This window comes from Janthinobacterium sp. BJB446 (assembly GCF_002735655.1).
In the GTDB taxonomy this organism is placed as follows: Bacteria; Pseudomonadota; Gammaproteobacteria; order Burkholderiales; family Burkholderiaceae_D; genus Janthinobacterium; species Janthinobacterium lividum.
In genome coordinates this window covers 1-57,671 of sequence record NZ_PDZK01000002.1, presented here as the reverse complement: position 1 = coordinate 57,671, position 57,671 = coordinate 1, and the positions used below count along the sequence as shown (strand labels likewise).

Sequence of the window (57,671 nt, the reverse complement as noted above, 5' to 3'; positions counted from 1 at the left end):
ACGAAGCGAATCCGATGGCCTTCATCGTCGAGCAAGCCGGCGGCGCAGCCACCGACGGCCAGCAGCGCATCATGGACATCGCCCCGCACAAGCTGCACCAGCGCGTGCCCGTCTTCCTCGGCTCGAAAGACGAAGTGGCCCGCGTGACCGCCTACCACGCGGAGTAAAAAGCCGCACTTTTCCACGATTTTCAGCGGCCCGTAGCCGGGCCGCTAAAAAAATGCAAAAAAGTTCGCGTTGACACTAGCAAATTTTGTGCATTGTTTGTAGAATGTGGGTCTTCGCCGTTGTAGCTCAGTTGGTAGAGCAGCACATTCGTAATGTGAAGGTCGCCAGTTCGATTCCGGCCAACGGCACCAAGTTTCATCAGAAAACCCGCTTGCTTGCAAAAGTCAGCGGGTTTTTTGTCGTCCTCGATTTCAGCGCCATGGCTGACGGGACCAAGCTGTATTGGAAGCAGGCCGCGAGCTCGAACCCAGGCGCGGTGCTCCGCCGGCATATACGTCTGCAGGCTACAATATTGCATTGGCTTTTACATCAGCGGAACTTTACCCATGCCCGAAAAACTGTCCCAGTACCTGGCCTCGCTCGACGCCTACGATGGCGATGCGCCACCCGTGATTGATCTCGATCTCTACTTTGCAGGCAATACCGACGAAGAGTCGATCGCGCCGAACCAGTGGGGCTATGGCCGCCCGCCGATTGCGCAGCTGTATGAAAGGTTCCGCGAGATCGCCGCCAGGCCGGACGTGGAAAAGGTGCTGGTCGGCTTGCACCAGGATTGGTGCGACTATGGAGAGGCGGACGTGGACGCGAAACGTTTTCCGCCTGCGGAAAACGTGCATATCTTCACGTCCGCACGCCAGGACGAGGTGGCGCGCTGGATCGCCGGCATGGAAGCCGACGGCGTCATCCCCGGCTGGCCTTACGGCAAGCCCGACAACGCTCCTGACCCGTCACAGGGCTATACCGTACTGTCGGTCTGCTGGGACTGAGCGCCGCTCAGAAGTTGTGCCTGATCCCCAGCGCCACACCCGACATGGTGGCGCCCGCCCTGCCTGTTTCGTGTCCCAGGCTGTTGATGGCAAAGTCGGCGATGCCGTGGCGGCCGTTGGCCAGGCGCGTGTAGTAGGCATACAGGCTGCTGCGTTTCGACAGCTGGTAGTCGTAGCCGGCGGTGGCGTGGGTGGCGCCCGTACCGGCTCCCGCGCGCACCGTGCCGATGGTTTCCAGCGCGCCGCCGCTGGCGCTTTGGGCATGCGCCAGGCCGAAACGCAAGCCATGGCGGCCGAACTGGCGCGTGGCGGAGACATACACCGTACGCCGGCGCAGCTGGCCCGTGGGCGTCGCATAGCGCAGGCTTTCCAGCGCCACAGCCAGCTGCGTGGCGCTGTCGACGCGCCAGGCCAGGGCCAGCTTGCTGCCACGGTCGGAGAGTCCGCGTCCCTGATAGTCGTGGTGTGCCTCATGCGCCAGGGTGGCGTACAGGGCGCCACCGTCGTAGATCAATGCGGCCGAGGTCAGTGCCGGATGCGCGCCGCTGGCGGGCCGTTCTTCCGCCATGCCGCGCGCCACGCGCAGCGACCAGCCTTGCCACTGCGGCGTCCAGTAATGCACGCTGTTTTGCTGGCGCCGGTCGAAGGAATACGTGTTGCTGGTATTGCTTTCGGTGGCGCCCGCGCCGTTGCCCATCAGGCTCATGTAGCCGGCCGTGGTGGGGTAGAACGGGTCGAGCGCGGACGTGGCGCTGTTGTAGGGCAGGGTCCAGTTGCCGGCAAAGAGCGTACCCCACGGTCCGGCTATACCGACGCGCGTGTCGCGCGCGGCGATTGACCCTGCGCCCGTATCGGGCGACAAGGTGCCCTCGACCTGGAACAGCGCCTGCCAGCCGCCGCCCAGGTCTTCGCTGCCGCGAAAACCGAGTACCGAGCGGTTGTTGGATACACGGTGCACGCTGTCGCCGCTGGCGGACGAGTGCAGCGCTTCGAGCGCCACGTTCAGGCGGCCGTACAGCTGCACATTGTCCTGTGCCGCGGCGGGCAGGGCAGCCGCCAGCGCGAGCGCGCCGGCCGCCAGCAGGGGCAATCGCGTCAGCATGGCCTCAGAACGCAAAGCAGCTGCACCCCAGCGCGCCCCAGAAGCCGGAGTGGCTGGAGACGGGCACGGAACTCTTGCGCGCCACGTCATGGGCGTGGGCGTGCACGCCGCAGGCGCCCTGGCACTGGTGCTGTTGCATCACGCTGGCCGTTTGCGGCGGCGCGGCGCGGTAATGGCCGGCCACGTTTTTCACGGGCGACCAGTCGGGCAATACGGGGATAGGAGGCGGCGCCAGATTGGCAAATTCCGCCTGGCCGTAGACGATCTTGCCGCCGACGATGGTGAGCACCGATTCGATGGACTTGATCGCCTCTTCAGCTATGCTGAAAAAATCCGCGCTCAGCACGGCCAGGTCGGCCAGCATGCCTTCCTGGATGCGGCCCTTCTTGCCTTGCTCGCTGGAGAACCAGGCGCTGCCCGCCGTCCACAGTTCCAGTGCCGTGTCGCGCGACAAACGGCTGCCCGCGTCGTACAGGCGCAAGCCGCCCACGGTGCGGCCCGACACCAGCCAGTACAGCGCCGTCCACGGGTTGTAGCTGGCGACCCTGGTGGCGTCGGTGCCGCCGCCCACCGGCACGCCCGAGGCCAGCATGCGCGCGATCGGCGGCGTGGCCTTGGCTGCTTCGGCACCGTAGCGGTCGACAAAGTACTCGCCCTGGAAAGCCATGCGGTGCTGGATGGCGATGCCGCCGCCCAGCGCCTTGACCCGGTCGATGTTTTTCGGCGTGATGGTTTCGCAGTGGTCGAACATCCAGTGCAGGCCGTCGAACGGAATGTCGCGGTTGACCTTTTCAAATACCGTCAGCATGCGCTCGATCGATTCGTCATAGGTGGCGTGCAGGCGGAAGGGCCAGCGTTTGGACACCAGGTGGCGCACCACCTTTTCCAGTTCGTCGTCCATGCCGGGCGCCAGATCCGGGCGCGGTTCGAGGAAATCCTCGAAGTCGGCGGCGGAAAATACCAGCATTTCGCCGGCGCCGTTATGGCGGTAGTAGTCGTCGCCCTGGCCCGGCGTGACCATCTCCGTCCATTTTTCAAAATCCTCCAGTTCGCGGCCCTTGTTTTGCGTGAACAGGTTGTAGGCGATGCGTATCGTCAGCTGCTCTTTTTGCGCCAGTTCCTCGACCACCGCGTAGTCTTCCGGATAATTCTGGAAGCCGCCGCCCGCGTCGATGGCGCTGGTCAGGCCGAGGCGATTGAGTTCGCGCATGAACTGGCGCGTGGAATTGACTTGCAAGTCTCGCGGCAGGGTCGGACCCTTGGCCAGGGTCGCATATAAGATCATGGCGTTTGGACGGGCGATCAGCATGCCCGTGGGGTTGCCGGCGGCGTCGCGCACGATTTCGCCGCCAGGCGGGTTCGGCGTGTTCTTGTCGTAGCCGACCACGCGCAGGGCGGCGCGGTTCAGCAGGGCGCGGTCGTACAGGTGCAGGATGAAGACAGGGGTGTCGGGCGCGGCCGCGTTGATTTCATCGAGGTTCGGCATGCGCTTTTCCGCGAACTGGAATTCGTTCCAGCCGCCCACCACGCGCACCCATTGCGGGTTCGGCGTGCGCAAGGCTTGCTCCTTGAGCATGCGCAGGGCGTCGGCCAGCGAAGGCACGCCTTCCCAGCGCAATTCCAGGTTGTAGTTCAAGCCGCCGCGGATCAGGTGCAGGTGCGAGTCGTTCAGACCGGGAATCACCGTGCGGCCACCCAGGTCGATCACGCGGCTGTCGGGCGCGCGGTGGCGCATGACGTCTTCAAGATCGCCCACGGCGAGGAATTTGCCGTCGGCGATGGCCACGGCGCTCGCCTGCGGGCACGACTTGTCGACGGTGTGGAAGCAGCCGTTGATCAGTATCAGCGGCGCGGCGGAGGAAGGGGATGGTTCGGTCATGATGCAGCTCCATGGTGGCAATGCGGGGGAGGCCGGGGCGCGGCCAGGATCTGCGGTCAGTGTAGCCCAGGGGCCGGGAGCGGACACGGGCCAAAAGATCAGGTATGGCAGGTATGGCAGCGCGCCGACTGGTCTAAGGGCGGGTGCGGCGGCGCGCGACATGGATTACCATGCCGGCAGTAGCGGCTGGGCATTCGTCCGGATGCATTTTTTATCGCGGTTTACCGTATCGCAGGGAGTCCTCATGGATCAAGCACCACATAGCCGTTTATACGGCACCAGCCTGGGCTTTTTGGCCGGGTATGTCGATACGCTGGGCTTTATCGCCCTCTTCGGCCTGTTTACGGCCCATGTCACGGGCAACTTCGTGCTGATCGGCGCGGCCCTGGCCGAACCGACGCGCATCCCCATCCTGCTGAAAATCCTCGCTTTTCCCGCCTTTATCGCGGGCATCGTCGTCACGCGCCTGATGGTGCTGGCCATCGAGCGCCGCGGCGGTCCGGCGCTGACGCTGGCCTTCCTGCTGCAATGGATATTGTTGGCCGGTTTCATGGTGTTTGGCGTGCTGGCCGAGCCGGTCGGCAAGGAAGTGGGCACGCTGGCGATGCTCGCCGGCTTGCTGGGCACGGCCGCCATGGGCGTGCACAGCGCCACCAGCCGGCTGCTGCTGGCGCATCTGGCGCCGACCTCCATGATGACGGGGAACGTGACGCAGATCGTGCTCGACACCGTCGACGTGCTGCGCGGCGTGGCCGACGAGGGCACGCGCGCGCGCTGCGGCAAGTTCTTTTGGCCGCTGCTGGCCTTTGCGCTGGGCGCCATCGCTGCCGGCTTTGGCTACTTGGTCTTCGGTTTCACGGCGCTGGCCGTGCCGCTGGTGCTGCTGGGCGGCCTGATCGTCGTGGCGCAGCGTAGCGGTCGGACCGCCGTGCCCGTGCCCTGACAGCCGCCATGCGCGCCTTCCTGCTGTGGCTGATGTTCATGCTGGCCAGTCCTTGCGGGCTGGCCATCGATGCCGCACGCGGCATCCATCAGCTGCAGCACACGCGCTGGACGGCCAGTGACGGCGCGCCCGACGATATCATCGTCATGGCACAGGGCAATGACGGTTTCCTGTGGCTGGGCACGCATGCGGGCGTGCGCCGTTTCGACGGCCTGCGTTTCGAGCCCGTGCGCGCGCGCCAGGGCAGCTTTCCCGACACGGTGGCGCTGGCGCTCAAGCGCGCCGCCGACGGCGGCATGTGGATAGGCTGGCAAGTGGGCGGCATCAGCCACGTCAAGGATGGCGTGGTGCGCAATTACGCCGAAGCGCAGGGCGTGCCGGCGGGCGCCATCTGGGGCTTTGCCATCGGCGGTGACGGCGCCGTGTGGGCCGCCGGCGTGTCCGGCATCTCGCGCTTCGATGGCCGGCGCTGGCAGGCGATGGGACCGGCGCAGGGCTACACGGCGCAAAAGGCGTCCGCCGTGTTTGCCGACCGCGATGGCCGCATCGCCGTGTTCAGCGAAAACGGCCTGTTCATGTGGCAGGCGACGCAGTCGCGCTTCGCGCCGCCCATCGGCCGGCTTGACCTGCGCGCGCCGCCGCAGCAGGGACCCGACGGCCGCATTTATTTGCTGGAGATGCGCGGCATCCGCATCATCGAGTCGCTGGAACGCTATGAGCAGCTCGATCATCGGTGGATTTACCGCGATACGAGCGGCACCAGCGGCAGCATGCTGGTCGATCGCGCGGGCACCTTGTGGTTCGACAGCCAGTACGGCTTGCACCGCACGCGCAGCAGCGGCACGCTGGCGCCGGGACAGCTGGGCATCAGCGGCGACACGGAATCGTTCCTGCCGCGCGATGGCTTGAGCAATGTCCTCGTCGGCTCCATGTGCGACGACAATGAAGGCAATGTCTGGGTTGCCACGTACGGAGGCCTGGACCGTTTCCGCCAGGCCGCGCCAGTGGTCCTGCGCACGCGTGCCGCGCCCGGCGTGGCCGAAGTGTTCCGTACCCAGGAAATGCTGGCCGGAGCGGCAGGCGCGATGTGGCTGTCGCGCGATGACGTCCTGGGGCCGCTGCTGCTGGCGCGGGCCGACGGCACGGTGCTGCGCGCGCCGCGCCTGGGGCCCATCAGCGCCATCCTGGAATCGCCGGGCGGCCTGTGGGTGGCGGCCCGCGCCGGCCTGCAGCAGCTGGCCGGCGAGGATGGGCGCGTACTGCGCACGATCGCCTATCCATCTGGCGCTGCCGCGGTCAAGCGCATGCGCGCCGGCGTGCTCGCGCCCGATGGCAGCATCTGGGGCGTGTTCAGCGGCGCCGGCGTTTTCCAGTATCGCGACGGGGCATGGCGGCGCGAACCGCTGCTGCCCGATGGCGGCGCGAAAGTGCCGCTGGCGCTGCTGGCCGACGCGGCCGGGCGCCTGTGGCTATCGTATGCCGATGGCAGCGTCGCCATGCTGGAACGGGGGCGGCTGCACGCCTTCGGTCCCGCGCAGGGCCTGGACCTGGGCAAGATTCCCATGCTGATCGAATACCACGGGCAGGTGTGGGCGGGCGGGCAGCGTGGCGTGGCGCTGTGGCGCGGTGGCCGCTTCGTCACCCTGCGCAGCGAGCCGGCCAGCGCCACCGAGGGCGTGGTGGGCCTGCTGCGCGCGCGCGACGGCAGCCTGTGGCTCAATCACGGCAGCGGCGCCGCGCACATTCCCGCCGCGGAAGTGGACCTGGCGCTGCGCGACGCCGCCCATGCCATGCGCGCCACCTCGTACGACGCCGTCGATGGCTTGAACGGCAGCATCAGCATGCTGCACAACCGCTCGGTTGCCGAAGCGGACGATGGCAAGATCTGGTTTTCGCGCCAGAGCGCGACGTTCTGGATCGATCCGCGCCAGACGCTTGCTCCCTTGCCGGCGCCACGCGTGGAAATCGGCGCGCTGCTGGCCGACGGCCGACGCATCGATCCGCCCGCAAGCGCCGGCCTGCAGCTGGCGGCAGGCACGCGCGACGTGCAATTCCATTACAACGCCGCCAGTCTGGGCACGCCGGAGCGTTTGCAGTTCCGCTACCGGCTCGACGGCTACGATACACAGTGGCAGCAGGCGGGCGGCCGGCGGCTGGCGCAGTACACGGGCCTGGGGCCGGGCGCCTACCGCTTCGAAGTAATCGCGGCGAATGGCGACGGCGTGGCCAGCACGGTGGCGCAACTGCCGTTCCGCGTGCTGCCCGCCTTCTACCAGACCTGGTGGTTCCGCAGCCTGTGCGTGGCGGCGCTACTGGCGGCCGCATACGGCGTTTGCCGCTGGCGGCTGCGCCAGCACGCCGCGCGCCTGCAGGCGCGGATGGAGGCGCAGCAGGCCGAGCGCGAACGCATCGCGCGCGAGCTGCACGATACCTTGCTGCAGGGCACGCAGGCGATGATCCTGCACTTTCACAATGCCAGCATGGCCATCGCCGAGGATGATCCCGCGCGCGCCGCCATGCTGCGCGCGCTTGACGATGCCGACCGCATGCTGGGCGAGGGACGCGACCATGTGCACGACCTGCGCGCGGGCGACGATGCGGGCGCGCGCTGGAGCGCCATCCTGCGGCGCGAAGGCGAGCGTCTGGCGGCGCAGCACGGCATCGTGTTCCGCTATGCGGAGGAAGGCGAGGCGCGCATGCTGCATGCGCGTGCCGCGCATGAAATCTACCGCATCGCCAGCGAAGCGCTGCGCAATGCCTTCCAGCATGCGCGCGCGCAGGTGGTCGAGGTGGCGGTGCGCTATGCGTGCGGAGGCATCGAACTGCTCGTGCGCGATGATGGCCAGGGCTTGCCGCCGGTGGTCGCGGCGAACGGGCAGATTCCCGGCCACTGGGGCATGCCCGGCATGCGCGAGCGCGCGGTGAAACTTGGCGCGCGCCTGACTGTGGGCGGGCGCGATGGGGGCGGCACGCAGTGGCGCCTGCGGGTGCCGGCGCACCGCGCCTGGCCGCTGGCGCACGGCCCGCTGCGCCGCTGGTGGCAGCGCTGGCGCCGTTCAGGCGTCGAGGATGCCGCGCCGTAGCGCGATGGTGACGGCGTGCGTGCGGTCCCGGGCGCCCAGCTTGGCCAGGATGGTGCTCATGTGCGCCTTGACGGTTTCTTCCTTGATTTGCAGCAGGGCGCCCGTCTCGCGGTTGGAATTGCCTTGCGCAACCTGCTTGAGCACATCCAGTTCGCGGTTCGACAGCACGTCGCTGCAGGCATACAGCGCCAGTTCCGCCTCGATCTCGGGCGTGATGTGGCGCCGCCCCGCGTGCACGTTCTGTATCGCCGCCAGCAATTCGTGGCGCAGCGCGCTTTTCAGCACATAGCCGCATGCGCCCGCGCGGATGGCGCGCAGCACCTGCGTGTCGCCCTTGTAGGTGGTCAGCACGATGATGCGCGCCTGCGGATGGCGTGCGCGGATGGCGCCGATGGCGTCAAGGCCGTTCATGCGCGGCATCTGCAAATCCATCAGCGTGACATCGGGCTGCAGCGCGTCAAACTGCTGCACCGCCTGCTGGCCATCGGTGGCCTGGCCCACCAGCGCCACGCCGGGGAAGGCGCGCAGCAGGGCCGCGATGCCGTCGAGCAGTAACTGGTGGTCGTCGGCAATGAGGACGCGTATCGGCGCCGTATCGCTGCGCATGATGTTGCCTGGCAAAGAGGAGTTATCGATCAAGAGTCGTCGGAGCATGGTGAGCAAAAGGTATTTTACCGCAGCGCCTGCCCTCCTGCAGGGGGCATTTCCCGGAGGCAGCCTGCATGCCAGCCTATATTTAGATAGTGGTGCGGGCACGCCGCCAGGCATACGATGCACGGCAGTACCCACTCAACCCTTTCTTCATGGATGACATCATGACCAATCCGAAACTGGAAGTCCTCACCCCCGATAATTGCCAGATCATCTTCATCGACCAGCAGCCGCAGATGGCGTTCGGCGTGCAGTCGATGGACCGGCAAGCGCTGAAAAACAATACCGTGGGCCTGGCCAAGGCCGCCAAGGTATTCAACATCCCCACCATCATCACCACCGTCGAAACGGAAAGCTTCTCCGGCCATACCTATCCGGAACTGCTGGACGTCTTCCCCGGCAAGGATATCCTCGAGCGCAGCTCGATGAACTCGTGGGATGACCAGAAGGTGCGCGATGCGCTGGCCGCCAACGGCAAGAAGAAAGTCGTCGTTTCAGGCCTGTGGACGGAAGTGTGCAACAACAGCTTCGCCCTGTGCGCGATGCTCGAAGGCGACTACGAAATCTACATGGTGGCCGACGCTTCCGGCGGCACTTCGAAGGAAGCGCACGATTACGCCATGCAGCGCATGATCCAGGCTGGCGTGGTGCCCGTGACGTGGCAGCAGGTGCTGCTGGAATGGCAGCGCGACTGGGCGCACAAGGAAACCTATGACGCCGTCATGGCCATCGTGCGCGAACATTCGGGCGCCTACGGCATGGGCGTCGACTACGCCTACACGATGGTGCACAAGGCGCCGCAGCGCATCCATGGCGAACACGCCACCCTGGCGCCGGTGCCGGCCAAGTAAACGCCACGCGGCTATGCCATGCGCCGCGCGCCTGACCGCGCGCGGCGTTTTTTTTCATCGAAAGGAATGCGCCATGAAGTTATATGTGATTTCGCTGGCGGTGGGTTTGCTGGTTGGCATTATCTACGCCGTCTTGCAGGTGCGCTCGCCGGCGCCGCCCGCCATTGCCCTGATCGGCCTGCTGGGCATGCTGATCGGCGAACAGATCGTCCCCGGCGTCAAGCGCCTGATGGCGGGAGAAGCCATCACCGTGTCGTGGCTGCGCAGCGAATGCGTGCCGAAGATCAGCGGCGTGGAAGCGAAGCCGACATTGGCCAAGGCCGAGCCGCAGCAGAAGGACGACAGCGCCGCCTGATATTCCCTGCAGCTAGAACGCGCCCAGCAAGCCGCGCCGGGCGGCCACCGTGGCCGCCTCGGTGCGGCTTGATACGTTGAGCTTGGTCAAAATATTATTCACATGAAATTTGACGGTGCCCACCTCGATGCCGGCGCTGCGCGCGATCATCTTGTTGCTCTTGCCCGCTGACAGGTGCAGCAGGATGTCGTGCTCGCGTTTCGACAGGCGGTTCGCCTCGATGCGGCCGGCCTGCTGCGCCGCCAGTTCCGGCGGCAGGTAGTGCCTGCCGGCGGCCACCTGGCGGATGCACTGCGTCAGTTGCAGGAAGCCGGAATCCTTCAGCAGGTAGCCGCGCGCGCCGGCGCGCAATGCCCGGTGCACGCTGTCCTCGCCCTGGTAGGTGGTGAGGATGACGATCTTCGCTTGCGCGTCGTCGGCGCAGATGCGCTCGATCGCCTCGACGCCATGCATTTCCGGCATGTTCAAATCCATCAGCACCACGTCGGGCCGCAGTTGCCGGTACAGTTCCACGGCGGCGCTGCCCGTGCCGGCCTGGCCCAGCAGGAGTAAGCCAGGCAGTGACGCGATCAGCGAGGCCAGGCCGGCCAGGATCAGCGGGTGGTCGTCGGCGATCAGCAGGGTAATCGGCGGATCGGCCGGGGGCATGGTCGTGTGCATGGCTGTGCTCATGGCATTGGCAGGGTGAAGTGGAAAACGCTGCCGTGGGGCGCGCCGGGCGCATGCCACAGGCGGCCGCCATGCGCGTCGAGGATGCGGCGGCAGATGGCCAGGCCCATGCCCATGCCGTCCGGTTTGCTGGAATACAGGGCGTGGTACAGGCGGCCGGCCGCCTGCGGCGCGATGCCGGCGCCATTGTCGGCAATGCTGAAGTGCTGCACGCTGCCATCCAGGCGCGAAGACAGCAGCACCGTGCGCGGCCGGCCGCCGGTGTCGCGCAGAGCCTCGATGGCGTTCATCAGCAGGTTCAGGATGACTTGCCGGAATTGCACCGGGTCGGCATGCAGCAGCGGGCGGCCCGGCGCCAGCTGCGTTTCCAGATGGATGGCGTGGCGTTGCAGTGGCGCGCGCAACAGCGGCAGCAGGTCTTGCACGGCGTCGTCGGCCACAAAATGACCGTGGCTGTCCGGCGAATTGCAGGCCAGGCCATGCACGCTGCGCAGCACGGCGCTGGCATGGCTGCCGGCACTGGCGACCAGGGCCAGAGCCGCGCGCGCCTCGTCGAGGCGGGGCGGATCGTGATCGAGCCAGCGCAAGGCGGCATCGGCATTGAGCGCGATGGCCGCCAGCGGCTGGCGCACCTCGTGCGCGACCGATGCGGCAAATTCGCCCATACCGTCCATGCTGCCCATGCGCTGCGCCTGCGCCGGGCCGAGGTCTTGCTTCTGAGGGAAATAATGCATGCTGGCCATCGCGGAACTCCTGTCGTTCGCTGCGGCGTATGCCGCGCTGCAACAAGTATGCACGGCGCATCAGGCAAGGCAGTTATACGAATGGGGGAGGCGGGCGGTTTTTTTTGCGCGGCGGGGAAGAGTAGCACCGCCGGGCGGGCCGGCGGTGCGGGAAGCGCAGAACGGTCAGGACTTGATAAAGGCCAGCAAGTCTTCGTTCAGGCGGTCCTTGTGGGTGGCCGGCAAGCCGTGCGGCGCGCCTTCATAGATGACCAGCCTGGCGTTCTTGATGAGCTTGGCCGCAGCCTTGCCGGAAGCGTCGATCGGCACGATCTGGTCGTCGCCGCCGTGCACCACCAGGGTGGGCACGGAGATTTTCTTCAGGTCGGCCGTGAAGTCCGTCTCGGAAAACTGCTTGATGCAATCGTAGGCGTTCTTGATGCCGCATTGCATGCCCTGCAGCCAGAACGTGTCACGCATGCCTTGCGACACCTTGTTGCCGGGACGGTTGGCGCCGAAGAACGGCACCGTCAGGTCCTTGAAGAATTGCGAACGGTCGGCCAGCACGCCGGCGCGGATGCCGTCGAAGACGGACATCGGCAAGCCGCCGGGATTCGTCTCCGACTTGACCATCTGCGGCGGCACGGCGCCCACCAGCACGGCCTTGGCCACGCGCTTTTCGCCATGGCGGCCGATATAGCGCGCCACTTCGCCGCCGCCCGTCGAATGGCCGACCAGGGTCGCGCCCTTGATGTCGAGCGCGTCGAGCAGGGTGGCCAGGTCGTCGGCGTAGGTATCCATGTCATTGCCCTGCCATGGCTGGCTGGACAGGCCGTGGCCGCGGCGGTCGTGCGCGATCACGCGGTAGCCGTGGCTGGCCAGGAACATCATCTGGTCTTCCCAGGCGTCGCCCTGCAATGGCCAGCCGTGGCTGAAGACGACGGGCGTGCCGCTGCCCCAGTCCTTGAAGTGGATGACGGTGCCGTCCTTGACGGTGACGCTGTTGACGGTGAGCTTGCCCGGTGCCACTGCAGTGCTGGCGGCTGGCTTGGCGGCGGCGCTGGCGCCACCGGCGGCCAGCAGGCCCGCGCCGGCGGCGACACCGGCGACGCTGACGAGCAGCTTGCGGCGGGATGTGACTTCTTCGGCTTCGATTTTCTTCGACATGATGCATTTCCTTCGGGGATGGGGGAGGGACCAGTTACGGCCTGAGCCAGCAATGGCATCGGCCAGTCTAGGCCTTCGCGCGCGCCGGCGCCTCTGCCAAAAGACCAGTCGCGCCCAGGTGCCCGCCTGCCTATGATGGCTGGCAGCGGCGCGCCGCGTCGCCTGGCTTTCCCACTGGAGTAATCATGAAGAAACACTGGATGGCGGCACTGGCCGGCCCCTTCTTGCCCGATGCGGGCTTGCTGTTTGCGCGCGTGACGGCCGCGCTGCTGGTGCTGCACGTGCACGGTTTGCCCAAACTGCTGCACTTCTCCGATGAACTGGCGCATATCGACGACCCGCTGCACCTGGGGCGCGCCGTCACCCTGTACTGCGCCCTGTTCGCGGAAATCCTCTGCCCGCTGCTGGTCGCCGCCGGCTTGCTGACGCGCCTGGCCTGCCTGCCATTGCTGTTCCTGCTGGGCGTGTCGATGCTGCTTGTGCACCCGGACTGGAGCATCGCCGATGGCCAGTTCGGCTGGCTGCTGATCATCGTCTTTGGCACGATTGCCATCAGTGGCGCGGGACGTTATTCGCTCGATGCGCGGCTGCGCCGTTAGATGACGAACTCCCGGGGCAGCGCCGGCTTGTGCGCCAGCAGCAGTGATAATTTCTTTAATGCGTTGGCCAGCCGCGCGCGGTCGCGGATGCTGCCCAGCGAAATGCGGATGGCGTTCGGCGGGCGGTTGTCGTAGAAGGCGTCCGAGGCCGTGACGGCCACGCCCTGGGCGCGGGCCGTGGCGGCCAGTTCGCGCGAGGTCCAGTAGCTGGGCAGTGAATACCATACGTGGATGCCGTTGCTGTGCGGCTGGCTGGTGCCCGTCAAAATCGTGCGGATGACGTCCTGGCGCGCGTCCGCTTCGCTGCGTATGCCGGCCAGCAGCGCGTGCGCGGAGCCGTCGTGTATCCATTGCGTCGTCAGCGCCGTCGTCAGGGGCGTGGCCATCAGGGAAAACGAGCGCATGGCCTGCAGGAAGCGTTCGCGTAGCTGCACCTCGGCGATCAAGGTGTAGGCCATGCGCAGGCCCGGCGCCAGGCATTTCGACAGGGTGGCGATATACGACACGTGGGCGGGCGCGTAATGGGCCAGCGGGGGCGGTGCGTCGGACGCCAGCAGCCAGTACGGGTCATCTTCGATGATGTGCATGCCGCAGCGCTGCACCACCTCCGTGATGGCCAGGCGGCGCGCGGCCGGCATGGTGTGCGCTGTCGGGTTTTGCAGGGTCGGGTTCAAATACACGAGGCGCGCCTGGTGCTTGCGGCAAGCCTTTTCCAGCGCTTCGGGCAGCATGCCGTCGGCATCCGTTTCCACGACGATGGCCTTGCGGTTCAGCTGGCTCGCCGCCAGGCGCAGGCCCGGGTACACGGCGCTTTCCGTCAGGATGCTGTCGCCGGGCCGGCTGAGAGTCAAGATCAGCGCCGCCAGCGCCGCCTGCGCGCCGGGACAGGCCACCACATGTTCCGCATCGACATCGCCGAACATGGGCGCGAGCCAGACGGCGCCCGCCGCGCGGTCGGCCTTGCCGCCGCCGCCCAGGTGATAACTCATCAACAGATCGCTGTCCGTGCGCATCAGCACTTGCGCCACGCCCTGTTTCAGCAAGTCGCCGAAATCCACGCCCACGGGCGGCGGCGGGATGTTCATGCTCAGGTCCAGCATCTGCGTCAATTCCACTTTCGGCGCCGCCACATAGGTGCCGCGCGCGCCATGTCCCTCCAGCAGGTTGCGGCGCTTGGCTTCGTCGTAGGCGCGCGTTACCGTCGTCAGGTCGACCTGGTACAGGGCGGCCAGGCGGCGCTGCGGCGGCAATCGGTCACCCGGGCGCAGGCTGCCGTCGGACAACGCGCGCTCGAGCATGTCGGCGATCTGCAGGTAGCGCGGGCCGCCGTGCTGCACGAACGGCGTGATCCACGCGCTGGCCTGGCTTTCTTCTTGTATGGATTTGGATTGGGGCATTTTGTTTTATGTATGGGTATTGCTTCTCGTAATTATGGGCTTAAGCCTTGAAAAAATCCATACATTTATGCGGGCGGGCTGTATCTTCAGGACGATGCATGACGGATGGTTTGCCCGCCCGTCCCGCCAGGCCGGCGGCGATTGCTATTTCCAATAGGAATTTAAGTCTGCGCCTCAAGGTGTGGCAACGCACGGTGGCGCGACGCAGGCGCGGTTAAGGTGGTGCTAACAGCTTGCTGCTGATCCACTGTTTGATATGGCTCAGCCCGGCAGCGTTTAGCCGCTTCTTTTTCCCCGAAGCGAGGAGAATCATGATTCGGTCACGGCATCGAGCATGGTTGAAATTATTCACTATTAAAGGAAACCATCATGAACGCGATTGAAAAAACCAGCTCCGATTTGAACGGCACTGTCCAGGATACCCGCCAGGATTTGCACCGCACCATCGACAAGGTGGCAAGCCAGGCCCAGCCTCTGGCCGACAAGGTGGCCACGCGTGCCCATGACGGCGTGGACCAGGTGGGCGACCGCATCGGCCAGGTCAGCGACACCGTCAACAAGGCTTCCGAAACCTTGATGGCGCGCGGCAAGCAATTGGGCGCCGCCTGCCAGCGTGCTGGCGAGACGGGCCGCGATTATGTGCGCGAGCGTCCGGCCGTGTCCTTGCTGATTGCGGCGGCAGCCGGTTATGGCCTGTCGAAACTGCTGGGTTCGCGTAAGTAACTGTACGCAGCCAGGCAAGGTCGTTGTCGTGGGCGCTGGCCCGGTCTGCCTTCATTGCGGGCCGTGCCAGCGCCCACGCGCACAAGGTAGCAGCAAGCGGTAAAGGAGAGTGATGATGCGCTCCATTTTGTTGTGGTTGATCGGCATACCTATTCCCATCATTATTTTGATTGCCCTGTTCGTGCGCTGAATGAGGGAGTTGTAGCGTTACTTCCCGGGGCAAATTACTCACAGGAGATGTAATGGCTAGCAACAAGAAAACGCCGTCCACGGACGGTGCGGGTTCCGTATTGAGCAGCATGTCCGGCCCATCCGACAGCAATGCGCCGCACAGCCTGGGCGCGGACAGCGACGTGGCCCGCGCGCTGCTGCAAAAGACGGCCGCCGGCCAGCAGCTGGCCGCCGCCATGGCCGTCAATCCCAAGGAGGATGGCCAGTATGGCGAGGCGGCGCGCACGCCGGTCGAAGGCGTGCATGTGGCGACCGGCGAAGCGCTGGCCACGGCCAGCACCACGGGCGAAACGCTATCTTCTCCGAAGACGGGTGACGGCCAGCCCGCGCTGGGCGAGAATGCGCTGAATAGCTCGCTTGATGGCGCCCGTAGCGACGATAGCGGCTGCGTGCTGACGACCAACCAGGGCGTGCCCGTGGGTGACAACCAGAACTCGCTGAAGGCGGGCTTGCGCGGCCCCACCCTGATGGAAGATTTCATCCTGCGTGAAAAGCTCACGCATTTCGACCATGAGCGCATCCCCGAGCGCGTCGTGCATGCGCGCGGTTCGGCCGCCCACGGTTACTTCGAATGCTACAAGGAGCAAAGCAAGCATACGCGCGCCAGGCTGTTCGCCAAGGCGGGCAAGCGCACGCCCGTCTTCGTGCGCTTTTCCACGGTGGCCGGCGAACGCGGTTCGACCGATACGGCGCGCGACGTGCGCGGCTTTGCCGTGAAGTTCTATACGGACGAAGGCAACTGGGATTTGGTCGGCAATAACATCCCCGTCTTCTTCATCCAGGATGCGATGAAATTCCCCGACCTCGTGCATGCGGTCAAGCCCGAACCGCACAATGGCATGCCGCAGGCGGCCAGCGCGCACGACACCTTCTGGGATTTCGCCTCGCTGTCGCCGGAAATCACGCACATGCTGATGTGGGCCATGTCGGACCGCGCCATCCCGCGCAGTTACCGGATGATGCAGGGCTTCGGCGTGCATACCTTCCGCCTCGTGAATGCCAAGGGGCAGTCCGTGTTCTGCAAATTCCACTGGTCGCCCATGGCCGGCACGCACTCGCTCGTGTGGGACGAAGCCGTCAAGATCAGCGGCGCCGATTCCGACTTCCACCGGCGCGACCTGTGGGAAGCCATCGAGTGCGGCGAGTATCCCGAATACGAGTTGTCCTTCCAGGTGTTCACGGAAGCGCAGGCGGAAGCGTTCCCCTTCGACGTGCTCGACCCGACCAAGCTGATTCCCGAAGAACTAGTCCCTCTTGTCCCCGTCGGAAAAATGGTCTTGAACCGCAACCCGGACAATTTTTTCGCCGAGACGGAGCAGGTGGCGTTCTGCACGGCGCACATCGTGCCCGGCATCGATTTCTCCAACGACCCGCTGCTGCAGGGACGCATCCATTCCTATGTCGATACCCAGCTGACGCGCCTGGGCGGCGCCAACTTCCATGAAATCCCCATCAATGCGCCGCTGGCGCCCGTGCACAACAACCAGCGCGACGGCATCCACCGCCAGGCCATCAACCGGGGCCGGGTCGCGTACGAGCCGAACTCGCTGGCGGGCGGCTGCCCGTTCCAGGCGGGCGCGAAGGGTTTCAACAGTTTTCCCGCTTCCGCCGAAGGCGACAAGGTGCGCGGCAAGCCCGAGAAATTCGCCGAGCATTATGGCCAGGCGCGCCTGTTCTGGATCAGCCAGACGCCGGTGGAACAAGACCATATCGTGCATGCGTTCCGCTTTGAGCTGAGCAAGGTGCAGACGGTGGCGATCCGCCAGCGCATCGTCGCCATGCTGCGCAATGTCGACGAGACCCTGGCGCAGCGCCTGGCCGATGGCCTGGGCCTGGCGCTGCCGCCCGTCATGCCGCGCGCCTCCCTGGAGCCGCTGCCGGCATATCCGCCATCGCCAGCCCTGTCGCTCTTTTTCCGCCCCGGCAAGACGGGTATCCATACCTTGCGCGTGGCCATCCTGGTGGGGCCGGGCAGCGATGGCGCGCAAGTGCGCAATATCTATGCCTCGCTGCTGGCCGATGGCGCCGTGCCGCGCCTGGTGGGCAGCCACCTGGGCAAAGTCGACACCAGCGGCGGCGCGCCGCTCGACGTGGAAATCTCGCTCGAGGCGGGACCGTCCGTGCTGTTCGACGCCGTGGTGCTTCCCGACGGCCAGGGCGCCGTGCAGCAGCTGGGCAGCGACGCCAATGCGCTCGACTTCCTGCGCCTGCAATACCGCCACTGCAAGCCGATGCTGGCCAGCGGCGCCGGCAAGGACTTGCTGGACAAGGCTGGCGTACCGGTGACCCTGCCCGATGGCAAGCCGGATCCCGCCATCATCGTCGCGCCTTCCGGCGACGTGGTGAAAGCCGTGGCGGCCTTTAAAAAGGCGCTGGCCGCGCACCGGGCGTTTGCGCGCGAGACGGATCCGCCGAGGGTGTGAGTGGCGGCATCAGCATGGGGGCCGGATCCGCCGGCCCCGTTGCATACGCTGTTTGAGCGGCATGCGCAACGCCATGCAACAATGTAAACAATAAAAACGTCCTGCGGTGATATGCTGCTGACTAGAACTGTTCATTTGCAACTATTTGCTTGAAGGAAGCAGAACAGCAGCAAGGAACGGCTTCAGCAAACCGGATCGCGATTACTGCATGGACAAGTACACACCTCGCACCTGGGGGCCGGGCGAACGCCCGACCTTGCCCGGGTCGCCATCGATGCCCGAACATTCGACGCCCAAGCGTGTCGCGTATTTCATCGTCGGCCTGATCGTCGCGCTGACGGGGGGGCTGGGCAACGGCCTGGTGACGGCCAATTTGCTGAACCTGCAAGGTTCGCTGGCTGCCTATGCCTACCAGATGCAGTGGCTGCCGGCGGCCTACGTGATGACCATCGTTTCCATGAATCTGCTGCTGGTGAAGTTCCGCCAGCAGTTCGGCCTGCGCCTGTTTACGGAAGCGTTCCTGGTGCTGTATGCGCTCGTCACCTTCGCCCACTTGTATGCGAATACCTTGCCGTCCGCGATCGCCGTGCGCGCCGCACATGGCATGGTGGGCGGCGCGCTGGGCGTGCTGGGGCTGTACTACACCCTGCAGGCGTTTCCCGCGCGGCACCGCCTGAAGGGCGTGGTGCTGGGCCTCGGTTTTGCCCAGCTGGCGCTGCCCCTGGCGCGCATCTTCACTTCCGAACTGCTGCAGATCGGCGAATGGCATGGCCTGTACCTGTTCGAACTGGGACTGGCCCTGCTGGCGCTGGGCTGCGTGCTGGCCCTGAAACTGCCGCCCGGCGACAGGGTGCAGACGTTCGAGCCGCTCGATTTCCTCACCTTCATCCTGTTCGCGCCCGGCGTGGCCCTGCTGTGCGCCGTTCTGGCGCAGGGGCGCACGGCGTGGTGGATGGAATCCGAGTGGGTGGGCGTGTGCCTGGCATGCTCGATCGTGCTGATCGCCGCCTCGCTGGCCATCGAGCATAACCGCGCGCGCCCGCTGCTCAACACGCGCTGGCTCACCACGGGCAAGATCGCCAAGCTGTTTTTATCCGTGCTGCTGTTTCGTATCGTGCTGTCCGAATCGACGGGCGCCGTCGGCTTCCTGCAGGCGCTGGGCTTGAACACGGACCAGATGCAAAACCTGTTCGTCGTCGTGCTCCTGGGCAGCGTGGCGGGCCTGGTGGTCAGCGCGCTGACGATCAATCCGGCGACGTTGAACCGCTCGCTGATGTTCGCGCTGCTGCTGATCGCTGCAGGCGCCCTGATCGACGCGCATGCCACCAGCCAGACGCGCCCCGTCAACATGTATGTCAGCCAGTTCCTGCTGGCCTTTGGCGGCACGTATTTCCTCGGTCCCACCATGGTGGCCGGCATGGGCGCCGTCATCGCCGAACCGCGCAACCTGGTGAGTTTTTCCGTGATGTTTACCATGACGCAGAACCTGGGCGGCCTGCTTGGTGCTGCCATCGTCGGCACCATCCAGACGGCGCGTGAAAAATACCATTCCAGCTACCTGGTCGAGCACCTCACCATGCTTGACCCGCAAGTGGCCGCGCGCGTGCAGTCCGGAGCCGCAAGCTATGGCGGCGTGCTTACGGACCCTGCCTTGCGCAGCGCCCAGGGCGTGGCGCGCCTGGGCGCCATCGCCACGCGCGAAGCCAATGTGCTGGCCTATAACGATGTTTTTTTGATGATCGCCGGCGTCGCCATCGCCACCCTGATCTGGATGCTGGTCAGCCAGTCCTGGACCCGCATCACCACCGGCGCGCGTCGCCTGGTCGGCCCCGTGCGCGATGCGCAGACGGCCATGGCCATCGTCCCCATTACCAATTCGGAACCGAGCAATGACAGAAAATAACACCACGCCGCCAGTACCAACACCAGCACCCGCTACGCCACCTGTCCCGGCGCCTGCGGCAAGCAGCACGCCGCCGCAGCCGGACCGGCGTCACCAGTGGCTGTCCGCGCTGGCCTTTGCCGCCGTGGCCCTGGTGGGCGTGCTGATCGTGCTGTATGCGTGGCGGCTGCCGCCGTTCACCAGCCCCATCGTGACGACGGAAAACGCCACCGTGCGGGGCCAGGTGACCATCATCGGCACGCAGCTGTCGGGCTATGTGGTGGAAGTGACGGTGCAGGACTTCATGGACGTCAAGGAAGGCCAGCTGCTGGTGCGCATCGACGACCGCATCTACCAGCAGCGCTACGAACAGGCGCAGGCCCAGCTGGCCGCGCAGCAGGCGGCGCTGTCGAACTGGGCGCAGCAAAAGGCCAGCGCGCAGGCGGGCATTTCCGTCAGCGAGGCCGTGATGGCGAATGCGGAAGCGCAGGCGCGCAAGGCCAGCGCCGATCTGAATCGCGTGGAGCAGCTGGTGGCAGACGGTTCCCTGTCGCAGCGCGAACACGACCAGTCGCGCGCCGCGCAGGCGCAGATGGCGGCGGCGCTGGCGCAGGCGCGCGCCAATCTCGACATCGCCCAGCAAAGCGTGCACAGTGTGGTGGTCAACAAGCAGGCGCTGGAAGCGGCCGTGGCGAATGCGCAGGCGGCCGTCAAGGCGGCGAAGATCGACCTCGATAACACGCGCATCGTGGCGCCATCCGACGGCCAGCTGGGCCAGGTGACGGTGCGCCAGGGCGCGTATGTGAACTCCGGCGCGCAGCTGATGGCGCTGGTGCCGCGCCAGATGTGGGTGATTGCCAATTTCAAGGAAACGCAGATGAATGGCGTGCAGGAAGGGCAGAGCGCCACCTTCCACGTCGACGCGCTCGATGGCGCCGTGCTGACGGGCCAGGTGGAACGGATCTCGCCGGCCACCGGCTCCGAGTTTTCCGTGCTGCCGGCCGATAATGCGACGGGCAACTACCTCAAAATCGCCCAGCGCATTCCCGTGCGCATCCGCATCGATGCGGGCCAGGCGAATGCGCGCCGCCTGGTGCCGGGCATGTCGGTGGTGGTCAGCGTCGACACGTCGGCCGTGCTGAACGACTCGGCGGACAATCCCGCGCCACCGCCTGCACCGAAAAAGGCGACCGCGAAGGCCAAGCCATGAAGCGCCGCCTCCTGCTGATTGCCGGCGTGCTGGCGCTGGCGGGCTGCGCCGCCAACGCGCCACCGCAGCCCGCATCGGCCCTGCAACTGCCGTCCGGCTGGCGCGCGCAAGGCGAGGGCGCCGCAGCGTCCGCGCATGGCACACAGGTGGAACAGCTGTGGTGGCAGACGTTCGGCGATCCGGTCTTGAGCGATCTGGTGGGCGAGGCGCTGGCGCGCAATGGCGACCTGCGCGTGGCGCGCGCCCGCGTGCAGGAATACCGCGCGCGCCTGGCGCAGGCCGATGCGAACCGCGCGCCCAGCCTGGCCTTCGATGGCTCGCCGACGCGCACGCGCACCCTGGCGTCCAGCGGCAAGCCGTATGTGACGAACGTCTTCCAGGCCGAACTGCAGGCCAGCTATGAAATCGATGTGTGGGGCCGGCTGGCCAATTTGAGCGATGCAGCGGGCGAGAGCTACCGCGCCGAGCAGGCCAGCCTCGATGCGGCAGCCCTGTCGATCGCCGCCAGCGTGGCGACGAGCTACCTGAACTTGCGGGGCCTCGACGCGCAGCTGGCGCTGACGCAATCGACGCTGCAGCTGCGCGAACAGTCGCGCGAGCTGGCGCGCAAGCAGTTCGAGGTGGGCTACAGTTCGCGCCTGGAATGGCTGCAGGCGCAATCGGAATACCATGCGGCGGCCGAGCAGGTGCCGCAGCTGCAGCGTCAGATCTTCGAGCAGGAAAACGCGCTGGCCGTCCTCGTCGGCGGCAATCCCGGTCCCATCGCGCGCGGCTTGCCGCTGGCCGAGCTGGCGGCGCCTGGCGTGCCTGCCGGCCTGCCTTCCGAATTGCTGCGCCGGCGGCCCGACATCGCGCGCGCGGAACACAACCTGGCGGCAGCCAACGCCAGCCTGGCCGCCACGCGCGACCAGCTGCTGCCCTCGTTCAAGCTGACGGCCGTTGGCGGCGGGCAAGCCACAACCCTCACCGATTTCCTGCATGCGCCCACCGCCCTGTGGCGGCTGACGGCGCTGGCGGCCGGTCCCCTGTTCGATGGCGGCAGGGTGCAGGCGCAGACGGATGTGGCCGGTGCGCAGCGCGACCAGCTCGTGTACGCGTATGAAAACGTGGTGCGCAACGCCTTCGCCGAAACGGAGAACAGCCTGGGCGCCATCTACCGCCTGCGGCAGCAAGCAGTGGAAAACGAGGCGCGCCGCGCCACCGCGGCCGATACCCTGCGCATCGCGCACAACCGCTACCGCAATGGCTACGCCTCGTATCTGGAAGAACTCGACGCCCAGCGCACCCTGTACAGCGCCGACGTGGGGCTGCTGCAACTGAAGACGCGCGTCCTTGTCGCCTCGGTCGACCTGTACCGGGCCATGGGCGGCGGCTGGTCCGCCAAGACGGAATAGGCGCGCGTGCACGGCGCGGTCGTTTGCCGTGGCCAGTGTAATATTCTGACCGGGGAAAGCGGCGGCATGGTGCCAGCTGCTCCCGTCACGAACGAGGTCGCAGCATGACGATTTTTGGCATAGGCATCCACATCCTGATCGCGGTATTTTTTGCGGTTCACGTGGTGCGCAACGGGCAGCAGCTGTACTGGCTGCTCATTTTATTCATGTTCCCGCTGCTGGGCAGCGTGGTGTATTTCTTCGCCATCTACCTGCCCAATTCGCGCCTGCCGCAAGGCGCGCGCAAGGTCGCTTCGGTGGCCGTGCAAGTGCTCGATCCGAACCGCGAACTGCGCGAGGCGAGAGCCGCTTTCGAGTACACGCCGACGGCGCAAAACCAGATGCGCCTGGCCAGCGCGCTGCTCGAAGCGGGCGACGCGCAGGAAGCGGCATCGACCTATGAAGCCTGCCTGCGGGGAGCGTTTTCATCGGACCTGGAAATTCGCCTGGGCGCGGCGCGCGCCTATCTGGAATGCGAACGGGGCGCCGAGGCCTTGACGCACCTGGAATTCATCCGCCGCACGGATATCCATTTCCGTCCCGAGATGGTGTCCCTGCTGACGGCGCGCGCGCTGGCGCAAAGCGGGCGCCAGGTGGAAGCGAAGGCGGAATTCGACGATGCGCTGACGCGCTACAACAGTTTCGAGTGCCGCGCCGAGTGCGCGATCTGGGCGCTGCAGCAGGGCGACAAGGTGTTGTCGGAACGCCTGTTGCTCGATATCGACAGCGCCATGGCCCGCTGGAGCAGCCATACGCGTGCCATGTATGCGCCGCTGCTGGTGCGCCTGGAGGCGGCGCGCAGGTAGCTGGCGTGCGTGGGGTCCGACCCGGCGGGTCCGACCCCGTCAAACGCCAGGCACCGTGTTTTTCCCTTCAATTAACTTATATCCCTTGCCATCGAAGGCATAGCGCGCGTGTCCGTTCAGCGGCGTGGCGATGCGCGGCGGATCTTCATCCGGCTTGACCGTGACGCCGGGCTTGATCTTCTCGGAGGCGCCCTTGAAATCGATCAGCAAGTCATCGTAGGCGCCGCCATTGCGCGCGGGGGCGAAGCGCCACTTGCCTTCGACCATCCAGCATTCATCCATGTCCGGCGTGCAGGCGCCCATATTGTCCGAGTACAGGTCCATGCCGCCATCGAGCGCGGTTACCTTGCCATCGCCGATTTCAAACAGGGCCAGTTGCGTGATGGTATAGCCCTGGCCCGTATAGCCATGGCGGATCGCCAGTCCCGGCTTGTTCGCGCCCAGCATGACCCAGTGGACTTCACCGAGCTGCCCCGATGAACCGAGGGCGGCGATGTTTTCCAGGCGTTTCACGACTTGCCACTGGCCGTCTTCCGGCTGGCCCTTGGGCGCCAGGAAAAACACATTCAACAGTCCCGACGAGGCATGTGCCGATTCCGCCGTGCCTTCCATGTTGGCCGTTTCCGCATTCGCCACCAGGATGGCGCGGCCATCGGGCAGGAGTTTGTGGCTGACGGCACTGACCACGTAACTGAGTTTGTCGACATGGTTGTCAGGATCGGGCAGGTCGGCCAGCGCATCCTCGCTGTCGCTGCGGTAGTCTTTGCCGAAGATGGCGCGCATCATGCCCACTTCACGCTCGCGCGCCTGCGGCGTGTTCATCGCTTCCGTCCTGGGGGCGGTGGCGGCCGGCGGCGGCACGTGTTCGGCCGATGCGGCATCGTCAGCGGCAGCGGCTGCGGGGACATCGCTTACCACGTCAGCGGCCAGGTCGGCGCTGGCGGGAGCGGTCTTTTCCGAGCAGGCGCCGAGCAGCGCGGATACCAGTAGCAGGACGAGCGGGGTGCGGTAATTCATAGGCAGGGCAGATTGCGTTCATGGAGAATGGGCGCAGTATGCCAGATAGATGGAAGCGAGGGAGCGCGGCCTGGCGGCCGGTCCTTCGCTTCCTTGCCCGCGAGGGGCGATTTTGCAAACAATGGCGACGCCTATTTTTCCAGCGCCACCTTGTCATCGCGCCGCAGCGGCGCCTTCTGGCGGCGCAGTCTGGCCATGCCGCGCTTGAGCAGGTGCTCCAGGTCGTCGATGTAGGTGAACACGGCCGGCACCACCAGCAGGCTCAATAGGGTCGACGTGATCAGGCCGCCGATCACGGTAATGGCCATCGGCGAACGGAAGCTGGGGTCGGCGCCCCAGCCCAGCGCCAGCGGCATCATGCCGGCGCCCATGGCAATCGTCGTCATCAGGATGGGGCGGCTGCGCTTGTGGCAGGCATCGACCAGCGCATCGAAGCGGTTCATGCCGGCCTGGCGCGCCAGGATCGCATAGTCGACCAGCAGGATCGAGTTCTTGGTGACGATCCCCATCAGCATGATCAGGCCGATCATCGATGGCATCGACAGGGCGCTGCCCGTGATCAGCAGCGCCACGAAGGCGCCGCCGATCGACAGCGGCAGCGCCGCCAGGATGGTCACCGGCTGCATGAAGTCCTTGAACAGCAATACCAGCACGCAGTAGATGCACAGCACGCCGATCAGCATGGCCAGGCCGAAGCTGGCGAACAGCGAGGCCATCTCCTGCGCGTCGCCCAGTTCGGCGATCTTCACGGATGGCGGCAAATTCTTCATCGATGGCAGCGCGCGCGCTTCCACGTTCAATTCACCGAGGGTGCGCGAACCGAGTTCCACGTCGAGGGTCACGTTGCGGCTGCGGTTCAAGCGGTCGATCTGCGCCGGGCCGCTTTCCATCGTGACGCTGGCCACGTTCGCGAGGCGCACGGGGCCATTCTTGCCGGGCACCGTCAGGCGCTCGATGGCGGCCAGGTCGGCGCGCACGCTGTTGGGCAGCTTGACGCGGATCGGCACTTGCCGCTCCGGCAGGTTCATTTTCGTCAGGTCCGTGTCGTAGTCGCCGGCCGTGGCCACGCGCACGGTCTCGCCGATGGCTGCGGCCGTCACGCCCAGGTCCGCCGCCTTGGCGAAATCGGGACGCACGATGATTTCCGGGCGCACCAGCGAGGCGCTGGAATTGACGTTGCCGATGCCTTTCAGGCCGCGCAGTTCGCGCTCGACCTTTTGCGCCGCCGCCATCAGCGCCACCGGGTCTTCCGAGCGCAGCACCAGCTGCATCTTGACGCCCGTGTCGGGCGGCCCCACCGTGAAGCGGGCGCCGGGGATCGTATCGAGCTTGTGGCGCAGCTGCGTTTCCAGGTCCGCCATCGATTCCTTGCGCTCCGTGCGGTGCACGGTGGTCAGGGTCAGCACGGCGCGGCGCGCTTCGGCCGCCGCGCCGGGGGCGAAGGCGTCACCGCTGGAGCCGCCGCCTATCGAACTGAAGACGCCCTGGATGCCTGGCGTGCGCATGGCCGCATCGCGCGCCAGGGCTGCCACGGCCTGCGTTTCACCCAGGGTGGAACCGGGCGGCAGTTCCAGGTTGATCTGCGTCTGCGCGCGGTCGGCGGCCGGCACGAAACCGGTCGGCAGCAGCGGCACGAGCGCGATGGCGCCGACAAAGAACAGGGCCGCGGCGATGGCCGTGATGCCGCGGTGGTTCAGGCACCAGCGCATGACCTTCAGATAGCGCGTCATCAGCCAGCCATCCTGCTCTTCCTTGTGCGGCAGCGGTTTCAATATGTAGGCTGCCATCATCGGCGTGAGCAGGCGCGCCACCACCAAGGATGCCAGCACGGCCAGCACGGCCGTCCAGCCGAACTGCTTGAAGAACAGGCCGGGAATGCCGCTCATGAAGGCCGTCGGCAGGAACACGGCCACCAGCGCGAAGGTGGTGGCGATCACCGCCATGCCGATTTCGTCGGCCGCTTCCATGGCCGCTTCCATGGGCGACTTGCCCATGCGCAGATGGCGCTCGATGTTTTCGATTTCCACGATGGCGTCGTCGACCAGCACGCCGACGACCAGGGCCAGCGACAGCAGGGTGACGGTATTGAGCGTGTAGCCGAACCAGTAGATGCCGAGGAAAGCCGGCATCACGGACAGGGGCAGGGCGGCGGCGGCGACCAGGGTGGCGCGCCAGTCGCGCAGGAACCACCATACCACCAGCACGGCCAGCAGCGCGCCTTCGTACAGCAGCTCCATCGAGCCGTCGAAGTTTTCCTCGACGGGGAAGGCATTGTCGATCGACTGCTGCAGCACCACGTTGGGGTTTTCCTTCTGCAGGTCGGCGATGGCGTCGCGCGCGCCCTTGGCGACGGCCACTTCGCTGGCGCCCTTGGTGCGGAACACCTCAAAGGCGACGACCGTCTTGCCATCCTGCTCGGCCAGCGCGCGCGGTTCGGCGACCGTGTCGCGCACGGTGGCCACCTGGTCCAGGCGCACATGGCGGCCGTCCGGCAGCGGCACTTCCACGCGCGACAGTTCATCGGCCGTTTTCACGGTGGCGATGGTGCGCACCGATTGCTCGGCGCCGCTGATGTCGCCCCGGCCGCCAGGCGCTTCGCGCTGCACCAGGCGCAACTGGCGCGAGACGTCGAGGGCGGAGACTTTCAATGCCGCCATGCGCGCTTCGTCGAGTTCCACCTGGATCTCGCGGTAGACGCCGCCCACGCGGGTGACGGCGCCCACGCCGGGCACGGTCAGGAGGCGCTTGGCCACCGTGTTGTCGACGAACCAGGACAGGTCGGGAGAGTCGAGCGGGTTGTCGACGCCCGGCTTCGCCGTGGCGATAAAGGTCAGCACCACGCGCCCGGCCGTGGACGCCTTGGTGACGGTGGGGTCGCGCAGCTCGGCCGGCATGTCCGCCTTGACCCGCGCGACGGCATCGCGCACATCGTTGACGGCTTCGGCGATCTGCTTTTCCAGGATGAATTCGACGGTGACCGTGACGACGCCATCGAGCACCTTGGTGTAGATGTTTTTCACGCCTTGCAGGGTGGCGACGGAGTCTTCGATCTTGCGCGCCACTTCCGTTTCCAGTTGGGCCGGCGCGGCGCCTGGCAGCACCGCGCTGACGGTGACGATGGGCAGTTCGATGTCGGGGAAATCCTGCACCGGATTGGCCTTGTAAGCCAGCAGACCGGCCAGGGTCAGCAGCGCGAACAGCATGATGGCCGGGATCGGATTCTTGATCGAGAGGGAGGAAAAATTCATGGCCTCTCCTTACTTTTTCGCTGCGGCCGGCTTGGCTGCTGCTACCGGGGTTGCTACCGGGTTTTGAACATTGCGTACCAGGTCGCCGTCATTGAGGAAGCCTGCGCCGCTGACGACGATGGTGGTGTCGGCCGTGATGCCGCCTAAAATCTCGATGCGGTCGCTCAGGCGCCGTCCGGCCTGCACCTTGATCTGGCTGACCCGCTGGTCGGCATTCAGGCGGAAGACATAGCTGAAGCCATCGCGCACGGCGATCGCCTGCTGCGGCACCGTCAGCGCGCCCGAGTTACCCAGTTCGAATTCGCCGCTGGCGTACATGCCGGCCTTGAACGGCGCATTGTTGCCGGCGCTGGCCGGCAGGTCCACGTACACGAGGGCGGAACGCGTCTGCGGATCGACGGTAGGGGCGATCATGCGCACCTTGCCCGTCAAAACGCTGCCGTTGGCCGCCTTCACCTGCGCCAGGGTGCCCGGTTTCAGGCTCATGAGCTCGGTTGCCGTCACTTCGGCGCGCCATTCGAGGCGGCCCTGGCGGATCATGCGGAACAGTTCCGTGCCGGCACCGACGACGGAGCCGACGGTGGCCGAGCGCGAGGAAATGATGCCGCTGTCGGGCGCCACCACCTGCGTGTACTTCAGGCGCAGCTGCTGCGACGCCAGTTGCGCCTTGGCGGACGCGATGCGCGCGTTGGCCGTCTGTTCGGCCGTCAGGTATTGGCTGATCTGCTGGGCGCTGATGGCGCCCGTGCTTTGCAGCGAGCGAGCGCGCTGCGCGTTGGCGGCCGCTTCTGCCGCATTCGCTTCCGCTTCCAGCACTGCGGCCTTCGCCTGCGCCACGTCGGCGTTCACCGTGTCGTTCGAGAACACGGCCAGCACCTGGCCGGCGCGTACGACGTCGCCGACATTCACGCGCACCTCTGTGAGGCGCAAGCCGTTCGATTCACTGCCGATGACGGCTTCCTGCCAGGCGGCCACGTTGCCGTTGGCGTTCAGCTTGATGGGCAGGCTGGCCGTTTGCGGCTTGGCCGTGGTGACGGTGAGCGCCGGCTTTTGCGCCGCGTTCTTATCCTTGGCGTCGTCGGCCGCCGTGGAGGAAGGGGAGTACAGGGCCACGCCGGCGCCCAGCATAACGCAAAGGGTGGCCAGGGCGAGAGCCATCGGTTTCAGGGGCATTTTTTTCATGTTGTCGTATCCGTCAAGGGGCATTGTTGGCGATGGCGCTGCTGCTGCTGCTGCTGCTGCTGCTGCTCCAGCCGCCGCCGGCGGCGCGGTACAGCGCCACCCAGGCGGCGCTGCGTTCGCGCTCGAGGTTGACCACCGTGTTTTCGGCGGCCAGGCGCGTGCGGCGCGCGTCTTCCAGTTCGATCAGGCTGGCCAGGCCATTCTTGTAGCGGTCCTCGGTGGCGACAAACGACACGCGGTAGCCTTCCAGGGCCGTTTTCGCATGGCCGCTGCGCGCGTCCGTGCTGGCGAGGTTGACCAATGCCTCTTCCACTTCGCGCACGGCCTGGCGCACGCCGGCGCGGTACTTCACCACGGCTTCGTCGTAGCGCGCCGTGGCCGCGTCGACTTGAGCGCGGCGGGTGCCGCCGTCGAAGATGGGCAGGCTGACGGCCAGCGGGCCGATGCTCCAGGTACTGGCCGTGATGCTGGTGCCGCCGGCGCGGATATTGCCCTTGCCGATGGAGCCGGCCAGACTCAGGCGAGGGTAGCGCTGCGCCTGCGCGCCGCGCACTTCGAAGCTGGCGGCCGCCACTTCGCGTTCGGCGCTGTAGATGTCGGGACGCTGGCCCAGGGTTTGCGCCGGCAGTTGCGCAATCGCCACGGGCGAGGGCAGGACCGCCGGGCTGGCCGCCAGCTTCTGGCGCAGCGAGTCTTCCGGCATGGCCGACAGGGCCACCAGCGCCTTGACATTCACGTCGCACGCGGCCCGTTGTTCGATGGCGCGGCTGGCGCCTTCGGCGGCGCTGGCACGGGCCAGGGCGGCATTGGCGGGCGGCTGGAAGCCGGCGCCGGCGCTCAGTTCCGTCAGGCGCGCCGAGTCGCGTCGCGAGACGGCATCCTGTTCGGCCACGGCCTGTAATTGCTGGCAGGTGCGCAAGGCGTAGTACTGGTTTGCCACTTCGGCGGCGACCGAGACGCGGGCTTCATGCCAGCCGGCGCGGGCGCTGTCGTAGCGTTCTTGCGCCGCATCGCGCGTGGCGCGCCTGGCCCCAAACACATCGATTTCCCACGATGCCTGCAAGGCCGCCTGCGAGGTGGTGCCGCTGGGCTGGGCCGATTGCTGGCTGGTGCGCACCACGCTGCCTGTCGCATCGAGCGTGGGCGCCAGCGCGGCGCCGCCGGCGATGCGGTCCGCGCGCGCCTGCACGATGCGCGTGCCGGCGGCGGCGATGGTCGGGCTGACCTGCTGTGCGTCGGTGATCAATTCCACCAGCAGGCTGTCGCCCTGGCCCTGCCACCAGCTGGCCAGGTCCGTCAGCTTGCCGTTATGCGGCAGCGGCGCCTGCCACTGCGCGGGTGCGCTGGCGGCCACCGCTGCGGGCGGTCCCTGCAGGGCGCAACCGCCCAGCGCCAGCGCGATGCTGGCGGCCAGGACGCGTTGAACGGTGCATCGAATAGTCGTCATGCTTGTCCTTCTGCTTGTTGTTGAGCGGTAGGGTGGGAGGGAGGAATGGCCAGGCGCCGGCGCTCCACATCGGCCATGGCCAGCGCGTAGTCGGTCATGCGCGCCAGCCAGGTGTCGATCGCGCGCGGCGTTTCCATCAGTTGCGGGCGCAAGGTGTGCAGCACCTCGGCGCCGACCATGTGCTGCAGGGCCAGCGAGGCGATGGAAAAGGCCAGGCGGTGCATGTCGTCGCTGTTGTCGGGCGCGCCCAGGTGGCGTGCCAGCACGCGCGTGAGCGCCTCGTGTTCGGCACGGATGTTCTGGTCAACCTCGCGCGCCCACAGGCCCGTCGGTTCGAGCATCTCGCGGCACCACAGGCGCATGCAGTCGCGCGCGATTTCTCCTTGCTGCATGGGGGCGAGCAATTGCGCATAAAAGCCTTCCAGACTTTGGCGCAGGGTGAAATGGGGTTGCTCGTACAGGGCGATATTGTCTTGTGGATTCGATAGTTGATGGGAGAAGGCGGCGCGGTACAGGCCCGCCTTGTCGCCAAAATAGTAGCTGATGGCGGCTGCGTTCGTGCCGGCCGCCTGCGCCAGTTCGCGCGTGGACGTCTTGGCGTAACCCTGTTCGGCAAACAGGCGGATGGCGCTATGCAGCAGCCGCTCGCGCGACTGTTCGCCGTCGGAACGGGGCTTGCGCCCGTCGTCGGCGTGGGAGGTGGGGATGGCGTTTTTTTCAATCATGCCGGAGATTTAAACATATATCTCAAACGATTGATATAACTAAATCGTTTGATTTAGTTAAGGAAAGATGAAGATACGTGAAAAACGCAGGCAAAAAAAAGCCCGCGGTTGTATTCGCGGGCGGAATCCAATGTTCGGAGAACGAATTGGAGGAGACAGTTCTACTATAGCGCCGAAAATGGTGCAGTGCAATACCGTAGAACTACTGTATCGGTCTCTTCTGGATGGCAAAAAGTCAGCATTCCATGCTGCGGCGCACAGAAAGTCAGGCCTTGCTGCGCAGTGCCAGCGTAAACGTGCTGCCGGAACCGTAGTCGCTGTTGAAGAACAGCGCGCCGCCGATGGCGTTGGCCAGGTTCTGGCACAGGTACAGGCCCAGTCCCGCGCCTTCCACGTGGCGCGTGGAGGTGGAATCGAGCTGCGAGAAGGCCTGGAACAGCTTGGCCTGGTCTTCTTCCTTGATGCCGGCGCCGCTGTCGGCGATGCTCATTTCCGTCACCAGCACGCCGTCTTCGTCGCGCTGGGACAGGCTGATGCGCACCGTGCCCTGTTCCGTGAATTTGATGGCGTTGTTGAGCAGGTTGATGAGGATTTGCGTCAGCGCGCGGCGGTCCGTGTCGATGATGGCGGGCGGCTGGCCCGCTTCTCCCAGTGCCATTTCCAGCGCCAGGCCTTTTTGCTGGGCCAGGGGGCGCAGCGTGTCGGCCACGTCTGCCATCAGCTCCTGGCAGTGCACGGGCTCGATCGACAGGGTCAGCTTGCCCGCTTCGATCTTGGCGACGTCGAGGATGTCGTTGATCAGCGAGAGCAGATGGCGCGCGCTGGCGCGGATGGTATTGAGTTGCTTGTCCTGGTCGGACGTCAGGGGGCCGGGCAGTTTCATCAGCAGCGCGCCCGTGAAGCCGATGATGGCGTTCAATGGCGTGCGCAGTTCATGCGACATGTTGGCGATGAAGGCCGACTTCATGCGGCTCGCTTCGGCCAGTTCCAGGTTTTTCAGGGCGATTTCGCGGTTGATGGTTTCCAGTTCGGCCGCATGGTGCGCCAGGCGCATGTTCAGCTCGATCACCTGGCGTTCGCGCGCCTGCAGCTCGCCGTTGACCTGCACCGCTTGCTCATACGTGGAGATCAGCAGGTCGAGGATTTGCTGGCGTTCCGCATTGATGAAATGCTTCTGGTCGCCCAGGTACAGGGCGATGCCGATTTCCACATTCTGGTTCTTGCGCAGCTTCTGGTTCATCAGCATGTGGCTGATGCGGTTGAGCAGATAGTCTTCCGCGTAGGGCTTGCGGATGAAATTGTCGGCGCCGCACTCGATGCCGCGGATGATGTCCTTCGGATCGTTGAGCGAGGTGACGAGGATCACGGGGATGTCGCGCAGGGTCGGATCGGACTTGATGGCGCGGCACAGGTCGTAGCCATTCATTTCAGGCATGACGATATCGGACAGCACCAGGTGTGGCTTGCGCTCGCGGATGGCGGCCAGGGCCAGCTGGCCATTCGCCGCCACGCGCGCGTTATAGTGCAGGGACTGGATCAGGCGGCGCAAGCGCTCCGCCTGGGTCGGGCTGTCCTCGACGATCAGGATCTCGATTTCGTCAGGCTTGATTTGGTTGTTGGAGTCCACAGACCTCTCCTAGGATTTCAGTGTGGTGATGCTGGGCGCAGTGAGCGCACAATATCGACATCGTATGACTATATCGGATTTAGGTCTGCAAAAGTAACTTCCAAGTAACTATTTTGGCCACAGGGAATGCTGTGGCCGCTTGTCAGTTTTCGCCCTGGAACTGGCCTGCGCGATAGGTCAGCACGAGCGTATCGCGGTGGCCATGTTCGCCGATGGGCTGGATCGGCGTCGATTCGTGGATCACGGCGGCATCGTCGAGCAGCAGCAGCGACCACGGTTCGGTCAGGGTAAAGCGCTTTCCGTTGGGGCCGTCTGCTTCGAAGATGCGCGTCTCGCCGCCCTTGACCTGTTCGCGCCCGATCAGCAGCACGGCGACGAAATCGACGCCGTCGCGGTGCGCGCCTTCCGGCGTGGGCCGGCCGATGCCATCGGTCGTATCGATGCGGAACTGGTGCGCCTCGATGAACCAGGGCTGGCTGCCCTTCACCTGCGAGCAGGCGTCGCCCAGCGCGCGGATCAGCTGCTGCCAGGCCGCTTGCGCGACGATAGCCGCTTCGACCGGTTCGAACAGGCGGTGCATGCCGCCGTGCAGGGCGTTGTATTCCACCGGTTGCCAGTGCGGACGGTGCGCCGTCTGGGTCAGGCGCTCGCCATCCTGCACGAAGCACGAGTGGCGCCGGCGGCGATAGCGGCCGCCATCCTTCAGGTAATTGTCCAGCGCAAGGGTATTCCAGCTCGGCTCCAGCGCGCGCAGCGCGGCCAGCGGGCAGCCGGCCAGCGCGGCCACGTTCTGCGGGCGCAGCACGGCATAGCCGTCATCGCGCAAGGCATCCTTGACGTGGGACGGGTCGGTAAAGATCGGTGCGGAAGTGCTCATGGCGGTGCTGGCCGCAATGCGGCCTGTCTCAGTTTATCCAGCCTGGCATTCTACGACTTCGCGGCGTTTCCTGTGCAGTGCGACAGGAATTATTCTTGTTGAGTTAAAAATTCTTTACCAGGGTCAGGCGCAGCGAGCGCGATTCCACCGGATGGAAGTGGATGTCGTCGACGGGCTGCGCCTCGCCGGGCAGGCGCGAGGCATAGTAGTAATCGATGGCCGAGTCGCGCCGGTTGGCCAGGTTGTAGCCTTCCAGCTCCACGCGCAAGGTCTTGTCGATCTGGTAGGCGATGCGCCCGTTCAAGCCCACGCTGGCCGACGAGCGCACGCTGTTGTCTTCAATCAGGGGGCGCGGACCGAAGTAGCGCAGGCGCAAAGAACCCGACCACGGCCCCGGCGGCGTCACCGTCATGGCCAGCTGGGCTACGCCTTCGATGGCGCCGGGGATGAAGTCGCCCGCCGGGTCGCTGCCGCGCGAGCGTGCGCGCGCATACGCCAGGTCCAGGTCCAGCGACAGCCAGCTTGCCGCCTTGTAGTAGCTGGAAAACTCGATGCCGTAGCGGCGGCTGGGGCGGCCCGCCTCGGTGGCGCCCGCGTCGCCGATGAACAGCAGTTCGGAATCGAAGTCCAGGCGGTACAGCGACAGCGAGGTTTGCAGGCCGGCGATGGCGGCGCTGCGCAAGCCCAGTTCCAGTCCCCGCGAGCGCGCCAAAGGCGTGACCTTGTCGGCCGCTACACCCGTCTTCGGGTCGACCGTGATCGTCGTGCCGCGCGCATCGTTGCTGTGAAAGCCATTGCCGATGTTGAAATACGCTTCCGTATCGCGCCACGGCCCGGCGATCACGCTCAGGCTGGGGCTGAACAAATGGTCGCTGGCCTTGCCTGAATTGGCGGCGCGGTCGCTGCGCACGTCGAAGCGGTAGGCGTCCGCGCGCAGGCCGGCCACGGTGCGCAGCCAGCGCGACCAGCGCGTGCTGTTTTCGCCATACACGCCGAGGCTCGATTCGACGATATGGTCTTGCCGCGTGGTTGACAGGGTCTGCCGCTGCCGCGTGTTGTACAGGCCATTGTGGATATTGTCGTTCTGTAGCTGCAGGCCGATGGTGGTGTCGCTGCTGCCCCTGTCCGTGTGGCGGTGCCAGGTGTGGCTGGCGTTGATGCCGGACGTCACGCGCCGGTCCGGCTGGGCGAACTGGTCGCCGTTATCGGGGTCATCCATCGCATACGTGAAATTCGAGAACAGGGCCAGGCGGTTGGCGATCACATATGCGCTGACCCTGGACGACATGTCGTCCGTTGTCTGGCGCCAGGCGCCCGAGAGGCTGTAGCGCTGCGCCTTGCCGCCGTCGCTGGCATCGATGGCGTCGAAGCGGCCCAGCGTGCCGTCCTGCACGGCGCGCAGCGGAATCTGGTCGGTGGCGTTCCAGCTGGCGTCATACGCCATGGCCGTGACGTTGAAGCCGTTGTTGGCATAGCCTTCGCTGTAGCGCAGCACGCCATTGAGCTTGCGGTAGCGGTCCGGCTGCGTGAACGGGCCATCGTTGTGCTGCGCTTCGAGCGCGTACAGCAGGCTGCCGTCGCCCGCATCGAGCGAATCGGCCAGCAGGGCGCGGCGAAAGCCGTTCTGCCCGATGCCCACGCTGGCGATGCCTTGCGTCAGGCGGTTTGCGTAGACGACGGACGCCGCGCCGGCCGAGGAGAAATCGCCTTGCTCTGCCGAATACGGTCCCTTTTTGTAATCGAGGCGCATGGCCAGCTCGGGGATCAGGAAGTTCAGGTCCGTCCAGCCTTGGCCGTGGCCATGACTGCGCTGGTTGACGGGCATCTCGTCGACGGTGGTGCGCAGATCCGTGCCGTGATCGAGATTGAAGCCGCGCAGGTAGAACTGGTTGGCCTTGCCCTCGCCGCTATGCTGGCTGACGATCAGCCCCGGCACGGCTTCGAGCAGTTCGCCTGGCCGGTAGCTGGTGCGCGCGTCAAGCTGCTGTTGCGTGACGCTGCCCGCGTTGGCCGAATCGGCCACGCCCAGCTGGTTCAGGCGCGAACCGTCGACCAGCACGCGCTGGAAGATGTCGTCGGCGTGGGCGGTCGCTGCGGAAAACAGGGCGGCGAGGAGGAGGGGAAGATGGCGTGGCGTCATGGGTGTGGTGGGACTTGGCGGATCGGCAGTTCCGTGTTCTGGCGGTCGAAGATCAACGTCTGGATGCTGCCGCTGTCCTGCACGTTGAGGGTATTGCGCTGGCTGGGCAGGAAGTCGATCAGCAACTGGTTATGGATGCGCGTGGCGGGGGCCAGGCGCGTGCGTTCGATTTCCTGGAAGATGACCACGTTGTCGGCATTGACCTTCATGCCGACCCAGTTCAGGCGCAGGCGCTTGCCATCCGGCCCCACGAGGTAAAACTGTTTTTCGACATAGCGGCGCAGGGCCGCTTCGCTGTCCTCCTGGCCCAGGTCGAACTGGCGCTGGTACAGGTTCGTCAGCAGCGCTTCGACGTCGTGGCCCGTGTAGGTGTGCACCACTTCCGTGCTGCCGCTGGCCGCGTTATAGCTGATGTCGGCGATACCCATGTGGAAATTATGGGCGCCGGCCGCCATGCTGGCGCAGGCCAGCGTGGCGGTGGCCAGCGCGCGCCAGCGCTTCATGCCTCGTCGCCCTTGGCCGAGCCGCCATTCTTGCCTTTCAATGGCGTATGAAAATCGCGCATCAGGTTATCCTTGGGCGACTTCTCGCTCTTGAACAGTTCCAGGCGCGATGGCGTGATTTTTCGCGGCCAGCTATTGTTGCTGGTGTCGATGTCGGCCGTTTCCCAGTACGGGTCCTGCACCAGGCCCACCATCGGCTCGTCCGTGATGACGACCTTGGTGATTTTCTTCGGCGAGTAGCGCCACACTTCGGCCGGCACGCGCTCGACGTACTTCTTGCCGCTTTTCAGTTCGATTTCGAGTATCAGCGGCATGACCATGCCGCCCACGTTCGACAGGTCGACCAGGTACAGGTGCTTGCCCTGTTTCAGCAAGTCCTTTTCCCACGGCTCCAGAGCGGCCAGCGCCTCGGCATAGGCGTTGCGGTCCTTGTTGGTCACCGTGAAATCGTCGTGCTGGTTGTAGAAATCCTTCAGCTCCGGATGCGCGTCGACCCGGCGCGGCATGCCCTTGTTGGCGCGGCTCGTGACGGATTCCGGCTGGGCGTCCTTCTGCGCCTTCTTCCAGGCCTTTTCCGTTGCCGGATCCTTTGAACTTACGCCGTATTCGCTGATGCCGTCGATGCTGATGTCGACCGGGTCGGTCGTATAGAACCAGCCGCGCCAGAACCAGTCCAGGTCCGTGCCGGAAGCGTCTTCCATGGTGCGGAAAAAATCGGCGGGCGTGGGGCGCTTGAATTTCCAGCGCTGCGCATATTCCTTGAACGCGTAGTCGAACAGCTCGCGCCCGAGGATGGTCTCGCGCAGGATGTTCAGGCCCGCCGCCGGCTTGGCGTAGGCGTTGTTGCCGAACTGCAGCAGGGATTCGGAATTGGTCATGATCGGCACCTGGTCGCGGCTACGCATGTAGTCGACGATTTCGCGCGGTTCGCCGCGCGAGGCAGGGTAGTTTTCTTCCCACGCCTGCTGTGCCAGGTATTGCACGAAGGTGTTGAGGCCTTCGTCCATCCACGTCCACTGGCGCTCGTCCGAGTTGATGATCATCGGGTAGTAGTTGTGTCCCACTTCGTGGATGATCACGCCGATCAAGCCATACTTGGTGCGCTTCGAATACGTCAGCTCGCCCGTTTTTTTGTCTTTCACCGGGCGCGGGCCGTTGAACGAGATCATCGGGTACTCCATGCCGCCCACGGGTCCGTTGACGGAGATGGCCGTCGGATACGGATAGTCGATGCTGTACTTGTTGTACTGTTCAATCGTGTGCACGATGGCTTGCGTGCTGTACTTTTCCCACAGCGGATTGCCCTCTTTCGGATAGTAGGACATGGCCATCACATCGCTGCCGCCTTTCTTGTAGCCCTGCGCATCCCAGATGAATTTGCGGCTCGAGGCCCAGGCGAAGTCGCGCACGTTGGCCGCCTTGAAGTGCCACGTCTTTTGCGCGCGGCTGACGGATTTTTCGGCCGCTTCCGCCTCTTTTTGCGTGACGATGACGATGGGCTTGTCGCTGCCTCGGGCCTTTTCCAGGCGCTCGCGCTGTGCGGAAGACAGCACGTCCTGCGGGTTTTGCAGCTGGCCAGTGGAGGCGACGATATGGTCGGCCGGAACCGTCAGTTGCACGTCGTAGTCGCCGAATTCCAGGGTGAATTCGCCGGAGCCGAGGAACTGCTTGTGCTGCCAGCCGGCCGCGTCGTAATACGCCGCCATGCGGGGGAACCACTGCGCCACTTCGAACAGGGCGTTCTTGTCGTCGAAGACTTCATAGCCGGCGCGCCCGCCCAGCACCTTCTGTTCGTTGATGCGGTAATCCCAGTCGATCTGGAAGGCGAAATCCTGGCCCGGTTTCAATGGCTGCGGCAAGTCGATGCGCATCATGGTGCGGTTGATAACGTACGTCAAAGGCCGGCCATCGGCGCCTTTCAGGGCGCGGATATTGAAGCCGCCCTGGAAGTCGCCGCGCGCCAGGAGGCCGCGCAAGCCTTCGAATTTCATGGTGTCTTCGCCCGCCGTCCTGGCCCACGCCTGGCGCGACGGCGCCGTGGTCATGCGGCGCGCGTCGGAATCGGGCTTGTAGATATTCTGGTCCAGCTGCACCCACAGGTAGCCGAGGGTGTCGGGCGACTGGTTATGGTAGGTGATGGTGCCGCTGCCGGCGATCTCGCGTTTGGTTTCGTCCAGGGTGGCGCGCAGCGTGTAATCGGCGCGCTGCTGCCAGTAGGCGTGGCCCGGCGCGCCTGAGGCGGTGCGGTAGGTATTCGGGGTAGGCAACACCTCTTCGAGCTGGCGGAACTTGTCGTCGAAGGGTTCGGCAGCGAAGGCCGACACGGTAAAGCAAAGAGCCAGCGAGGCTACGGAGCCGAAAGGTATGCGCATATTCACCCTGATGTTGTTGTAAGGAAATAGTGGCAACTATTCTATACGCAGGGTGAGGCCATCCATGTATCGATTTGTAATAAAGAAAGGCGGATTTTGCGCCAGCTTTTGCCTTGCGCCGTCAGGGCAATGCTTTACCTGATTTTGCTCGGAAAAGCGGCGTTTTTACTCACTTTTCATCAGGCTGTCGCGCAACTGGTTCAGCTGTTGTTTCATGTCCACAACTTGCTCCACGCTGCAGTGGCTGGCCGTCAGGATGGCTTCGGGCAGCAGTGCCGCTTCATGGCGCAGCTGGTCGCCTTGCTGCGTGAGGGAAATGATGACTTGCCGCTCGTCGCTGGCGGCGCGCGTGCGCGTCAACAGGCCCGATTGCTCCATGCGCTTGAGCAGGGGCGTCAGGGTGGCCGAGTCGAGGAACAGGCGCTCGCCCACTTCCGACACCGTCAGGCCGTCGCGTTCCCACAACACCATCATCACCAGGTATTGCGAATAGGTCAGGCCGAGCTTGCGCAGGAGCTTGCGGTACAGCTTGTTCATGGCAAGCGAGGTCGAGTACAGCGCAAAGCACAGCTGGCTGTCCAGGCGCGGCACCTGGTGCAAGGGGTTGGGGGAGGTAGTGGTATCCATGGGCACAGTATATATAGCGCGCTACTTAATGACAAGCATGGCTAATATGCACGCGTGCACCGGACCGGCTGGCCCGGTGCATGGAGAGTGCCTGTGACGAACTACTGCGCGTAGCGCGCGCGCAGCAGATGCAGCATGGCGACGTTCTGTTCCCAGGCATCGCTCACGGGCTGCTGCGTCCAGGGCAGGGTTTGCGTGTATGGCGCGGGGCCGAATTCCGGCGTGAACGTCATGCGCTCGGCGCCGGCGGCGCGGCGCAGGGCGACGATGGCGTCCCACCAGGCCAGGTGGGCGTCGAGCGCCTGTTTCGCTTCCGGCGCGCGGAAGTCGGCTACCTGCGGACCCTGCGCATGGCCCACGCGGGCATGCACGTGGCGCACCAGCGGCAGTACTTGCGCCAGCGTCTGCGGCTGGTCTTCCAGCAGGGATTCGCAGGCGCAGCACCAGTGCGACAGGTCGGCCGTCAATGGCAGCTCGGGATACTGCGCCAGGTAGGGCAGCAGCAGCATCGGGTGGCCGGAAAAGCGGCTGCGGTGGATTTCATGCACGATGGGCACGCCGTGTTTTTTCGAGATGGCGGCGGCCAGGTCGATCAGCTGCGCGTTCTGCGTCTGGCTGTAGTAATCCTTGCCCGTGTGGGTGTTGACCAGCACGGGGCACGCCAGGCAGGCGTTTTCCAGCAGCTCCGCCAGGGCGGCGCGGTGCTGCTCGAAGTCGCTGTGGAACACGGTTTCCCACTGTGCGGCGATCAGCTGCAGTCCCGCCTTGGCGATGCGGTCCGTCCATTCCTCGCGCAGTGCCGCGTCCAGCGGCAGCGACATTTCGATGCCGTCGAAGCCGGCCGCTGCTACCCTGTCGATGAAGACGTCGGGCGGCAGCTCGTTATTGCCCCAGTGGGCGGCAAAGACGTCGATGCGCATCAGACGAAGCCCCGCACGGGGAAGGACGCGTCGCGCTGTATCCAGTTGTGGGCCGCGTATTCCGTCTGGCCGTCCGTGGCGTGCAAGGTGTAGGCGTGGCGCGAGACGGGCGAGCGGTTCGGCGCGCTGTAGTGGGGCAGCAAGCCGTGGAAGCAGACGAGGGCGCCGGCCTTCACTTCGAGCGGGACGGCCGTGCTGTCGTCGGGCCAGGGCATGCTATCGAGTTTTTCCACGCGCACCTGGTCGCCGTTGCGGATGAAGCGTTCGCGCAGGGGGCCGCGGTGGCCGCCCGGTTCGGCCCACAGGCAGCCATTGTCCAGGGTGGCGTCTTCCAGCGCGAACCAGAAGGTGGTCACGCTGACTGGCGTGGTTTCGAAATACGTGGCGTCCTGGTGCCAGCGCACTTCGCCGCCGATGCCGGGCTGCTTGAAAATGTACATCGATTGCCAAACCTGCGCGTCCGCCAGGCCCAGGTCGCGCGCCACTGCGGCCAGTTTTGGATCGGCGGAAAAGCTGCGGAAGACGGGATCGAGGTCGTGCATGGCGTGGCCGATCTTGTTGATCGACAGGGACTTGGCTTGCTTCAGCTGGCCGTCCGGACCAAACGCCTCTTCCTCGAAGAAGCAGCGGATGGTGTTGTCGGAAGCGAGGAAATAATCGTTGGTGTTCTTGGCCTGGTCGCGCGTGGTGAAGATCGACTGGCTGACGCTGGGATCGAATTCGTTGACAATCTGCTCGGCGCGCGCGCGCAGGGCGGCGATTTCGTCCGCACCCTTGAAATCGGGCAGGATGATGTAGCCGTCGCGTTGGTATTGTTCTTGTTGCGGGATTGTCAGCATGGCGGCGGCTCCGGAGGTCAATGGAAAGCGCCATTGTAGGATGGGCGAGGGCGGCAAACAATCGCCCAGCGGTTGACAGATTGTCGCCAAAACGATGACAATCTTTGACATGGATCAATTAAAAGCGATGGAAATCTTTGTCGAAGTGGCGCGTCAGCGCAGCTTCACGCTGGCCGGGCAGCGCCTGGGCCTGACGCGGGCCATGGTCAGCAAGACCATCATGCAGCTGGAAGAGCGCTTGCATGCGCGGCTGCTGCACCGCTCCACGCGCGAAGTGAGCTTGACGGATGCGGGCCGCGCCTATCTGGCGCCGTGCATGGCCACCGTCAGCCAGGCGCAGGAGGCGGCGCGCATGGTGGCGCACGTGGCGCAGGCGGGAGCGGGGGCGGAGCTGGCCGGGCCGCTGCGCATCCAGGCGCCATCGAGTTTCGGCAGCGCGTGGCTGGCCGATGCCATCGCCCGTTTCAGTTTGCTGCACCCGCAGGTGCAGGCCGAGTTGTTTGTCGACGATGCGCTGCTCGACCCGATACGCCACGGTTTTGATTTGACCATCCGCGTGGGCGGCATCCCGGACAGCAGCGCGCTGGCCATGCGCCCGCTGGCGCCGTGCCGCGCCGTGCTGTGCGCCAGCCCCGCCTATCTGGCGCAATGGGGTGTGCCGCAGACGCCGCAAGAGCTGTTGCAGCACCAGTGCCTGCATTTCAGCCACCTGACGGATGGCACGAACTGGCATTTCCAGCGTGGGGAAGGCGGCCAGCAAGAAGATGTGAGTGTGCGCGTGCAGGCGGGCTTCACGGCGAATAACGGCCTGGTGCTGCACCAGGCGGCGCAGCGGGGGCTCGGCATCGTCTACAGCACCACGTTTCTCGCCTGGCGCAATCTGCTCGATGGCAGTCTGCTGCCCGTGCTGTCCGGCTGGGACCTGCCCCTGAATCACCTGAGCGCCCTGTATCCGGCCAGCCGCCAGCCGTCGCCCAAGGTGCGCGCGCTGATCGATTTCCTGGTGGCCGAATACCAGCCCGTGACGCCGTGGGACCGCGAGCTGGCAGCGGCAGGTTTTTTCAGCTGAGGGTCAATTGAGGCTCAGTTGAGCGCGAGGGGTTCCACCGTCCACGCGCCATCCGCGTACACTCTTTCGTCGTCGAGGTAGACGGCTTCGGTGACGGCGAAGATGTCGACGTGGTAGCGCGCATCCTTGCGCTTGAATTGCGGCTTGGCGTAGACGCCGTGCTTGGCGCCCAGCGACAGGTGGATGCCGCACATGCGTTCATACGTGCCGATGTCGTTGACCAGCTGTTCGCGCGAAAAGGCGCGGTTCATGCCGAAGCCCAGTTCGCGCACCCATACTTCGCCTTCGTGCGCGCGGATGATTTCCAGCATGGCGGTAAATTCCGGCGTGGCGTGCTCCGTGCCCGTCACTCTGCCCTTTTCGATGATCAGGGTGATCGGCGTGTCGGGGCGGTTGACCATGAAGTGCGTGTCGCCAAAGACGAAGATGCGCACCCGGCCGTTCACGGCTTCCAGGTCCTGCGCTTCCGTAAACACTTCGCCCAGCGGGAACTGGCCGCCGATATTGTTCATGCCGCTGTAGTCGCCGATATTCAGCTTGGCCGATTCGAACGGCGAAGCAAAGACCAGCTGCTCGCCGCCGCTGTCGACCATGCCGTGGCGGGCGCCGTCGATGCGCGCTTTCAGTGCATGGCCCACGCCCCGGTAGTAATCGGGATCGTACGCCAGCGAGGCGATGTAATGCAGCCCCTGCACGCCGGGCATGCGCGACAGGTGCACGTGCTCGATGACCTTCAGGCCCCGCTTGAACAGCTCGATGCGGATGCGGAACGCTTCCAGGCGGAAGCTGGTCGACTGGATCAGCACGACGAGGCTGCCGGCCGGCAGCTCGGCAAAGGCAGCCAGCACGGCATCGGGCGTGACCTCGTCGAAATCGATGAAGGTCGCGTCGGGCAAGGCCTGGCGATACGCTTCCGTCAACACGACATTGAGCCAGCTGCGCTTGTCGCAGACGATCAGGGACGGTTCGTCCGGGCGGTGGCAGATGGCCATGGCCAGCAGGTCGGCCACGTTTTGCGCGGCCACTTCGGTGGCGGCGGCGCTGATGGCGTCGAGCCGGCTGGTGTCATTCTCGGGAAGCGTCATGGTGCGGAGGTGGGGACGTGAAGTAATCGCAGCATTATAAGGCGATTGCCGCCGGGCACACCATTCCCCATCCGGCGGAGGACAGGCAGAGCTGCGCGTCCCTGATTATCTTGTGTAGTGCTTTACGGCAATGTATTATTTGACAAACAGCCTGGAAGCGGCCCGGCGCAGCGGCAAACGCGCGCATGCGCATGGCATGCTTTCAGTGATGCAGGGACAACAAGCCAGCAGGCGATGACTAAGAGTGTGATGTGATGAGCATAATCGGACAAGATATTCCCATGGAACGGCCGGATACGGATGGGCGCGCCGCCGTCTTCGTTCCCGTCACGGGCGTGAAGGAAGATGTCCTGTTGACCATACGCAAGGGGGCGGCCATCGTCGGCTTCGCCAACCACGACCGCACCATCACCGTGTATTTTGAAAGCAACCGTTTTGACGATCCCGTCTTGGCCAAGTGGGAGCACAAGGCGCGCAAGGCCTACGACCGCCTGGTCGACAATGCGCCCACTGTATCGAAACTGACCACCAGCCCCGCCAATTTCGAGCAGATCGGCTATATCAATGGCAAGGGCATCACCATCCGCCGCATGGAAAGCCTGCAGCGCTGGCTCGCGTATTCGGATGCGATGGAGTCTTGCCCGGCAACGGATATCATTCCGCGCACGCTGATCGCCAAGCCCGAAAGCGTTAAAGTTTAAGAGTGGTTGATACAACACCCTCGGTGTTGTTGCCTGCCCTGCATTTACCTTACTGTACTGAAGTACTGTCTTCGGGGCGGCGCCTACCCTGAGCATTTTCTCAGCCGCTCCTGATGTGCATACGGGAGCCAACGATGTTGTCGGATTACGCAGGGCTTTGCCCCGCTGATCCGACCTGCGCGACCTACGCCTGACCTCGCTCACGCCCCCCTCACACCACGACGATATTCGCCTGCGCCTTTAGCGGACAGGGCAGGGTGTCGTCGAAGGTGATTTCGATGGCGCTGGCGATGAACATGCCGCCGATGTGCTGGGCCGCGATTTCCGGCGGCGTGCCGGGCTTGGTCAGGTTGACGTCCTGGGCGAAGACGAAGACGCGCCAGGTGCCGTAGACCTTCTGGTCGTATTGCAGCAGGGTGCGGTAAGCCCGCTTCAAGTCCAGGCTGCCTGCGTAGACACCATCGTTGGCGCCCGGGTCGAAGCCCAGGCCGTCGTCGGTCAGCGATTCCACGAAATACAGGCCCTGCGGCGCCTGGAACAGCACGAAGGCATACAGCTCCCTGCCGCGGAACACATTGCCATTGTCGCGCTTGAAGCTGGCGCGTATCCACAGCGGTTCATAGGCTTGCACGACGGCGGGCGTATCCGTTTCCACGGGCCCCGCCACATGGATGTTGACTTGCGTTTCGGTGACGGCATGCTGGTAGGTGGCGCCCGTCGTGAAGCGTTGATACTCCCAGCTGATGTCGGCCGTGTAGGGCAAGCCCGCGTTCGGCGCTTCGGGCAACACCCATTTCGCCACCACGCGCTCGGCCAGGGTCAGTTCGCCGGCGGCCGGTGGTGTTGCTTCCTGGCCACGCCAGAACGGATCCGCGATATCGGAGCAGGCGACGGCGATGGCGCCCGAGGCGATGGCCGAGGCGACGCCCGCTACCGTGAATTCGGGCTGGCCCGAGCCGGCCCCTTCCAGCGAGCAGCAGTCGACGCTGGGATCGGTTTCCTCGAAGGTGCCGCCCACGCTGAAGCTGGCCTTGCCGGAACCGAGTGCGGCTGAAATGATGGCCACCAGCGCGGCGATGACGGCGATGATGATGGCGAGTATCTTCCACCACGGGTCGGCAAACGGCAGCTCGCCATGCGTGCCCGCGTAGGCGGGGTTCGGCGTCCAGACGAGGGTCATGCCGGTCGGCACGATCGGCCCCAGGCCGGGCGGGCAGCGGCACGCATTTTCCCCACCTTTGCCATCCGTGCCCGTGCTGCCCCACCGTTTGCCCGGCAAATGGCCTTGCGGCTTGGACAGTTCCAGGGTGCCTTCCTCGACCGTGCACGTGTACGTATTGGTGGCGCTGTCGAAGCGCGTTTGCGAGACGAAGATTTGCTGGATCGAGCGGCGCGGCGCGTAGCCGTCCGCCTTGGCGACGAAGCTGACGAGGCGCTTGCCGGGCGCCGCATGCTGGAAGTCGGCATCCCACATGACGAGCATGGCCGCGCCGGCGGGAATGCTGGCAAAGAAGAAAGTGCGCGCCACGGGCACGATGCCGGGGTCGCCCACGCTTTCCAGGTACACCGTGACATTGTTCAGGGCGCTGCCGGACATATTGGTGACGTGGGCGGCGATGCGCAAGCCATAGATGGCATTGTCGAATATGCCATCGGGCAGCATGATATTGGTGACGGGCTCGATCGCGAACGGCCGTGTCAGCACCTGCAGGGGGCTATCGCTCATGATGCTTGCTCCTCGGGGCTTTGCTGCTCTTGAGCTTGCTCTTTCTCCAGGTCGGTGACGATATACGTGATGCCGCCCATGACCTCGCCGTCCTGGCTCTCCAGCACGCGCAGCAGCGCATACTGGCGTGGCGGCAAGGCTTCGGCGCGCACGCTCAGATATACGGCCTGCGCCTGGCCGCGCGGCACTTCCAGCGCCAGTTTTTGCTCGCCAGGCGCATCGCCATTGCAATGGGGCGTGCGCGCCAGGCCAGCGACCAGGCGCGCGTCCCTGGCCGGCTGCCATCGCTCAAGCCCCAGGGTGGCCAGCAGGCGCTCCGGCAGCTCGCCGCCCTGCTCGATCTGCAATTCCACTTTTTTCGTTGCGCGGGGCAGGGCCGCTACCGCGATGCTCAGCAATTGCGCGCGCCTGGCTGCCAGCACCACGGTGACATTGCGCTGGGCGATCTGCTCGTGCTGCTTGGGCTGGAAAGGAAAACCGTTGGGCAGGGGATCGGGCAGCGGATTGATGTCGCCCGGGCCGTGGGCGACGGCCAGCAGGCATTCGTGGCCGCCATTGACGATGACGGGGATCCACGGCACCAGGCACAGCACTTCCTGCGTGGCGCCGGGCGGCAGGTCCGCAAAGGCGGAGCCGATCTGCGTGGCGGCGCCGACGGCGATCTGGCCGGAAGGGTCGGCCCAGTAAAAGTCCACGCGCACGCCGTTCGAGGCGCTGTTGCCCGTATTGTGCACGCGGCCCCACAGGTAATTGCTGGTGCCGGCGATGGGCGTGCCGGGCGGGCCATTCGGATCATTGCCCGGCACGACCCAGATATCTGCGCTGTCCCACCACGAGGGCTGGCCGTCTTCGATGATCAGGTGGGCTGGCATGGCGTTCTCCTTGTCCTTGGCCGGTGCTTCCAGCTTAGGCCGCGGCGGCGAATGCTTTTTGATCGGTATCAAGGCGATGGAACACGGCGCCGGTGCACCGTTGCCGTGCCCGCGTAAGGTAATATTGCGGCAGAATGCAGTGGAATGACTCCAGGAAAAGGTTGGAATGTGCTTGAAACAGTGAATGACGTTTGCATCAACGCCGCTTGCGGCCGGACCTTGCCGCTGCGCGTGGCGCATTGCCCGTTTTGCGGCGCGCGCCAGATGGCGCAAGCGCCTGTTCTGGAGAAAGCCGTAGCGCCGCCGCCCGTGCCGCGCATGCCGCCGCCGGTGCCCGTCGCTCCGCCCATTCCTTCGCCTGCTCCTGCGCCCACCCCCGTGCCGCAGCCCGCACCCGTTCCCCAGGCAATCCCGCCAGCGCCTGCCGCGCCGGCAGCCGCGCCAGCCAAGGCGCCGCCCGCCAAGCCTGCCACCAGGGGCTCGGTGCCGCCGCCGCGCCCGCCCGTGCGCTTGCGCACGTGGATCGCGGCGGCAGTGGTGCTGACCGGTATCTGGTTTTTCAACAAGCCCGCCGACAAGCCGGCCAGTGTGGCGGAACAGGTCGAGGCCGCCACGGCGCTGGCGGCGCAGTGCGACCTGGATGGGGCGCGCAGCGCGCTGGCCGTGCTGAAAAGCGCCAAGGCGCCCGCCGCGCAGATCAAGCGCTTGCAGACAAGCATCACCAAGTCCGCCGCTACCTGCGACAGGCAACAGCAGCGGGCGCAGGCGTGGCTGGCGCTGCAAGGCAGCGTCAACCAGGCCCTCGACGCGGGCAAGCCGGAGCTGGCCGCCACGCGCCTGGCCGTGCACGTCAAGCGCTGGGGCGACGATCCCGACACGCTGGAACTCGACGCCAAGGTGAAAGTGGCGCTGGCCAGCGCCCAGCTCGACCTGGCTGACGCCTGCCTGGCGCGTTCGGATCGGGTGTGCCTGGAAAACAGCCTGATCGCCGCTGAACGCTACAAGCGGCCGGAACTGGCGGCGCGCACGCAGGCGCTGCGCACGGCATTGTCGCAATTGCTCGAACGTTCGCTGCTCGATGCGTCCCCCGGCCAGTAGCGCCAACATGTAAAACGCCCGCCAGGGTCAAGCCGGGCGGACGCATTTTACTCAGCCTTACTCTTGCGGCACCAGCGCCAGCGCCGCGCTGAAGTCGCCCATCGGCTTGCCGCCATGGGCCACCAGTGCCTTGTCGCGCGTGCTCAAGCCATCGAGTACGGGCAGGGCGAAGCGGTGCGTGATGGCGCGCAGGATGGAGGCCGAATCATATTGCGTATGATCAACTAATCCCTTTTTCACATACGGCGAAACGAGGATGGCCGGCACGCGCGTGCCCGGACCCCAGCGGTCGCCCTTCGGCGGCGCCGCGTGATCATAAAAGCCGCCGTTCTCATCGTAGGTGACGATAACCAGCATGTTTTTCCACTGCGGACTCTTTTTCAGCTGGGCGATGACGCTGGCAATGTGCGCGTCGCCATCAGCCACGCTGGCGTAGCCCGCATGCTGGTTCAGGTTGCCCTGCGGCTTGTAGAAAGTCACGGGCGGCAGCTTGCCGGCACTCGCGTCGCTGAGGAACTGGCTGTCGAAGTCGCGTAGGTGGGCGGCGCGGTAGGCGGGCGCCTTTACGGGATCCATATTCGCAAAGTAATTGAACGGCTGGTGGTGGAACTGGAAGTTGGGCGGATTCGGGAAGCTGCCGGCACGCGCGCTGGCCGTAGCCAGTGCCGTCGTGTCCTTCCAGGCGCCCGCGTACCAGGCCCAGTCGATGTTCTTGCCAGAGAGCAGGTCGCCGATATTCGTCTGCGTTTGCGGCGGCAGGGTGTTGGCCTTGCCCGTATCCGCAAACAGCTTGCTGCTGTCGCCCGAGGCGGGTGCGTTGCTGCTGGGCTGGAACGGCGGCTGCATGGTATTGACGGCGTAGAACATGCCCGTGCTGTCGGCCGGCGTCAGCGCGCCGTCATTGGCATACGCGGGCGCCCCGTTCAAGACCGTGGCTGGCGCCGTGGCGGACGGCGTCAGGCGCAGGAAGTTGCCATTGGCGTCGACGTCGATCTTCGCGACCGAGCTTTTCGCCACCGAGGTATCCGCATTCGGATAGGTGGGCGCGCAGGCGCAGATCAGGTACTGGTGCGTGAGGAAGGAGCCGCCAAAGGCGCCGATGAACAGGTTGTCGGCCAGCGCATATTGTTTGGCGATGTCCCACAGCTGCATCTTGCTGCCGTCGTAATAGCCCATGGACAGGCCGCCCGCGTCGGAATACGCGGCGAACTTGTCGTTGGCGCCGCCGTTGATCTGCATCTGGTTGTTGTAGAAGCGGTGCACGAGGTCGCGCGTGATCACCGATTGCGGCAGGTACAGGGGGCTGTTGGCGTCGTCGATCTGGAATGGCTTGTTGGGCAGGTTGGCCGATTGCGCCTGCGTGATGACGGTGCTTTGGCCGGCCGCCGTCATGCCGCCCCAGGTGGGCGGCAGCACGGGCAGGGTGCTGCCGTCGATGTCTTTCTGCGGCACGTAGGCGGATGTCGACGTGGGGTTCACGCCCGGCACGCCGTTGGCGCCCGGGAACAGGCCGTATAGATTGTCGAAGCCGCGGTTTTCTGCGTAGATGACGACGATGGTCTGGATATTGTTCAGCGCCAGCGCGCCGTTCAGGGCGGCCAGCGCGTCGGCGGGCGCCGCTTGCGCGCTGGCGCTGGCGATCAATGCCGTCACGCTGGCGTTTTCCGCCTTCAGCTTCGCCAGCTCGTCGCCGCTGGCCTTGTTGAAGTCGGAGGCCAGGCCCGCTTCGGACACGCCGATGCGCGCGGCCAGCTTGCTGCTGGCGGCCGCGAAGTCGCCGCCATTGCCGTCCATGACTTGCGCCAGTTCCGTCGACAGGGCGCTGACGAAACCGCCGTGCCCGGCGGGGGCGCGCAGCAGCAGCTTTTGCGTCACCTTGCTGCCCGTGTCGCCGATGGCTTCATGGCGGATCGCATCCGTGCCGATGGTCACCAGCACGGCGCCCTGGCCGTCGAGCGTGTAGCTGCCGTCGGCCGCCGTGCGCACGACGGCGGAGGCGCTGTCGCACGTGAGTTTGGCGGTGGCGCTTTCCAGGCACACCTGGGCGTTTTCATAGTAGCTGCCGATCACCTGGCCCGTGGTGCTGGGCGTGATCGCATAGTCGCTGCCGCAGGCGGCCAGGCCCAGCGTCAGTAACAACGGCAGGGGCCGTAACGAAGTTTTTGCGTGCAAGTTCATTTTCATGCCTTCTGGGTGGAAAACGTCGCATGCTAGGCAGGCAATATGTCAGCTGCGTGACATGTCAGCACCTGTTACATGACGTAATGTACGGACTTGATACATTAGCTTTTGCAGGGGCTTGTCACGCAGCTGTCACATGCCGTTGCTACGCTGCCAGCCCATGATGAAAACGAACCCCTCCCTGCTGCTTGCCGCCGTGGCCGCCTGCCTGCTGGCCGCCTGCCATCCGGCAACGCAGAAAGAAGCCGCAGCCAAGCCCGCCTATTTGTCGGGCGCATACGCGCCCACCCTGCAACGCCAGCCTTCGGTGGCGGCAATGACAGCCATGGGCCGCGCCATGTTTTTCGAGCCCAGCTTGTCTGTCTCAGGGAAGATGTCGTGCGCCAGCTGTCACAGTCCCGAGCACGCGTATGGCCCGCCGAATGGCCTGGCGGTACAGCTGGGCGGCCCCGAACTGAAGGATGCGGGCACGCGGGCCGCGCCCTCGCTGCGCTACCTGCAGACGGCGCCCGCCTTTACCGAACATTTCCATGACGACGATGGCGACGACAGCGTCGACGCGGGCCCCACGGGCGGGCGCAACTGGGATGGCCGTGCCCAGTCCGGCCACGAACAGGCGCTGGCGCCGTTGCTGTCGCCGCGCGAGATGGGCAACCGCGATGCGGCCGCCGTCGTCGCCAAGTTGCGGGCCGGCCCCCTGGCGGCGCAGTTCCGCCAGACGTATGGCGCGGATATCTTCGAACAGCCGGGCCAGGCGCTGCGCTGGGCGCTGATGTCGCTGGAAGTGTTCCAGGAAAGCCCGTTGGACTTCTATCCGTATACGAGCAAGTACGACGCCGTGCTGCGCAAGCAGGCCGTCCTGAGCCCGCAGGAAGCGCGCGGCCTGGCCCTGTTTAATGATGAGCGCAAGGGCAATTGCGCATCCTGCCATATCAGCCAGGTGAGTGCCGGCGGCGCCTTTCCCCAATTTACGGATTACGGCTTGATCAATATCGGCGTGCCGCGCAATGGCAAGCTGCCCGTCAATGCGGACCCGGCGTTTTTCGACATGGGCTTGTGCGGCCCGGACCGCACCGACTTGATGGAGCACAAGGAATACTGCGGCAGCTTCAAGACGCCATCCTTGCGCAATGTCGCCCTGCGCAAGGTGTTTTTCCACAATGGCAGCTTTGACAGCCTGGAGCAGGTGCTGCGTTTTTACGTGCAGCGCGATACGGCGCCGCAAAAATGGTATCCGGCAGATAAGAACGGCAAGGTGCGCAAATACGACGACTTGCCGCCCGGCCTCGTGGCGAACGTGAACGTGGAAGCGCCATTCGACCGCCAGCCGGGCCAGGCACCCGCCCTGAACGAAACGGAGATCGCCGACGTGATCGCCTTCCTGCATACCCTGACGGATGGCTATCAGGCACCCCGCCCGGCACAGGGAAAACATGGCTGAAAAGATATCAAGATACCATTGCTTACAACTACGCCACAAAAGCCTGTTTTTATGTGCGTTAGCGCACGCTAGAAAATTTTAGGCAGGTGTATATTGCGAACTGATCTGTGTCTTTTGATAACAATGAAAGGGAATATCATGAAAGTAAGCAAAAATTGGATGACCGTGTGCGCCGCCGGGATGATGGTTGTGGCACTGGCTGCCTGCCAGAAGAAGGACGATGTCGCTGCAGGCCCTGCTGAACAGGCTGGCCAGAAGATCGATGCGGCCGCTGCCAAGGCTGAAGCCGACATCAAGGCCGCCGCTACCAAAGCTGACGCTGCCGTGAGCCAGGCCGCTGCCGATACGGGCGCCAAGATGGACCAGGTCGCCGCTGACGCCGACAAGAAAATGAGCGAAGCGGCCGATGCCGTCGGCAAGAAAGTGGAAAAAGCCGGCGAAAAGATGCAGGAATCCGCGCACAAGTAATCATTGTAGCAAGCGCGCCAGGGCCGGCCACTTCCGGCCCGGCCCCCGCAGCTGTCGTCAGGTGATGGCGGCTGCGGCGACGCCATCGCTGGCCTGGCCGCCTTGCCTCTTCTGCCCCACCGTCTCCGTTTTGTCCACCCCGTTCGCGCTCCCCAGTACCACGCTCAAATCGACAAAGCCGTCGCGCCACGCGCGTTCCAGGTCTTGCTCCACCGCTTCCAGGGTCGTTCTTTCCACCTGCTGAAAACCGCGCAAGCCATACGCCCGGTTGCGCCCGTGCGCCTTGGCCAGGTACAGCGCCATGTCGATCAGGTTGACGCTGCGCTCCCACGTGAGCGGCCGTCCCAGCGGCGCCAGCGGATAGGGCGCAAAGCCCACGGACACGTGTACCTTGATGGCTTGCCCCTGGTAGTGGATGCTTTGCGCCGCCATGCCGTTGAGGATGCGCCGCGCGATATCGTCGAGTCCGTCGCGCGCGACGGCTGGCAGGAAGGCGAGGAATTCTTCGCCGCCCCAGCGCACGATCATGTCCGTTTCGCGCAGCACTTCGTGCAGGGTTTCGGCGATCGTCGTCAGCACCAGGTCGCCTGCCGCATGGCCGTAAGCGTCGTTGATGTGCTTGAAATGGTCGACGTCGAGCAGGAACAGCGCGCCCACGACATCGGCGCCGCCATAGGACGGCTGCGGCTTGCCCGCATGGCTGCGCATGAATTCCTGGAAATGGCGGCGGTTGTACAGGGCCGTCAGCGGGTCGCGCGAGCTCTGGCGCTTGAGTTCCTGGTTTTTCACCTTCAGCTGCACGTTCGCGTGGCGCACCTTGCGGTACAGCAAGCCGACGATGACGGAGGCCATGGCCAGTACCAGCGCCAGCAGCCACCATACGCGCTGCTGCAGGCGGCGGTTGTCGATTTCCGTGCTCTTGATCTGATTCTCGCGGCTCAGCAGCTCGATCTGGCGCTGTTTCTTTTCCGCCTCATACTTTTCCTGCAGCTCATATACGGCCTTTTGCCGCTGCTTCTCGAACAGCTGGTTCGAGATGCCCCGTTCGCGGTGATATGCCGTGACGGCGCCGCGCAGGTCGCCTGCCTTTTCCAGCGCCATGCCGTATTCCAGCATCACGGCCTGCATTTCCGGCTGGTTGGCCGTGCGTTCGTAGTAGGCCAGGCCCGTGGCCACGCTTTGCTTGCCTTCCTGCAAACGTCCCTGGCCGATCAGCGCCTGGCCGATGTTCAGGCGCGCCGTCGCCTCCACCTGTTCATTGTTGACCAGGCGCGCCGCCGTGATGGCTTCATTCGCAAAGCGCAGGGCGCGCGTGTAGTCGCCTTCCTTCAGATAGCTGTCCGACAGATTGACGAGGGTGACGGCGACCATGCCGCGCGCGCCCAGCTGGCGTTCCAGCGCCAGGGCCGCCAGCAGGGCGCGCTGGCCTCGCTGCGGCTGCTGCGCGTCGAGCGCCAGCCCGTATTCCGTATTCTTGGCCTGCGCCATGCGGCCCGGCGAAGCCAAGGTGCCGGACACGGCCAGTAATTCGTCGAGCACCTCGAAGCCCTTGTCGTATTCGCGCATCTGCGTGTACAGCAGGGTGAGGGCATTCAGCGCGGCGGCCAGGCTGGAGGGGGAGTTGCTCTGGCGCGCCAGGTCGACGGCCGCCTGCAGCTTGGCCAGCGCAAACGGGAAATTGCCTTCCTCGGCCCAGGACTGGCCCGCGCTGATGGTGGCCTGCACGCGCACGGGCAAGTCGTCCGTGCGGTTGGCGATGCGTTCCGCCTCAAAGGCCAGCAGGTGCGAGGCGCGGCGCTCGTTCATGGCGAACGTGACATAGGCCTTGCAGAGGATGCCTTTCGCCAGCGCCACGTCGCTCTTGTTCTGGCGGGCGTAGGCGATCAGTTCCTCGGCCAGCCGCATGGCGATATCGTTCTGTCCCAGACGCATGCGGACGGTACTCAGCTGTGTCAGGAATTCCGCGCGCACCGGCAAGGGAGCGCTGCGCGCCTGCGATTCCACCTCCTCCAGGCGCTGCAGGGCGCGCGCGGGGACGAAGCGGCCATCCTCGCGCACGGCGGCAATATGCTGCTCCAGCTTGCTGACCTGGGCATGGCTGGCGGGCGGCAGCAAGCAGGCCAGTACCAGCAGCCAATGCGCCTTTCGCCATGATGCCCGATTCTGTCTGCCTGCCAACGTCCCGCTCCCGCAATGACACCTGTCTGTAACAGATTATATTCTGTTGCAATCAAGAAATATCATGCGGGGCACAGAAATTTGCGAAAGTGCACACTGCCAGCATTGACAAGGCCCCCTTACTGCGCCAGCTGCTGCAGCAGGTACAGGCGCTGGTACAGGCCGCCTTCGATCTGCATCAGGGCATCGTGCGGTCCCGCTTCCGTGATGCGGCCGTGGTTCAGCACGATGATGCGGTCGGCCTCGCGGATGGTCGACAGGCGGTGGGCGATGGCGATGATGGTGACCTTGCCGCGCAACTCGTTGAGGGCCTGCTGCACGATCTGCTCCGTCTGGCTATCGATGCGCGACGTCGCTTCGTCGAGTAGCAGGATGCGCGGCTGGCCGGCCAGCGCGCGGGCAATCGCGATCAGCTGCTTCTGCCCCGATGACAGGCGCGAGCCGCCTTCGCCCAGCGGCGTGTCGTAGCCGTGTTCCAGCGCGGCGATGAAATCGTGCGCATGCGCGGCGCGGGCGGCCGTCTCGATCTGCGCCTGCGTGTAGCCGCGGCCCATGTCGATGTTTTCGCGCGCCGAGGCCGCCAGCAGGAAGGGGTCTTGCGGCACCAGGCCCACGTCGGCGCGGAAGTGCTCGTTGTCGATGCTGTCGAGAGCGACGCCATTGATGGCGATGCTGCCCCGCGCGACGGGATAAAAGCGCAGCAGCAAGGAGAGCAGGGTCGACTTGCCGCTGCCCGTATGGCCGACGATGCCAAAGAAGGCGCCCTGCGGAATCGTCAGCGACAGGTCGTGCAGCACGGGCTGGTTTTCCACGTAGGCGAACGTCAGGTTCTGGATGTCCACGGCGGGCAGGTCGCTGCCCGCTTTCGTTTGCCGCAGGGCCGGTGTTTCCCTTCCCTGTGCATGTTCGAGCGCCTGCGCTTCGTCCAGCAGGGCCGAGACGCGGGCCGTGGCCACCACCGACTGCTGCAACTGGCTGAATTGCATGGTGATCTGGATCAAGGGTTCGATCACGCGCGCGATGTAGCTGATGAACGCATACAGCACGCCCACTTCCACGGCGCCCATCTCGCGCCGGCCGAAGCTGAAGATGACGACGGCCAGCAGCACGATGTTGAGCATGTCGAGCGCGGGGCGCAGCAGCCAGGCATTGGCGCGCAATTCCTGCATGCGCGCCGTGTAGTGGTCCTGGTTGATGCCCGTGAAGCGCGCGCCGAAGCGTTTTTCCGCGTTATTCGCCTGCAGCACGCTCATGCCGCCGATCGATTCGGCGATCTGGCCGTTGATCTCGCTGCGCAGGGCGCGCGCGCGCGTGACGGCCGGCGCGCTCCAGCGCTGGTACAGGAAGACGATGACCAGCACGGCCGGCAGCAGGGCCAGCACGATCAGCATCAGCCGCCAGTCGAGGAAGGCCATGGCGGCCATGGTGCCGACCAGGACGATGGAACTGTCGAGGATGACGAACAGCACCTGCACGTACAGCGATTTCACCGCTTCCGTGTCGTTGGTGACCCGGCTGACCAGTTGCCCCGTGATGGCGCGGTCAAAGAAGGCCATGGGCAGGCGCAGCACGTGCTGATAGACGGTTTCGCGCAGGCGCTGCACCGAGCGCATGGCCAGGCCGGACAGGCGCACCAGCTGCAGGTAGCGCAGGCCGGAAGCGACCCAGCCCGTCAGCAGGCATCCGCCCAGCAGCAATGCCATGCGCGTCCAGTCCAGGTTGCGCGGCAGCAGATGCTGGTCGATCAGGGCCTTGCCTAAAATGGGGCCCGTCACTTCCAGTGCGGCGGCGAGGATCAGCCAGAACGTGGCCCAGTACAGGTGGCGCAGGTCGGGCGCGGCGGCGCGGCGCAGCAGGCCGATGGCTTGCGCGGCCTGGCGGCGCACGGATTGCGTGGCGGTGGTGGCTTGTTCGGTCTTAGATGGCATCGAGGCTGGCCTCCAGTTGTTGATAGCGCCACTGGCTGGCGTACCAGCCGTCGCGCTGCATCAGCGCGTCGTGGTTGCCCGTTTCCGTGACGTGGCCGTCGCGCAGCACCAGGATCAGGTCCGCGTTGACGACTGCGCTCAGGCGGTGGCTGGCGATGATGGCGCTGCGTTCGGGGCGCTTGCGGCGCAGTTCCTCCAGGTGCTGCAGGATGCGCGTTTCCGTACCCGTGTCGACGGCGGACAGCGCGTCATCGAGCAGCAGCAAGCCGTTGTCGGCCAGCAGAGCCCGGGCAATCGCCACGCGCTGGCGCTGGCCGCCGGACAGGGTGATGCCTTTCTCGCCCACGTGGGTGGCATAGCCGTCGGGGAATTGCAGGATATCGGCATGGATGTCGGCCAGCTGCGCCGCCCGCTCCACTTCCTCGCGCGTGGCGCCGGGACGGGCCAGGGCGATATTGTCGGCGATGGTGGCGGAGAACAGGAACGATTCCTGCGGCACCCAGCTGATGGCAGCGCGCAGCGCGTGCAGGGTGTAGGCGTCCAGCGGCTGGCCGCTCCATGTCGCCGTGCCCGATTGCGGCGTGACCTGGCGCAGCAACACCCGCAGCAGGGTCGACTTGCCGCTGCCCGTTGGGCCCACGAGGCCCAGGGTCTGGCCCGGCTGCAGGCGCAGCGAGATGCCGGACAGCGCGGGTGCCGTCTGGCCCGCGTAGGCGAAGCCGACGTCCTGCAATTGCAGGGGCCCGGGCGTGAGGGGGGCAATGGTGCCATGGTCGTCGATGGCCAGCGGCGCGTCCAGCATCGGCTGCAAGCGCTGCCAGGCGGCACGGCCCCGTTCGATCAGGGAGAGCACCCAGCCGGCGGCGAACATGGGCCAGATCAGCTGGCCCAGGTACATGGAAAAGCTCGTCAGCGCGCCGATGGTCAGCTGGTCTTGCCATACGAGGTAGCCGCCCAGGCCCAGGGTCAGCGCCGTGGCGGCCGTCAGCGTCAGGCCGACGGCCGGTTCGTATGCCGCTTCCCAGCGCTGCGCCGTCAGGCTGGCGTTTGCCGCGTGGCCGGCCAGGGCGGAAAACTGCTTGCTGCTGCGCTCTTCCAGACCCAGCGCGCGCAGGGTGCGCACGCCCGACAGCGATTCCTGCACATGGTCGTTCAGCGCGGAAAAGCGCTTCAATGAATCCGTCGACGCCGTGTGGATATGGCTGGAAATGCGCCAGAAGGCCAGTCCCATCAGCGGGAAGGGCAGGAGGGCGATGCAGGCCAGGCGCCAGTCCACGCCCAGCAGCATGATGCCCAGCACCATCAGCAGGGTCAATGTGCCGTCGAAGCCGGCCAGCATGGCTTCGCCGGCGGCCATTTCGATGGCGTCGATGTCGTTCGTCGCCAGCGCCATCAGGTCGCCCGTGCGCTGGTTCTGGTAGAACGACGCGCCCTGCTGCGACATGCGCGTGTAGAAACGCGTGCGCAGCATCACGCCCAGCTGGTAGGCGGCCTTGAACAGGGTGATGCGCCAGCCCACGCGCAGGAAGTAGATGACGACGCCGACGGCGAGCAGGGTCAGCAGCTCAAGCCACAGTTCGGCAGCCGTCATGCGGTGCGCGGCCAATGCGTCGATGATGGCGCCCACGCGGCGCGGGATCCAGACGGTCAGTGTTGCCACGCCTGTCAGCATGACGGCAGCGGCGGCATACGCCGGCCAATGCTGACGCACGAAGCCGGCGATGAGCCTCGATAAACTCATGGTTACCTTTTGTTTTTAGTAATGGGGTGTCGCGGGGCGGAAGGACGGGCACGCGGACGGAAAGTACGCGTAGGATACAACAAGGTAGAAAAGCGCGCTGTGGACGGGCACGCAAAAAACGGGCCGTAGCCCGTTGTTTTGCTGCGTCAGTGCGGCGCGCGACGCTTACTTGCGACCGCTGCCTTTGCCGCCCAGCATGTCGAGCTGTTTCGATGGCGTACCCTTGGGCGCGGCCTTGGCTGTCGGCTTGGCGGCTGGCGCTGGCACGTGCTTCACAGCGGCCTTGGCCACGCTCTTGCCGGCGGCGCTGGCCGGCTTGGCGGCTGGTTCGGCCGGTGCTGGCGCGGCGGCTTTCGCTGGCGCGGCGGCGGGTGCAGGTGCGGGCTTGGCCGCTTCAGGCTTGGCAACCGGTTTGGCTTCGACCGCTTTCACGGCGGGCTTGTCGGCGACCTTCTCGGCAACCTTGGCCGGCGCTGCCGCCGGCTTGGCTGCGGGGGCGGGGGCAGCGCCGGCCAAGGTTGCCGAGAAGGTCGCCGAC

The 57,671-nt window shown here is 65.4% G+C and carries 46 protein-coding genes and 1 tRNA gene (1 of these 47 running past the window's edge); 19 read left to right on the top strand and 28 right to left on the bottom strand.

What is annotated here, in order from left to right; genetic code table 11:
* From CSQ92_RS15950 to CSQ92_RS15940, 3 genes are all read left to right on the top strand, one after another.
* Positions 1–167, top strand: the 3' portion of a protein-coding gene (locus CSQ92_RS15950; RefSeq protein WP_034747152.1) for a class 1 fructose-bisphosphatase. It extends 835 nt beyond the left edge of the window; the window shows 167 of its 1,002 coding nt (coding positions 836–1,002); the start codon falls outside the window, past its left edge; the stop codon is at positions 165–167.
* 116 nt (positions 168–283) lie between these two features.
* Positions 284–359 (top strand) — tRNA-Thr (locus tag CSQ92_RS15945).
* 195 nt (positions 360–554) lie between these two features.
* Complete coding sequence (locus CSQ92_RS15940; RefSeq protein WP_099394757.1) at positions 555–995, top strand: hypothetical protein; 441 nt, start codon at positions 555–557, stop codon at positions 993–995.
* A gap of 7 nt (positions 996–1,002) precedes the next feature.
* Here CSQ92_RS15940 and CSQ92_RS15935 read toward each other — a convergent pair whose 3' ends face one another.
* Both CSQ92_RS15935 and CSQ92_RS15930 read right to left on the bottom strand, forming a co-directional pair.
* Positions 1,003–2,097, bottom strand: a complete 1,095-nt coding sequence (locus CSQ92_RS15935) for a porin (protein ID WP_099394756.1) — start codon at positions 2,095–2,097, stop codon at positions 1,003–1,005.
* 4 nt (positions 2,098–2,101) lie between these two features.
* The gene (locus CSQ92_RS15930; protein WP_099394755.1) at positions 2,102–3,976 is read right to left on the bottom strand and encodes an amidohydrolase; all 1,875 of its coding nucleotides are present in this window, start codon (positions 3,974–3,976) and stop codon (positions 2,102–2,104) included.
* A gap of 244 nt (positions 3,977–4,220) precedes the next feature.
* Between CSQ92_RS15930 and CSQ92_RS15925 the strand changes: the two genes are divergently transcribed.
* Positions 4,221–4,919 carry a YoaK family protein gene (locus CSQ92_RS15925; protein ID WP_099395081.1) on the top strand — a complete coding sequence of 233 codons (699 nt, stop codon included), beginning with the start codon at positions 4,221–4,223 and terminating at the stop codon, positions 4,917–4,919.
* A gap of 8 nt (positions 4,920–4,927) precedes the next feature.
* Entirely contained in the window at positions 4,928–8,002 is a 3,075-nt protein-coding gene (locus CSQ92_RS15920; protein ID WP_099394754.1) for a sensor histidine kinase, read from the top strand.
* On the opposite strand, the gene CSQ92_RS15915 is transcribed toward CSQ92_RS15920, so the two are convergent.
* A complete protein-coding gene (locus CSQ92_RS15915) occupies positions 7,976–8,608 on the bottom strand; it encodes a response regulator transcription factor (RefSeq protein WP_034786496.1) in 633 nt (210 codons plus the stop codon). The genes CSQ92_RS15920 and CSQ92_RS15915 overlap by 27 nt on opposite strands.
* Positions 8,609–8,817: 209 nt before the next feature.
* Between CSQ92_RS15915 and CSQ92_RS15910 the strand changes: the two genes are divergently transcribed.
* Positions 8,818–9,504 carry a hydrolase gene (locus CSQ92_RS15910; RefSeq protein ID WP_070281851.1) on the top strand — a complete coding sequence of 229 codons (687 nt, stop codon included), beginning with the start codon at positions 8,818–8,820 and terminating at the stop codon, positions 9,502–9,504.
* A gap of 73 nt (positions 9,505–9,577) precedes the next feature.
* The gene (locus CSQ92_RS15905; RefSeq protein ID WP_034786497.1) at positions 9,578–9,859 is read left to right on the top strand and encodes a XapX domain-containing protein; all 282 of its coding nucleotides are present in this window, start codon (positions 9,578–9,580) and stop codon (positions 9,857–9,859) included.
* Between the two features lie 12 nt (positions 9,860–9,871).
* On the opposite strand, the gene CSQ92_RS15900 is transcribed toward CSQ92_RS15905, so the two are convergent.
* The 3 genes from CSQ92_RS15900 to CSQ92_RS15890 form a co-directional block, all read right to left on the bottom strand.
* Positions 9,872–10,531 (bottom strand): response regulator, encoded by a 660-nt coding sequence (locus tag CSQ92_RS15900; RefSeq protein ID WP_257219250.1) that lies wholly within the window; start codon positions 10,529–10,531, stop codon positions 9,872–9,874.
* Positions 10,528–11,271 (bottom strand): sensor histidine kinase, encoded by a 744-nt coding sequence (locus CSQ92_RS15895; protein WP_099394753.1) that lies wholly within the window; start codon positions 11,269–11,271, stop codon positions 10,528–10,530. Before CSQ92_RS15895 ends, CSQ92_RS15900 begins: the two co-directional genes overlap by 4 nt.
* Positions 11,272–11,436: 165 nt before the next feature.
* A complete protein-coding gene (locus CSQ92_RS15890) occupies positions 11,437–12,417 on the bottom strand; it encodes an alpha/beta fold hydrolase (RefSeq protein WP_092608160.1) in 981 nt (326 codons plus the stop codon).
* A gap of 185 nt (positions 12,418–12,602) precedes the next feature.
* Here CSQ92_RS15890 and CSQ92_RS15885 point away from each other — a divergent pair, with 185 nt between their 5' ends.
* Positions 12,603–13,016 carry a DoxX family protein gene (locus CSQ92_RS15885; RefSeq protein ID WP_218964074.1) on the top strand — a complete coding sequence of 138 codons (414 nt, stop codon included), beginning with the start codon at positions 12,603–12,605 and terminating at the stop codon, positions 13,014–13,016.
* Here the strand turns inward: CSQ92_RS15885 and CSQ92_RS15880 are convergent.
* Positions 13,013–14,413: an aminotransferase-like domain-containing protein gene (locus CSQ92_RS15880; protein WP_099394752.1), complete on the bottom strand. Its 1,401-nt coding sequence runs from the start codon at positions 14,411–14,413 to the stop codon at positions 13,013–13,015. The genes CSQ92_RS15885 and CSQ92_RS15880 overlap by 4 nt on opposite strands.
* 369 nt (positions 14,414–14,782) lie before the next feature.
* On the opposite strand from CSQ92_RS15880, the gene CSQ92_RS15875 reads away from it, so the two are divergent.
* From CSQ92_RS15875 to CSQ92_RS15850, 6 genes are all read left to right on the top strand, one after another.
* Positions 14,783–15,136: a DUF883 family protein gene (locus CSQ92_RS15875; RefSeq protein ID WP_070254489.1), complete on the top strand. Its 354-nt coding sequence runs from the start codon at positions 14,783–14,785 to the stop codon at positions 15,134–15,136.
* A 242-nt stretch (positions 15,137–15,378) separates the two neighbouring features.
* Entirely contained in the window at positions 15,379–17,790 is a 2,412-nt protein-coding gene (locus CSQ92_RS15870) for a catalase (RefSeq protein ID WP_099394751.1), read from the top strand.
* Between the two features lie 208 nt (positions 17,791–17,998).
* Positions 17,999–19,693, top strand: coding sequence for an MFS transporter (locus tag CSQ92_RS15865; protein WP_070254491.1), 1,695 nt, complete (start codon positions 17,999–18,001; stop codon positions 19,691–19,693).
* The gene (locus tag CSQ92_RS15860; RefSeq protein ID WP_257219249.1) at positions 19,680–20,882 is read left to right on the top strand and encodes an HlyD family secretion protein; all 1,203 of its coding nucleotides are present in this window, start codon (positions 19,680–19,682) and stop codon (positions 20,880–20,882) included. The genes CSQ92_RS15865 and CSQ92_RS15860 overlap by 14 nt, the downstream gene beginning before the upstream one ends.
* The gene (locus CSQ92_RS15855) at positions 20,879–22,276 is read left to right on the top strand and encodes an efflux transporter outer membrane subunit (protein WP_099394750.1); all 1,398 of its coding nucleotides are present in this window, start codon (positions 20,879–20,881) and stop codon (positions 22,274–22,276) included. Before CSQ92_RS15860 ends, CSQ92_RS15855 begins: the two co-directional genes overlap by 4 nt.
* Before the next feature lie 104 nt (positions 22,277–22,380).
* The gene (locus tag CSQ92_RS15850) at positions 22,381–23,121 is read left to right on the top strand and encodes a tetratricopeptide repeat protein (protein ID WP_070254494.1); all 741 of its coding nucleotides are present in this window, start codon (positions 22,381–22,383) and stop codon (positions 23,119–23,121) included.
* Between the two features lie 39 nt (positions 23,122–23,160).
* Here CSQ92_RS15850 and CSQ92_RS15845 read toward each other — a convergent pair whose 3' ends face one another.
* The 13 genes from CSQ92_RS15845 to CSQ92_RS15785 all read right to left on the bottom strand — a co-directional run bounded on the left by CSQ92_RS15845 (position 23,161) and on the right by CSQ92_RS15785 (position 40,645).
* A complete protein-coding gene (locus tag CSQ92_RS15845) occupies positions 23,161–24,138 on the bottom strand; it encodes a hypothetical protein (protein ID WP_099394749.1) in 978 nt (325 codons plus the stop codon).
* 131 nt (positions 24,139–24,269) lie between these two features.
* Positions 24,270–27,386: an efflux RND transporter permease subunit gene (locus tag CSQ92_RS15840; RefSeq protein ID WP_070281416.1), complete on the bottom strand. Its 3,117-nt coding sequence runs from the start codon at positions 27,384–27,386 to the stop codon at positions 24,270–24,272.
* Positions 27,387–27,395: 9 nt separating this feature from the next.
* The gene (locus CSQ92_RS15835) at positions 27,396–28,568 is read right to left on the bottom strand and encodes an efflux RND transporter periplasmic adaptor subunit (protein WP_099394748.1); all 1,173 of its coding nucleotides are present in this window, start codon (positions 28,566–28,568) and stop codon (positions 27,396–27,398) included.
* Positions 28,569–28,581: 13 nt separating this feature from the next.
* Positions 28,582–30,015 (bottom strand): efflux transporter outer membrane subunit, encoded by a 1,434-nt coding sequence (locus tag CSQ92_RS15830; protein WP_257219248.1) that lies wholly within the window; start codon positions 30,013–30,015, stop codon positions 28,582–28,584.
* On the bottom strand, positions 30,012–30,740 hold the full coding sequence (locus CSQ92_RS15825; protein WP_099394747.1) for a CerR family C-terminal domain-containing protein: 729 nt from the start codon (positions 30,738–30,740) through the stop codon (positions 30,012–30,014). Before CSQ92_RS15825 ends, CSQ92_RS15830 begins: the two co-directional genes overlap by 4 nt.
* Positions 30,741–31,005: 265 nt before the next feature.
* Positions 31,006–32,367: a hybrid sensor histidine kinase/response regulator gene (locus CSQ92_RS15820; RefSeq protein WP_034786510.1), complete on the bottom strand. Its 1,362-nt coding sequence runs from the start codon at positions 32,365–32,367 to the stop codon at positions 31,006–31,008.
* Between the two features lie 142 nt (positions 32,368–32,509).
* Entirely contained in the window at positions 32,510–33,244 is a 735-nt protein-coding gene (locus CSQ92_RS15815) for a 2OG-Fe dioxygenase family protein (RefSeq protein WP_099394746.1), read from the bottom strand.
* A 103-nt stretch (positions 33,245–33,347) separates the two neighbouring features.
* Entirely contained in the window at positions 33,348–35,384 is a 2,037-nt protein-coding gene (locus CSQ92_RS15810) for a TonB-dependent receptor (protein ID WP_099394745.1), read from the bottom strand.
* Entirely contained in the window at positions 35,381–35,887 is a 507-nt protein-coding gene (locus CSQ92_RS15805) for a DUF6702 family protein (RefSeq protein WP_099394744.1), read from the bottom strand. Before CSQ92_RS15805 ends, CSQ92_RS15810 begins: the two co-directional genes overlap by 4 nt.
* Positions 35,884–38,259 carry a M1 family metallopeptidase gene (locus tag CSQ92_RS15800; RefSeq protein ID WP_099394743.1) on the bottom strand — a complete coding sequence of 792 codons (2,376 nt, stop codon included), beginning with the start codon at positions 38,257–38,259 and terminating at the stop codon, positions 35,884–35,886. Before CSQ92_RS15800 ends, CSQ92_RS15805 begins: the two co-directional genes overlap by 4 nt.
* Before the next feature lie 165 nt (positions 38,260–38,424).
* A complete protein-coding gene (locus CSQ92_RS15795; protein WP_034786515.1) occupies positions 38,425–38,886 on the bottom strand; it encodes a MarR family winged helix-turn-helix transcriptional regulator in 462 nt (153 codons plus the stop codon).
* Positions 38,887–38,987: 101 nt separating this feature from the next.
* Positions 38,988–39,806 (bottom strand): sugar phosphate isomerase/epimerase family protein, encoded by an 819-nt coding sequence (locus tag CSQ92_RS15790; RefSeq protein ID WP_099394742.1) that lies wholly within the window; start codon positions 39,804–39,806, stop codon positions 38,988–38,990.
* Entirely contained in the window at positions 39,806–40,645 is an 840-nt protein-coding gene (locus tag CSQ92_RS15785) for a phytanoyl-CoA dioxygenase family protein (RefSeq protein WP_099394741.1), read from the bottom strand. The genes CSQ92_RS15790 and CSQ92_RS15785 overlap by 1 nt, the downstream gene beginning before the upstream one ends.
* A 109-nt stretch (positions 40,646–40,754) precedes the next feature.
* Between CSQ92_RS15785 and CSQ92_RS15780 the strand changes: the two genes are divergently transcribed.
* A complete protein-coding gene (locus CSQ92_RS15780) occupies positions 40,755–41,714 on the top strand; it encodes a LysR family transcriptional regulator (RefSeq protein ID WP_257219247.1) in 960 nt (319 codons plus the stop codon).
* A 14-nt stretch (positions 41,715–41,728) separates the two neighbouring features.
* Here CSQ92_RS15780 and CSQ92_RS15775 read toward each other — a convergent pair whose 3' ends face one another.
* A complete protein-coding gene (locus CSQ92_RS15775; protein ID WP_099394739.1) occupies positions 41,729–42,799 on the bottom strand; it encodes a hypothetical protein in 1,071 nt (356 codons plus the stop codon).
* Positions 42,800–43,080: 281 nt separating this feature from the next.
* Between CSQ92_RS15775 and CSQ92_RS15770 the strand changes: the two genes are divergently transcribed.
* Entirely contained in the window at positions 43,081–43,500 is a 420-nt protein-coding gene (locus tag CSQ92_RS15770) for a hypothetical protein (protein WP_081345510.1), read from the top strand.
* 211 nt (positions 43,501–43,711) lie between these two features.
* On the opposite strand, the gene CSQ92_RS15765 is transcribed toward CSQ92_RS15770, so the two are convergent.
* Entirely contained in the window at positions 43,712–45,226 is a 1,515-nt protein-coding gene (locus tag CSQ92_RS15765) for a hypothetical protein (protein ID WP_099394738.1), read from the bottom strand.
* A complete protein-coding gene (locus CSQ92_RS15760) occupies positions 45,223–46,098 on the bottom strand; it encodes a hypothetical protein (RefSeq protein WP_143450374.1) in 876 nt (291 codons plus the stop codon). Before CSQ92_RS15760 ends, CSQ92_RS15765 begins: the two co-directional genes overlap by 4 nt.
* Positions 46,099–46,266: 168 nt before the next feature.
* On the opposite strand from CSQ92_RS15760, the gene CSQ92_RS15755 reads away from it, so the two are divergent.
* On the top strand, positions 46,267–47,196 hold the full coding sequence (locus tag CSQ92_RS15755; protein WP_143450373.1) for a hypothetical protein: 930 nt from the start codon (positions 46,267–46,269) through the stop codon (positions 47,194–47,196).
* 57 nt (positions 47,197–47,253) lie between these two features.
* Here CSQ92_RS15755 and acpA read toward each other — a convergent pair whose 3' ends face one another.
* Positions 47,254–49,374, bottom strand: coding sequence for an acid phosphatase (acpA, locus tag CSQ92_RS15750; protein ID WP_257219246.1), 2,121 nt, complete (start codon positions 49,372–49,374; stop codon positions 47,254–47,256).
* Between the two features lie 166 nt (positions 49,375–49,540).
* Between acpA and CSQ92_RS15745 the strand changes: the two genes are divergently transcribed.
* Positions 49,541–50,818, top strand: a complete 1,278-nt coding sequence (locus CSQ92_RS15745; protein ID WP_099395078.1) for a cytochrome-c peroxidase — start codon at positions 49,541–49,543, stop codon at positions 50,816–50,818.
* Between the two features lie 138 nt (positions 50,819–50,956).
* The gene (locus tag CSQ92_RS15740; RefSeq protein WP_034786523.1) at positions 50,957–51,286 is read left to right on the top strand and encodes a hypothetical protein; all 330 of its coding nucleotides are present in this window, start codon (positions 50,957–50,959) and stop codon (positions 51,284–51,286) included.
* A 57-nt stretch (positions 51,287–51,343) separates the two neighbouring features.
* Here CSQ92_RS15740 and CSQ92_RS15735 read toward each other — a convergent pair whose 3' ends face one another.
* From CSQ92_RS15735 to CSQ92_RS28765, 4 genes are all read right to left on the bottom strand, one after another.
* Positions 51,344–53,401 (bottom strand): tetratricopeptide repeat-containing diguanylate cyclase, encoded by a 2,058-nt coding sequence (locus CSQ92_RS15735; RefSeq protein ID WP_306532429.1) that lies wholly within the window; start codon positions 53,399–53,401, stop codon positions 51,344–51,346.
* A gap of 182 nt (positions 53,402–53,583) precedes the next feature.
* On the bottom strand, positions 53,584–55,392 hold the full coding sequence (locus CSQ92_RS15730) for an ABC transporter ATP-binding protein (protein WP_099394734.1): 1,809 nt from the start codon (positions 55,390–55,392) through the stop codon (positions 53,584–53,586).
* Positions 55,382–57,133, bottom strand: coding sequence for an ABC transporter ATP-binding protein (locus CSQ92_RS15725; protein WP_099394733.1), 1,752 nt, complete (start codon positions 57,131–57,133; stop codon positions 55,382–55,384). Before CSQ92_RS15725 ends, CSQ92_RS15730 begins: the two co-directional genes overlap by 11 nt.
* A 165-nt stretch (positions 57,134–57,298) precedes the next feature.
* A partial coding sequence (locus CSQ92_RS28765) for a hypothetical protein (protein WP_218964073.1) occupies positions 57,299–57,671 on the bottom strand: 373 nt, incomplete at its 5' end.

Coding starts and splice junctions, on each gene's coding strand:
- CSQ92_RS15780 (WP_257219247.1), top strand. CDS start 40,755: ATGGATCAATTAAAAGCGATGGAAATCTTTGTCGAAGTGGCGCGTCAG.
- CSQ92_RS15885 (WP_218964074.1), top strand. CDS start 12,603: ATGAAGAAACACTGGATGGCGGCACTGGCCGGCCCCTTCTTGCCCGAT.
- CSQ92_RS15760 (WP_143450374.1), bottom strand. CDS start 46,098: ATGCCAGCCCACCTGATCATCGAAGACGGCCAGCCCTCGTGGTGGGAC.
- CSQ92_RS15900 (WP_257219250.1), bottom strand. CDS start 10,531: ATGAGCACAGCCATGCACACGACCATGCCCCCGGCCGATCCGCCGATT.
- CSQ92_RS15765 (WP_099394738.1), bottom strand. CDS start 45,226: ATGAGCGATAGCCCCCTGCAGGTGCTGACACGGCCGTTCGCGATCGAG.
- CSQ92_RS15745 (WP_099395078.1), top strand. CDS start 49,541: ATGAAAACGAACCCCTCCCTGCTGCTTGCCGCCGTGGCCGCCTGCCTG.
- CSQ92_RS15810 (WP_099394745.1), bottom strand. CDS start 35,384: ATGACGCCACGCCATCTTCCCCTCCTCCTCGCCGCCCTGTTTTCCGCA.
- CSQ92_RS15910 (WP_070281851.1), top strand. CDS start 8,818: ATGACCAATCCGAAACTGGAAGTCCTCACCCCCGATAATTGCCAGATC.
- CSQ92_RS15915 (WP_034786496.1), bottom strand. CDS start 8,608: ATGCGCAGCGATACGGCGCCGATACGCGTCCTCATTGCCGACGACCAC.
- CSQ92_RS15740 (WP_034786523.1), top strand. CDS start 50,957: ATGAAAGTAAGCAAAAATTGGATGACCGTGTGCGCCGCCGGGATGATG.
- acpA (WP_257219246.1), bottom strand. CDS start 49,374: ATGAACTTGCACGCAAAAACTTCGTTACGGCCCCTGCCGTTGTTACTG.
- CSQ92_RS15825 (WP_099394747.1), bottom strand. CDS start 30,740: ATGATTGAAAAAAACGCCATCCCCACCTCCCACGCCGACGACGGGCGC.
- CSQ92_RS15940 (WP_099394757.1), top strand. CDS start 555: ATGCCCGAAAAACTGTCCCAGTACCTGGCCTCGCTCGACGCCTACGAT.
- CSQ92_RS15775 (WP_099394739.1), bottom strand. CDS start 42,799: ATGACGCTTCCCGAGAATGACACCAGCCGGCTCGACGCCATCAGCGCC.
- CSQ92_RS15805 (WP_099394744.1), bottom strand. CDS start 35,887: ATGAAGCGCTGGCGCGCGCTGGCCACCGCCACGCTGGCCTGCGCCAGC.
- CSQ92_RS15800 (WP_099394743.1), bottom strand. CDS start 38,259: ATGCGCATACCTTTCGGCTCCGTAGCCTCGCTGGCTCTTTGCTTTACC.
- CSQ92_RS15875 (WP_070254489.1), top strand. CDS start 14,783: ATGAACGCGATTGAAAAAACCAGCTCCGATTTGAACGGCACTGTCCAG.
- CSQ92_RS15815 (WP_099394746.1), bottom strand. CDS start 33,244: ATGAGCACTTCCGCACCGATCTTTACCGACCCGTCCCACGTCAAGGAT.
- CSQ92_RS15730 (WP_099394734.1), bottom strand. CDS start 55,392: ATGCCATCTAAGACCGAACAAGCCACCACCGCCACGCAATCCGTGCGC.
- CSQ92_RS15835 (WP_099394748.1), bottom strand. CDS start 28,568: ATGAAAAAAATGCCCCTGAAACCGATGGCTCTCGCCCTGGCCACCCTT.
- CSQ92_RS15850 (WP_070254494.1), top strand. CDS start 22,381: ATGACGATTTTTGGCATAGGCATCCACATCCTGATCGCGGTATTTTTT.
- CSQ92_RS15870 (WP_099394751.1), top strand. CDS start 15,379: ATGGCTAGCAACAAGAAAACGCCGTCCACGGACGGTGCGGGTTCCGTA.
- CSQ92_RS15840 (WP_070281416.1), bottom strand. CDS start 27,386: ATGAATTTTTCCTCCCTCTCGATCAAGAATCCGATCCCGGCCATCATG.
- CSQ92_RS15830 (WP_257219248.1), bottom strand. CDS start 30,015: ATGACGACTATTCGATGCACCGTTCAACGCGTCCTGGCCGCCAGCATC.
- CSQ92_RS15925 (WP_099395081.1), top strand. CDS start 4,221: ATGGATCAAGCACCACATAGCCGTTTATACGGCACCAGCCTGGGCTTT.
- CSQ92_RS15770 (WP_081345510.1), top strand. CDS start 43,081: ATGGAACGGCCGGATACGGATGGGCGCGCCGCCGTCTTCGTTCCCGTC.
- CSQ92_RS15845 (WP_099394749.1), bottom strand. CDS start 24,138: ATGAATTACCGCACCCCGCTCGTCCTGCTACTGGTATCCGCGCTGCTC.
- CSQ92_RS15790 (WP_099394742.1), bottom strand. CDS start 39,806: ATGCGCATCGACGTCTTTGCCGCCCACTGGGGCAATAACGAGCTGCCG.
- CSQ92_RS15785 (WP_099394741.1), bottom strand. CDS start 40,645: ATGCTGACAATCCCGCAACAAGAACAATACCAACGCGACGGCTACATC.
- CSQ92_RS15865 (WP_070254491.1), top strand. CDS start 17,999: ATGGACAAGTACACACCTCGCACCTGGGGGCCGGGCGAACGCCCGACC.
- CSQ92_RS15860 (WP_257219249.1), top strand. CDS start 19,680: ATGACAGAAAATAACACCACGCCGCCAGTACCAACACCAGCACCCGCT.
- CSQ92_RS15880 (WP_099394752.1), bottom strand. CDS start 14,413: ATGCCCCAATCCAAATCCATACAAGAAGAAAGCCAGGCCAGCGCGTGG.
- CSQ92_RS15890 (WP_092608160.1), bottom strand. CDS start 12,417: ATGTCGAAGAAAATCGAAGCCGAAGAAGTCACATCCCGCCGCAAGCTG.
- CSQ92_RS15905 (WP_034786497.1), top strand. CDS start 9,578: ATGAAGTTATATGTGATTTCGCTGGCGGTGGGTTTGCTGGTTGGCATT.
- CSQ92_RS15795 (WP_034786515.1), bottom strand. CDS start 38,886: ATGGATACCACTACCTCCCCCAACCCCTTGCACCAGGTGCCGCGCCTG.
- CSQ92_RS15930 (WP_099394755.1), bottom strand. CDS start 3,976: ATGACCGAACCATCCCCTTCCTCCGCCGCGCCGCTGATACTGATCAAC.
- CSQ92_RS15855 (WP_099394750.1), top strand. CDS start 20,879: ATGAAGCGCCGCCTCCTGCTGATTGCCGGCGTGCTGGCGCTGGCGGGC.
- CSQ92_RS15725 (WP_099394733.1), bottom strand. CDS start 57,133: ATGAGTTTATCGAGGCTCATCGCCGGCTTCGTGCGTCAGCATTGGCCG.
- CSQ92_RS15895 (WP_099394753.1), bottom strand. CDS start 11,271: ATGGCCAGCATGCATTATTTCCCTCAGAAGCAAGACCTCGGCCCGGCG.
- CSQ92_RS15920 (WP_099394754.1), top strand. CDS start 4,928: ATGCGCGCCTTCCTGCTGTGGCTGATGTTCATGCTGGCCAGTCCTTGC.
- CSQ92_RS15935 (WP_099394756.1), bottom strand. CDS start 2,097: ATGCTGACGCGATTGCCCCTGCTGGCGGCCGGCGCGCTCGCGCTGGCG.